We start from the raw sequence: 44,066 nt of genomic DNA, 5'->3' as shown, positions 1-44,066 counted from the left end.
GCGAAGATGGCGTTGTGGGGTGATGGGACGCACCGGGTCTCGTTGGACGAGGTCATAGTGACCATGCGGGAAACGGGCAAGGACATGTCCCATAAGTACAAGGAAACAGCGATGGGCGGCCTCGCCGTCAACGTCGTCGAATGCTGAGTCTGTTTACTGTCAGTGCCTAGTGCCATGCTGTATCCATGAGCGGGGGATACGACAGGGATTTTTTGCGGGCACGCCTTGAGCTGCCCAGTCCGTCGGCAACGACGATTCTTTTGGACTACATCCACTTCTCCGTGCGTTTCCGGGCTGCCCGGAAACTCGCGGCGATTGTGGGGGTCAATATCCACGGCAAGGAACTGAATCCGCTGGCCCGTGAGGGCACCTGGCATTTTGATGACAGGATTCCCAGGGAACAGCAGGCCGGCCCGGACGTTTACAAGAACAACGCGTTCGACCGCGGCCACTTGGTGAGGCGGCTGGATCCAGTCTGGGGTGACGCGGCCACGGCCAAGAAAGCCAACCAGGACACGTTTGCCTTCACCAACGCTGCGCCGCAGGTGGATGACTTCAACCAAGGCAAGGAACTGTGGGTGGGGCTCGAGGATCACGTGCTGAACCACGCCGATGCCCACGACGCCAAGCTCAGTGTCTTCACCGGACCCGTCTTCCTCGACGACGATCAGCCCTACCGGGGCGTCCAGATCCCGCGAAAGTTCTGGAAGATCGCGGCCTGGACCAACGATGCCACGCTGGCCGCCGTCGGGTTCGTCCTGGACCAGTCGCCGCTGCTGGGCAAAGTGGAACTGAAGAGGGCCATCGACCAGAAGCTTCTGGAGGGAGAGCCACCTCCGCTGGGACCGTTCCGGACTTTCCAGGTCCCCATCGGTCAGATCGCGGACCTGACAGGACTTAGCCTCAGCAGGCTCACCAACGCGGACCGACTCGCCAGCGGCCAGCGGGAACTGGGAAAGCAACCGAAGGCCATCCAGCTGGAGAGCGCGGACCAGATTCGCTTGTGAGTAACCGCAAGACTGCGGTTTTGCCCGTAAACCAGCAGATTTTTCCCGGCCCGATAGACTTGGGGCTGCATGTCCGCATGCCACCACGCTTTTGAACACTGCACCAAAACCCTGAGATTGGACACGGCCACCTTGCGAGAATTCACCGCCCGCTTTGCCACCGCCGAGGAAATCGACAACTGGGACAAGCACGTCACGGCCAATCCGAACGGCGGCAACATGCTGCAGTCGGACGCCTACGCGGCCGTCAAGGACGGCAATGGCTGGTTGGTCCGCCGCCTGGTGGTGGAGGCCTCCGATTACACCAGCTACAACCTGCTCCTGGAAAAGAAGTTCCCGGTTCTGGGCCGGCTCTGGTACCTCATCAAGGGGCCGGACGCTGCCGCCGTGGAGGACATCAACCCCATGCTCACGGCCATTGCCACGTTGGCCAAGGAACAGAAGATGAAGGTCTTCACCATCAAGATCGAGCCCGATGTCGTGGAGTCACCCGAGGCGGTGACGCAACTGAAAGCGGCTGGCTTGGTTAAGGCACCGAACATCCAATCCAACGACTCCACTGCGATATTGGATATCTCAGCGCCCGCCAACGAGGTCCTCCGCAGCATCTCCTCGCGTGCCCGCAACGCTGTCCGCAGGGCCGAACGCGAAGGGTGCGAGGTGGTTCAGGCCGAGCCAGGGGAGGACAGTTACCGCAAGCTCTACGCCCTCATGCGGAACACGATGGACGCCAAAGGTGCCATGCCGTTGCGGAGCTACGAGTATTACGCGAAGTTCTGGGAAGAGTTCTGCAGCCGGGGGCAGGGTCACTTCTTCTTCGTCCACGAGGATGGGGCACCGAGCGTGGGCGCCTTCGTCATCAACTATGGCTCCAAGGCCACCTACAAAGACGGCGGATCCACCCAGAACCGCAAGCAGTACGGTGACTCACACCTGGCACAGTGGGCGGCAATCCAGCGCATGCAGGAACTGGGCTGCGTGGAGTACGACTTCTGCGGTACGCCGCCTGCTGCAAGGATCAAGGACAAGAGCCACCCGCTCTACGGGCTGGGGTCGTTCAAGACAAGCTTCACCAAAACCGTCACGGACTTTGTGGGCTGCTACGACCTCGCCCTGGGACCTGTCCGATACAAGCTGTGGCTCAAAGGTGCGGAACGCATCTTCCGCCGACTCGAGACCATGCGCACCGGCGGCCAGTTCTACTGACGGCCACCGCAGCCACCAAGCCAAACAACGTCAGGCCCGCCCCGGCCACCAACGGGTGCAAATCTACTTTTAGGTGAGGTAATTTCTTTGACTCCGATTGAGGCTGGAACCGCCATGGAATTCGTGATTCTCAGTGACGCTGATTTCGAGACCTTTGCCAAGGGACACCCGCAGGGGAGCTTCATCCAGTCCATGGACCTCACGCGCTTCCAGCGTGCCCGTGGCCAGGAAGTGGAACTCTTCGGGGTCATGCAGAGGGGCAGCCTGATTGCTGCAGGAAAGCTCGTCTACTCGTCCAACCGCCTGGGCTACAAAATCGCAGACTGCGCCAAGGGACCACTGATGGACTACAGCGACCCCGCAGTGGTTCGCTTCGTCGTCGAGCAGTTGAAGAAGCACGCGGCCTCGAAGAAAGCCGCTGAACTGCGGATCTCACCCAACATCCGGTACATCGCGCGCGACGAAGAGGGCGCGGAGCACCCCGAGGTGGAGGACAACCGTCCCCTGCTGAAGGAATTCGAAGGATTGGGCTTCAAGCACCAAGGCTTCGATATGAACTTCGCCAACATCAACTGGATGTTCATCAAGCAGCTCGACGGGATCGCTGATTCCGAAGAACTCATCATGGGCATGAACTACCGCACCCGCAAGGCCATCCGTAAAGCCGAGAAGAACGGCGTGTACCTGGAGCAGGCCACTCTGGAAACGCTGGATGAGTTCTACGGCGCGCTGAGCACCGCCGGAGACGAGAAAGGCTTCACCTACCGCGAACGCGAGTACTACGAGCAACTGCTCCGCAACACATCGGATGAGTTCACCAAACTCATGATGGCCAAGATCAACATCCCGGAGTATCGGGCTTCCATCACGGAACGGCTGGAGGCTGAATCAAAGACCCTCGCAGAGCTCAAGCGGGAGGTCGAGGAGACCGGCAGCAAGAAGAAAGCCAACCGGGTCAAGGTAGTCCAGGATCTGGTGGACAGCTATGAGCGCAGCCTCAAGGACATCGAACGCTTCCCGGACTCCGTAGGCGTGGCCACTGTGGCTGCCATCCACTTTGCCTGCTCGGGCGACGAACTGGTGTGCGTCATTGGCGGCACCGTGCAGGACTACATCTACTTCAACGGCGCTACATCCCTGTACTGGGGCATGATGCTGCACGCACTCAACAACGGATACTCGCGCTACAACTTCTACGGCACGTTTGGCATCCAAGGCCAGGACGAGACCGGCCACGGCGGCTACGAGTTCAAGAAGGGATTCGGGGGCGAGGTGGTCCAGTTGGCAGGGGACTTCGTTGCACCGGTGAACCCGCTCATCTTCAACGCCTATCGCGTGGTCAGGAAGCTCGCAGGAGCTGCCCAGACAGTACTGGGACGATTGCCACTGGAGAAATTGCCGGTAGTAGGAAAATTTCGGAGGAACCGCTAATCACACAAGCCAAGGGAGGATCGCCGCGTGACTGAACGCCCCGACGGGTCCGCCAGCAGGCCCCATACTGACGGGCTGCCCAAAACCCAGCCGCTGAGGCCATCCCAGGTCAGGCAGAACGTCAACGCCAAACGTATGCTCATGCGTCTGGTCCAAGGTGACAGCCCGCCCACGGCGCCCATGAACATCGTGGACCGTTTGGCGGGAAGCCCTTATGCCAACCCCACCATCCAGGTAGTGGGAGTGGATGCTTCGGCCCGCAAGACCATCGACTTCGCCCTGCATCTGGCGGAGGTCATGTTCCGCTATGGAGCGGGCGCCCTTGAGGTCGAAACGAGCATGATCGCTGTGACGGCCGCCCTTGGCCTGAAGAACGTTGAAGTGGACATCACCAACCAGTCGGTGGCCATCAACTACGCGCCCAAGGACCAGACGCCCATCACACTGCTGCGCGTTGTTCGATCCTGGACCAACAACTACGCCGGCCTGGCGCAGGTGCACCAGCTTGTTACTGACATAGTTGCCGGCGGAGTGGGCCGCGATGAAGCCGTGCGCCGCTTGAACGAAATCATCCGCAGCGCCAAGCCGTTCCCGCGCTGGATGGTCACCATTGCCTTCGGTATCTTCTCCGCGGTTTTCGTGGGGGTCCTGGGCGGTGGCCTGGGCGCATCCGCGGTGGCTTTCTGCTCCAATATCCTGATCAGCCTGCTCTCACGCCAGCTTGCACGGTGGCGCACTGCGGACTTCTTCAACACCATGGCGTGCGCGTTCCTGGTCACCTTTATCGCGCTGATGCTGCGGTGGGCGGGTGTGGACATTGCTCCGTCCATTGTGGTTGCCGGCGGAATCCTCCTGTTGCTGCCAACGGGTCGACTTGTCTCGTCCGTTCAAGATGCGATCAACGGCTTCCCGGTGACAGCAGCCGGACGATTCCTTTCCACGGCGCTGACGTTCGGTGCCATCGTGGCGGGTATCGGCGTCGCAGTGGTGGTCGGCACGCTGATCGGCAGCGAGGTCCTGGACGTCACGGATACATTCCCCGATGCGTATCCCTTATGGGGTCAGGCCATCCTGATCGCCATCGCGGTGGTGGCCATCGGTGTCACCGAACAAACGCAAATGCGTCTGTTGATCCCGACGGCGGCAGTCGGCATAGTGGGATTCTTCGTTCTGTGGGGGGCCGGGGCAGCCGGGCTCGGCGACCGCCTGTCACCCGCCGTCGCGGCGGTGGTCATTGGTCTGCTGGGACGGGTAGTTGCGCTCAAACTCGGAGCGCCGCAGCTGGTGGTTGCAGTTCCGGCCGCGTTGATCCTGCTTCCCGGCCTCACTATATTCCGGTCCATGTATGTTTTGACCGTTGAAGAGGGAGACATTCTGCTGGGTGCGGGCGGGATGCTGAACGCAGGGGCGATCGTCCTGGGAGTAGCTGCGGGGATCGTGCTCGGCGACAACCTCGCCCGGCCATTGACCAAGGGCCTGTCCAGCAATGAGCGGCGCAGGGTCCGCAGGCGATAGGCGACACAACACGAACGGCGCTGCCATGAGGCAGCGCCGTTCGGCTTTAAGAGATCTGCGCCGAATCTAGATCTGTCCGACCGGAAGCTTCTTCTCGGCTTGGAATACTTCTTCCACACGACCCTGCGCCCAGTAGCCGGACAGTGACACCTGGGAACGCTCCAATCCACGCTGGACGAAGAAAATCTCTCGGAGGCCCTTCATATAGCCCCGCTCGCCGTGGGCAAAAACGTCCACCCGGCCGGGCAACCATTCGGTGGTGCGCAGGGCATCGAGCAGCAAGTCACTGGCGCCCGCAGGTACTCCGTTGCGCTGCAGCCAATGCAGGTTCACGCCGGCGGGGGCGGAAATCGGCAGGATGTCTGCCTCATTGTCCACTTCCAGAAACACGGTTCCGCGGGCATCGGGGGCAAGAGCCTCCACGCATGCTGCAATGGCCGGGATCGCGGCGTCGTCGCCGGCGAACAAGTACCAGTCGGCGTCCGGGGCCGGGTTGTAGGCGCCGCCGGGTCCTGTGAAGACCAACGAATCGCCGGGTTCGGCTGCGGCTGCCCAAGGACCTGCAAGTCCCTCGTCGCCGTGCACCACAAAGTCGATGGCCAATTCCTGGGCTTCAAGGTCTACCCAACGGATGGTGTAGGTCCGGGTATGCGGCCACAGCTCCCGCGGCATGGTCTCGCGGATGGCCCACAGGTCCAGCGGAAGCTGGTACTCGACGCCCGGCTGGGGGAAGACGATCTTGACGTAGCGGTCCACGTACTGGTTGTTCGCATAGTCACTGAATCCCGGTCCGCCGGCCACGATCCGCACCATATGCGGCGAAAGGCGTTCACTCCGCAGGACTGTCAGGTTGACCTGCGGGCGGGTTGTGCGGGTGGCGGACGAAGTCACGGGGAGAGCAGACATGTAGGTAAGCCTAAGCTAATTTCCTGCACGTCCGCTGGGGATGAGTCGAAGGTTACAGGATAGGCAGTTCCCAGTTGATGGGTTCGGCGCCCTGTTCCAGCAGCAGCTCGTTGCTGCGGCTGAAGGGCTTGGAACCGAAGAAGCCCCGGGAGGCCGAGAGCGGACTGGGATGGACCGACACGATGGACGGCGCTCCCTCCAGCAACGGCAGAACGCCCTCGGCGTCCTTGCCCCAGAGGATGGCCACCAACGGGCTGCGCCGCCCCGCACCGTCCGTACGGCGGGCGACGGCGGTGACTGCCGCCGTCGTGATGGCCTCCCAGCCTTTGCCGCGATGGGAGCCGGCATCTCCGGCGGTGACGCTGAGGACACGGTTCAGCAGGAGGACACCTTGGCCCGTCCAGGCGCTGAGGTCGCCATGGACCCGGGGAAGCAGTCCGAGGTCGTCGTGCAGTTCCCGGTAGATATTGGCGAGGCTGCGCGGGATGGGTCGCGTCTGCGGCGACACGGCAAAGGAAAGCCCGACGGCGTGTCCCGGCGTGGGGTACGGGTCCTGGCCCAGAATCAGTACTTTGACGTCTGCCAGCGGCTGTTGGAAGGCACGCAGAAGGTTGCCGGCCGAGGGAAGGACGTGGGTTCCGTTCTTGGCTTGGGTCGCGACGAAGTCCAAGGCGCTCCGCAGTTGCCCTTCAACGGGACGCAGGGCATCAGCCCAGTCCTGCGCCATCAGTTCTTCCAGCGGGCGGTCAGGGAGCCCGGCAAAACCGGCATTGTCCAGGTCCGTCGGTTCAAGGTCAAAAAGTGCATCCTCGCCATTCACCACGCCATTGTCTCCTGCGCAGTCCCGGCCCGGCGAATGACAGCGTTGTTATTCGCCCGTAACATGGGGGTAGGACATTTTCCCCCAACACGCGTCGAAGGAGTGTGCCGTGGCAGAACCAGCACCGGAACCGATGGCGCCGCAGTCAACCGGGTTTGCCCTCGCAGACCTTGCGGCCGGGACCCTCAGTGACTCCCCGCTCAGCGAACGGGACCAGCAGATGTTGGCCTTGGAACGGCAGTGGTGGAAGTACTCAGGGGCCAAGGAGCAGGCCATCCGTGAACTGTTCGATCTCTCGGCAACACACTATTACCAGATCCTCAACGCGCTCATAGATACCGAAGACGCGTTGGCCCACGATCCCATGCTCGTCAAGAGATTGCGTAGACTACGTACGTCCCGCCAGCGTGCGCGGACGGCACGTCGCTTGGGGTCCGACGCGTAAATCGCCAGGCTGATCTGTCAGCAGCAACCAGCAAGGACAACGCTTCACCATGACCAAATATGCCAAGGACGAATTCGACCAGGTCCCGCAGAACACTTCCCGGCAGGGCGTTCACCGTGATGCCCAGGAAACCATGCGTCCCACGTTGTGGCCGGTCCTGACCGTTGGGGCGGTAGCCCTGGTTCTGGGGCTGGTGGCCTTCCTGGTCCTTCCAAACCTCGGCGTGGTGGCCCCCAATGCCGCGCCCAGCGTCTCCACGCCGGCCCCGCAGCAGACTGATGCCTCGCCCTCTGCTGCTCCGAGCGAATCCAGCAGTGCACCGTCCGCATCCAGCGAGCCGACGCCCTCAGAGAGCCCGTCTGCAACGTCGTCCTCCGCGCCGGTCGACAAGTCCACCCCGGTTGCCGTGTACAACGGTGCCGGCACCGCTGGGTTGGCTGGCCGCGTGGCCGGCCTGGTGGAAGCCGACGGCTGGACGCTGAGCACCGTAGGCAACTGGGGCGGCCTGCCGCAGCAGACATCCGTGATCTTCTACAACGCGCCTGAGCAGAAGGTTAACGCCGAGGCGTTGGGCACCTTGTTGGGCATCCAGACGATCGTTGAATCGCCCGAGGTGCAGCAGCAGTTGGTTGTTGTGGCAGGACCGGGCTACCAGTAAAAACCTCTGGCCTCCAAGTGGCCCTGAAGCCCCAACTCGGTTAAGCCTCAATAACAAAAGTGATGCCCCGGGCCTCCGTGGGAGCGCCGGCAGAGTGACTGTGGTTACAGTGGATTGATTCCGGTACGGAGATCCCGGCAACCGGTCTTGGCTACTGCGAAAGTGTGGGCATCATGGCATTGGGAACCGTCAAATGGTTCAACGCCGAAAAAGGCTACGGATTCATCACTGTGGATGAGTCGGGTGACGACGTCTTTGTACACTGGTCCGCCATTCAGATGGACGGCTTCCGCGCCCTTGAAGAGGGTCAGCGGGTTGAGTTTGAACTGGGCGAGGGGCAAAAAGGTCCGCAAGCCGAAGGTGTGCGCGTCGCGTAGCGCCTTGTCGGGTTCGACCCATCTCCGTCAGCCCTCGGCTGAAAGCCCTTTGTTTATAGAGCAAAGTGGCATCTCTGCTTGCACTCTCCCCGGTCGAGTGCTAATTATTGATTTAGCACTCCTATGGTTCGACTGCTAAGTCCAGCCCGGCTTAACCCGGCGGTGGGCGGTGTTCGTTCCAGCGGAGGATCAAGAAACACCTTGGTGGGGTGAGGTCCGGAGCGCGGGGCATACAGAGGCCGCGGGCAAAGGACCGTCCGTCGCGGGCACCCCATCTGACAGGTACCTTCTTAACGACTGTCCCGAAAGGACTACCGCCGTTATGGCCAAGATCATTGCATTTGATGAAGAGGCACGCCGCGGCCTCGAGCGGGGCCTGAACATCCTCGCAGACGCCGTCAAGGTCACCCTCGGCCCGCGTGGACGCAACGTCGTCCTCGAAAAGAAGTGGGGCGCCCCCACGATCACCAACGATGGAGTTTCCATCGCCAAGGAGATCGAGCTGGACGACCCCTACGAGAAGATCGGTGCAGAACTGGTCAAGGAAGTTGCCAAGAAGACGGATGACGTCGCTGGCGACGGTACTACCACTGCAACCGTCCTCGCCCAGGCACTGGTGAAGGAAGGCCTGCGCAACGTTGCCGCCGGCGCCGACCCGCTGTCCCTCAAGCGCGGCATCGAGAAGGCTGTCGAGGCAGTCATCAGGGAACTGCTGGCCTCCGCCAAGGAGATCGAAACCAAGGAAGAGATCGCAGCTACTGCTTCCATCTCCGCCGGTGACCCGGAAATCGGCAGCCTCATCGCCGAAGCCCTGGACAAGGTGGGCAAGGAAGGCGTCATCACGGTCGAGGAATCCAACACCTTCGGCCTGGAGCTTGAGCTCACCGAGGGCATGCGCTTCGACAAGGGCTACATCTCCGCTTACTTCGTCACCGACGCAGAGCGCCAGGAAACGGTCCTCGAAGACCCGTACATCCTGATCGTCAACTCCAAGATCTCCAACGTGAAGGAACTCGTCACGGTTCTGGAGAAGGTCATGCAGTCCAACAAGCCGCTGCTGATCATCGCCGAAGACATCGAGGGCGAGGCCCTGGCCACGCTGATCGTCAACAAAATCCGTGGCACCTTCAAGTCCGTCGCCGTCAAGGCTCCGGGCTTCGGTGACCGCCGCAAGGCCCAGCTGGCCGACATCGCCATCCTCACCGGTGGCCAGGTCATCTCCGAAGAAGTTGGCCTCAAGCTCGAAAACGCCGGCCTGGAACTCCTCGGCACCGCCCGCAAGGTTGTTGTCACCAAGGATGAGACCACCATCGTTGAAGGTGCCGGCGACGCCGAGCAGATCGCCGGCCGCGTGGCCCAGATCCGCGCCGAGATCGAGAACTCCGACTCCGACTACGACCGCGAGAAGCTGCAGGAACGCCTGGCCAAGCTGGCCGGCGGCGTTGCAGTCATCAAGGCCGGTGCCGCAACCGAAGTTGAGCTCAAGGAACGCAAGCACCGCATTGAGGACGCAGTCCGCAACGCCAAGGCTGCTGTTGAAGAAGGCATCGTTGCCGGTGGTGGCGTAGCCCTCATCCAGGCCGGCGCCAAGGCATTCGCCAACCTCACCCTCCAGGGTGACGAAGCAACGGGTGCCAACATCGTCAAGGTTGCCATCGACGCTCCGCTGAAGCAGATCGCCTTCAACGCCGGCCTCGAGCCCGGCGTTGTGGTGGACAAGGTTCGCGGCCTGCCTTCGGGCCACGGCCTGAACGCTGCCACGGGTGTCTACGAAGACCTTCTGGCTGCTGGTGTGAACGACCCCGTAAAGGTCACCCGCTCGGCTCTCCAGAACGCTGCTTCCATCGCTGGTCTGTTCCTGACCACCGAGGCTGTAGTTGCCGACAAGCCTGAGAAGAACGCTCCGGCTGCCGGCGGCGACGACATGGGCGGCATGGGCGGCTTCTAAGCCCCCACGCTGTAGCAATACAGCGCCCAAGCGTCACGCTTTAGAGCAAACGACGGCGGTCCCCACCAGGTGGGGGCCGCCGTCTTGCTGTGCTAGCACGGATTCAGTGTCGGTGGGGTCTGGCAGGATTAAGGTCATGACAATTATTGCTGCCGCTGATGGGTCCGCCCTCGGCAATCCTGGGCCGGCCGGTTGGGCCTGGTACGTTGATGACTCCTGTTGGCGCGCAGGAGGTTGGCCGCACGGCACCAACAACCAGGGTGAACTCATGGCCGTCCTGGATCTGTTCCGTTCCACGGCACATGTGCCGGAGGAAGACCTGCTGATCCTTTGCGACAGCCAGTACGTCATCAACTGCATCAGCAAGTGGATGCCGGGATGGAAGCGCAAAGGCTGGCGCAAAGCCGACGGCAAGCCTGTGCTGAACGTGGACCTCCTCAAGGACATCGACCAGGCGATCGTGGGCCGCAAGTACAGGTTCGAATGGGTCAAGGGGCACGCCGGACATGACCTGAACGAGGCCGCCGATGAGCGTGCACGCGCCGCTGCAACGGCCTACCAGCAGGGTGTCGCGCACCGGAGCGGCCCAGGGTTCCCTGGCGCCCCTGGGAAGGGCGACGCGAAAGGGCGGCGGGACCAGGCACCGCTGGATGCCACGGTAAGCGCCCAGGGACCCGCTCAGGCGCAGCTGCAGGCGGATGCGCTGGTAGAAACCCACCCCCGGCTTGCAGAGCCCATTGTTGCAGGGGCAGCGGTTGTGGGGGCAACGCCCGCCTCCCTGGGATCGGCGAACGTTCCCAGAGCAACAGTTGGGTCCGCTCCATCGAAGGCCGAGCGCAGCTCCCGACCACATTTTGAGCCGACGCTCTTTGGAGAGTCCGGGATCTTTGGCCAGCCTGATCTCTTCAGCGAACTCGAGGATGCTTCCACCCAGGCGCTCTCCGCCGAGGAGACGGTGCTTGCCTTGGAGCGGGAACTGCTTCGGCCGGATGTTCGCGGTGACATTGGCAGGATCGGAGTGCTGCTCCATCCGGACTTCGCAGAGATCGGCAGCTCGGGACGGTTCTGGACCCGGGACGCCATGATGATGGCCTTGGAAGAGGATCCAGGCGAGCCCACTGACCTCGAGCTGCTCAGTGCCGACCGTCTCAGCGAGAACACCATCCTGCTGAACTATCGCAGCCTCGCCCACACGGGATCAGCCCTGCGCAGTTCAGTCTGGATGTTGGACCGTGGCCAATGGCGGCTCCGGTTCCACCAGGGGACTCTGGAGAGCTAGCGAAGCTGGAGCCCGGGGGACTCTATCCCGCAGACTCATGACCTGCAGGGCCGGCATGCACAGGGGGAAGACAGCCGGCCCCGCAGGAGCTCATGGGTGGGATGGTTAGTAGGCGAAGCGCTGGGTGTTTCCCTGCTCCACCTCGGAGTAACTCGCTGCGGCCGAGGACAGTGCCAGGTTGATGGAGGCGAGCGAGGCTTCAACTTTGCCCTGGGTAATGGACCATTCAAGGACCAAGGACCGGAAGTTGGTGGCGGCAGATCCACGCCACGTTGCCTCGAGTTCGTCCAGGCCCCGCTTCATGGTCAGCACATCAGAACTGATGCGATCTACGGTTCCTTTGACATTGGCCGACTTGAGCTGAAGCAACTCGGTGTCGACGGAAATGACGCTCATGGGTGGTGCCTTTCGACGAAGATGTTCCGCAGGTTGCGGTGGGATGCGTGGGCCACATCATTGAGCCTAGGCACCCGCCTGCAACCCTGGAACACACCTTCGCCGCTATGTGGACAACTGCCGGACGACACAGTTATGTGGACAACAGCGTGCGCTAGCTTGATACCAGCTCGGCCGGCTCCTCACGGAACGGAAGGCTGACCACCATGGTGGCCCCGCCGCCGTCGGTCTCCGTGACCCGCACGGTACCACCGTGGGAGCCCACGATGGCGGCAACAATAGCGAGACCCAGTCCGCTGCCACCCGTTTCCCGGGTGCGCGACGTATCCGCGCGATAGAACCGTTCGAAGATCTTGTTGGTTTCCTCATCCGGAATGCCGGGTCCGTGATCGCGGATCTCGATCACGGAGACTGACTCGGTGGGCGTTGTTCGAACACCGACAGCGAGCTCTATGGGGCTTCCTTCCGGCGTGTACCTCAAGGCATTGCCCACCAGGTTGCCAATGACCTGGCGCAGTTTGGCTTCGTCGCCCTGGACGGGAGCCGCGGTGGGGGAGGCGCTGTCGAGTCCTGTGAGCGTGATGCTGCGGTCCCCGAAGGATGCCTTGGTGTCCACCATGGCATCGTGTGCCAGGAGTTGCAGATCCACGGGCTTGAGTTGCAGCGGACGCTGCTCGTCCAATCGGGCCAGCATCAGCAGGTCCTCCACCATGGAGCCCATGCGCTTGGCTTCGCTTTCGATCCTGCCCATCGCCATCGCCACGTCCTCTTCCGTGGCCAAGGCGCCGTGACGATACAGCTCCGAGAAACCGCGGATGGTCACCAAAGGTGTGCGCAGTTCGTGGGAAGCATCGGCCGCGAAGCGACGCATACGTCCTTCGGAAGCGGCGCGGGCCGCAAAGGAGGCCTCAATGTGCGCGAGCATGGCGTTCAGGGAACCGCCGAGCCTGCCGACCTCAGTGTGGGGGTTATCGATGTCCACACGGCGGGAGAGGTCTCCCGCAGCGATGGCAGCGGCCGTCTTTTCCACCTTGGCCAAGGGCCGGAAGGACCGGGCCACCGTCCAGGTGGCAATGAAGAAGGCCAGTACCAGCGTCAACAGGCCAACGCCCACCACTACCAGGACAGCGTGCTCCATGACTTTGTCCACCGGGGTAAGCGGCAGCCCGATGATGACCACGCCATTTTGCCCGTTGGCCACCACGCCTACGGCAACTACACGCCAGTTGGTGCCTGCGGTGCCTTTGACCTGGAAGGGGGTATTGCCACGCTGTTTGGCCTCGGTCGAGGTGATGTTGGAGACTGCGGGACGGTCAGTCTGGCTGCCGCCGAAAGGGTAGGGATCAAGCCCGGGGACATACAGCGTCAGCGAGTAGTCGGTGGGCACAGCGGAGTCGTTGGGCGCGGTGGGGTTCGGCTGGGTCAACTTATCAAAGGACTGTTGGTCCTGCGCCAGCGCTACGGCGGCCTTGAGTTTGTCGTCCACCTGGCCCTGCAGGTAGCTCTTGACGAGCGTCAGCGTTCCCGCGCCCGTCGCCGCCAGGGCCAACAGGAGAAGGCCCATGATGATGGCGACGAGCTGCGACCGCAGGGACGCCGACTTCCACCGTTGCAGCAAGGTCAGCGCTTCTCTGCCGTTCGCAGCACGTAGCCCACGCCGCGCTTGGTCTGGATGAGGGCGGCGGCATCGGGATCGATGTCCACTTTTCGGCGCAGGTACGAAATGTAGGACTCAACGATCGAGGCGTCACCGTTGAAGTCGTATTCCCAGACGTGGTCCAGGATCTGGGCCTTGGAAAGTACCCGGTTGGGGTTCAGCATAAGGTAGCGCAGGAGCTTGAACTCGGTAGGGGACAGCTCGATGACGGTGCCGCCGCGGCGGACCTCGTGGGCGTCGTCGTCGAGTTCAAGGTCGTCGACACGGATCACGGCGTCGTCGTCTTCCAGCGGCTGCGTGCGGCGGAGGACGGCGCGGATGCGTGCCACCACTTCGTCGAGGCTGAACGGTTTGGTGACGTAGTCGTCCCCGCCCACGGTCAGGCCGGTGACCTTGTCCTCGGTGTCATCCTTCGCGGTCAGGAACAGGACGGGGAAGTGCTTGCCGGCCGCGCGGAGGCGGCGCGTCACCGTAAAACCATCCATGTCCGGGAGCATGACGTCCAGGACAGCGAGGTCCGGAGAGTGGAGATCGGCTGCGGCGAGGGCTTCGCGGCCATTGGACGCGGCAACGACCTCGAAACCTGCAAAACGCAGGGACGTGGAGAGCAGCTCGCGGATGTTGGGTTCGTCATCGACGACAAGGAGCTTGGCTTCGGGGCCGTTCTTTTTCATGACATCCATGATGCTCCCAGAAACTGGGAGTTCTCTGGATGCTGCATGTGAGCGGACTGCGTGGCTGGATGGGGCTCACGCCCCGCACGAACGCGGCACCTCAGGTACCCAACGCCAAGCCCGCGCCCAGCGCCACCATGGTCACGGCGATGCCGCCGTCCAGGAACCGCCACGACAGTGGTTTCGCGAAGAAGCCACGGAGAAAACGCGCGCCAAAGCCCAGCGAGCAGAACCAGAGGATGCTGCCCAGCATGGCACCGGCCCCAAACCACCACTGCAGGGGGGTACCCTGCGCGCTGGCGATCGAACCCAGCAGGGCGATGTCCAGATAGACGTGCGGATTGAGCCACGTCAGCGCCAGGACGGTGGTGACGGCCGCTGCGACGCCGCGTTTCGCGCCGCCGTCGTGGGTCGATTCGTTACTGGTCGTCAGGGTCTGGGGTCGGAGAGCGCGTCGTGCGGCCATGGTGCCGTACGTCACCAGGAAGGCGGCCCCCACATAGCGAAGAACGACGACGGCGGCCGGGGCTGCCGTAATAAGGGCGCCGGTGCCAAGGACGCCGGCAGCGATCAGCACGGCGTCGGACAATGCGCAGACCGCCACAACCTGAACAATGTGCTCGCCACGAATGCCCTGCCTCAGCACGAAGGCGTTCTGTGCGCCGATGGCGACGATGAGGGCCAGGCCTGTGGCAAGGCCGAGGCCTGCGGAATGGAGGAAGTCGGTATAAGTCACCATTTGAAACTACGGGCGGCCTTGCCTTTAGACCAGCTAATGATTCTGATGTGGCATAAGATTCTCTTATGCCACAGTTTCCTTCCGAACAGTTGCTGACCTTCGCCACCGTCCTCGCCGAGGGCACACTGGACTCCGCAGCACGCCTCCTGCACATCACGCCCTCCGCGGTGTCCCAGAGATTGAAGGCCTTGGAGCAGTCCGCGGGTCGTGTCCTGCTGCAGCGGAGCAATCCGGCCAAAGCCACCGAAGCAGGCGAGGTGGTTCTCCGCTTGGCCCGCCAGGTGGCCCAGCTCGAAGCGGATGCAGGAAGGGAGCTCGGGCTGGGTGCGGACGGGGCGCAGCTTGCCGTGCCGATCGTGGTCAACGCGGATTCGCTGGCCGTGTGGTTTCTACAGGCGCTGGCGGGCGTCCCCAAGGATCTCAACGTCACGTTCGACCTCCACCGGGACGACGAGCAGCACTCAACGTCCCTCCTTCGCTCGGGTACAGTCATGGCTGCGGTGACTGCGACCCCCGAGCCCGTGCAAGGGTGCCGTGTGGAAAGCCTGGGCGTCATGCGGTACAGGGCCGTCGCGGCGCCGGGCTATGTGGACCGGTGGTTCCCTGATTTCCCCCAAGGCCTGGACGGAGAGGCCCTCAACGCAGCCCCCACTGTGGATTTCGACCGTAAGGACACCTATCAGTGGGCCTTTGTGCAGTCGTGGCCGGGCGAAGCCGGAAAACCAGTGACGGAACGACGCGGGCCCCGCCACTATGTTCCGGCCTCCCACGATTTCGGTGACGCGATCCGGCTTGGCCTGGGCTGGGGGCTGATCCCGGAGGTCCAATGCGGACCCGATATTGCCGACGGCAGCCTCATTGAACTTGCCCCGGATAGGCCTTTCGATGTCCCGCTTTATTGGCAGCGATGGAAGACGGCTTCCAGGGTGTTGGACGTTCTCAGCGATACAGTGCGTGAAGTATCCGCGCGGTACCTCACCGCCGCCTGAATGCGATTAATTCCGAACACGCCCGGGGATGCTTCCAATAATGTCAGTGCCCCGTTCCACACTTTAAACATGGCAAACGCAGCAGCTCCAGTCAGCATTCACCAGCACCAGGACACGGTGGAAACCGAGTTCCATGTGACCTACCTTGACAGCGAAACCGGCAGGGTCAGGCGGGAGGACTTCCATGACCTCGCGGCCGCCGAGCGCTTCGCCAGTGCCCAGCTCCGTGACGAGGACTGCTGGGCCGTGGTGGACCACGTCACCGTCCAGAACACCCGCCGGATGGTTGCTTAGGCGCTGAACCGCCTGCACTATTCAGGCCGGTTCCCCGCATGGCCGCCATGGACAAACGGCGACGACACGCCTTGGTACTTCAGCAGCATCATCATTCCTTCGGCGGCATGATCCAGATTGTGGCAGTGGTCCATCCAGATCCCCGGGTTGTCAGCGTGGAGCAGCAGCTCCCACACTTCGCCGGGCAGCACGTCCACGGTGTCCAGGACAAGTGGCGACCCCGTGGGTGCCACACCGTTCCTGCTGAGCACTTGGACATGGTGTCCATGGGGATGCATGGGATGGGGGTCCGCGGTGCGGTTCACCACCGTCACTTTCACGGTGTCGCCCAGGGCTACATCGATGGACGGAACCAGTGGGTAAGCAGCCCCGTTCACCGTAAACGCGTATCGCGGTATGCCGTCAACAAAACGGAACTGCCGGTCCAGGACAACCACCTCTTCCCGGGTGAGGGTGGCTTCCTCCAGCCCTGACCCGGCCCTCGGTTCGCCATAGTCCAGCAGGTCGAGCACAGGGGTGGTGTTGAAGATCCCGGGAGGGGCCTTCTCAGGGACGGTGACGTCAGGGGAATCGGGCGGAGCTGCCACAACAACAGCGCTGGACGCGGAGTCGGAGCGAAGGGTCACGGGCCGGTCCGTCATGGTGAAGGCGATGTCCACCCTGCCACCGGCCCCCAGCCGCACCAGCTGGCCGGACACCTCCCCAGGCTGGTTCACCTCGGTTCCATCCACCGCCACCGCCTTGAAGGACGTACCCTCCACGAGGTAGCGCTGCGGCAGGGAATCGGTGTTGATGAGCCGCATCCTTACGCTCGATCCCAGCGCGGCCGAGTACGTACTCGTGCGGTCTGAGGAGCCCAGCAACCCCAGACCGCTGAGGTCGTGTCCGGCCACCACGATGTCCGTTTCTGCGCGGGACACGGTGGGATCGTGCACGACGAAGGTGCCGTAGAGGCCCTTGCGGACCCCCTCGGCTGAATCCTGGTGGGTGTGATACCAGTACGTGCCGGCTTGGGCGGCCGTAAAGCGATAGGTCATGGACTGCCCGGGCATCACGGCATCCTGGGTTGCGCCGGCTACTCCGTCCATGGCATTGGGAACGTCGTAGCCGTGCCAGTGCAGGGTGACGCCGGCAGTCACATCACGATTCTTGAGCTCCACCTCCATCACCTCGCCCAACGTCGCTTCCAACGCAGGGCCCGGAAGGCTGCCAAACGTCCAGGCTTCCGTGTGCTGACCGGACGGCAGCGTCACTTGCTCCACCCGGGCCGTGAGTTCGTAGCGCCTGACCGCGGGATTGGCAGGGGACTCGCCCAGCAGGCTGGTCACGGGCGTCGGATTCGCAACGGACGCGGCCTTGCCGCCCTCGTGATGCCCGACGGCGGCCGCGATCACCGCGCCGTCGGCTGACCGGCTCCCAAGCCAGGCGAAGACTCCGGAGCCCAAAGCGGTACACGCCATGAGCCCGGCAACTGCGGCAGCCGCCGTCGGACGCCTGCCCCATGGCGGAGCGCCGCTGGTGCGACCTTCAAGTCCTGCCGCAACGTCGCCCTCAACTCCACCCCCTGTCCGGTTGAGGCGGCGGGGCGTGAACAGCACGAGCTTGGCCAGCAGCACCGTCAACACCATCAGGGCCAATAGCACCGCGACGCTCCACGGTGCTGGGAAAGGTCCGAGGATGAACGTCAGGGCGAGCGAAGCCACGGCCGACGCCGCAGCCGCCACCACGGCCAGGACTGCCCACTCCCGGGCCCGGGCCGGGTGTTCCCGGGCCGGGTGTTCCCGGGCCGGGTGCGGCGGTGTTGTTCCCTCAGTAGTGGAGCCGGTGTTCCGCCTCCTCAGCAAGTACGGAACACCGGCCAGCGCGGCCCAAGCCGCGGGGATGGCGGTCAGAGGCAGGTTGATGGTTGTGCGTTCGCTGGCAAACCACCAACTGCCGGCCACCAAAGCAGGAAGTAAGGCATAACGCGCCACCGTCAATGCGACGGCGACACCCACCACCAGCACGCCCAGGCCGGCTGCCCGTGACGCGTCCACAGCGCGGTTGGTGGTGGACCTGGTTGAGGAAACAGTCAACCAAACAGCGGTGATCCAGGCGCCGGCCGCGAGGACGGACAACACCAGGTCAACCGCCAACAGCTGTGAGGTGGTCACAGCTGCCGCTGGTCAGGCTGTGGAGGGCGACGTTGAAGCATCCGTGGATGCAGCTTTGGGAGGCAGAGGTTGTGGGTTGAGGGCTGCCGCCCGGGCGCGGATGAACAGCCAGTACGACATGAAGATCATCATCACGCCGACGATGGGGTGGATTGAGACAACCCACGAACCTGCCGGGGTGATGAATTCCGGCGAAGAACCTGTCAGCATGCCGCCGATGATGAAAATGAACAACTGGAGCCACGTCAGCAGGAAAATGCCTGCGGCCAACCAGATCGTCCGGGATCCCACCCGGGCAATGGCAGCGACGATCGCGGCGAGCAGTGCTGAATATCGGAGTACGTACTGTCCGTTCACCGCGTGGTAGACGCCCGCTTCACGCTGGGCTTCGATGGTGTTCTGGAAATGGAAGTATCCGGCGAAGAACAGCTGTGCGAGTGCTGACAGCAGGACAATCGCGGAGAGGACCAGGAGGGCTTTGCGCATTGGGGAATCCTCTGGTGGAAAATTCTCAGATTCTTCTAGGCCTTCGAACCGCCGGCTCCCTGGCTGCGGGCTTCCCCCACCGCCGACGGCTGGCCGCCTGGATGCCTGGACCAGGGGCAACCATTAAGGGCGGAGAGCTTCACTTGGAATCGTAAAGTTGCTGGACATGAATAGCAAGGGTTTGCCGCTTCAGGCCGGGGCTTTACTGTTCCTGACCCACGTCGTTGCCCACGTCCTTGGCGTCCATGATCCGGTAGGCGTAACCCTGTTCGGCCAGGAAACGCTGCCGTTTGGCGGCGAAATCCTGGTCCAGGGTGTCGCGGGCTACCAATGAATAGAAGCGGGCAGCGCGGCCGTCCTGCTTGGGGCGCAGGAGCCGGCCCAGCCGCTGTGCCTCTTCCTGGCGTGAGCCGAAGGAGCCCGACACCTGGATGGCCACTGAGGCTTCGGGGAGGTCGATGGAGAAGTTGGCCACCTTGGACACCACCAACGTATGGATCTCACCCTTGCGGAAGGCATCAAAAAGTTTCTGCCGCGCCTTGACTGTGGTTTCGCCCTTGATCAGGGGAGCGTCCAAGCGTTCGGCGATCTCGTCCAACTGGTCGATGTACTGGCCGATCACCAGCAGCTGTTCGCCCTTGTGGACCGCTACGAGGTCTTCCACCAGCTTGGTCTTGGTTTCCGAGGTAGCGCAGAGCCTGTACTTATCCGCGTCGTCGGCCATGGCGTAAGCCACCCGTTCGTCGCGGGGCAGATCCACGCGGACTTCCACGCAGTCTGCAGGGGCGATGTAGCCCTGCGCTTCGATGTCTTTCCACGGTGCGTCGTACCGCTTGGGCCCAATGAGGCTGAAGACCTCGCCCTCCCGGCCGTCTTCCCGAACCAAGGTGGCCGTGAGGCCAAGGCGGCGCCGCGCCTGGAGGTCGGCGGTCATGCGGAAGATCGGGGCGGGCAGGAGGTGGACTTCGTCGTAGATGATGAGTCCCCAGTCGTGCCCGTCCACGAGCTCCAGGTGTGGGTAGAGCCCGCCACGCTTGGTGGTGAGGACCTGGTACGTGGCGATGGTGACAGGGCGGACTTCCTTGACGGCGCCGGAATATTCGCCGATCTCGTCTTCGGTCAGGGAGGTCCGCTTGAGCAGCTCATCCTTCCACTGACGGGCAGAGACGGTGTTGGTGACTAGGATCAGTGTGGTGGTGGAGGACGTCGCCATTGCGGCCGCACCCACCAGCGTCTTACCGGCACCGCAGGGGAGTACGACGACGCCGCTGCCGCCGGCCCAGAAGTTCTCCGTGGCCAGCTTTTGGTACGGGCGCAACTGCCAGCCGCTCTCGTTCAGCATGATGAGGTGGGGCTGCCCGTCCACGTACCCGGCCAGGTCTTCCGCCGGCCACCCAAGTTTGAGGAGCAGCTGCTTCAATTGGCCCCGCTGCGAGGAGTGCACCACCACCGTTTCGCCGTCGATTCTGGGCCCCAGCAGCGGAGCGATCTTCTTAGCACGGATGACTTCCTCCAACACGGGGTAGTCGTCGGTGCGCATCACCAAGCCGTGCTGGGCATCCTTTTCCAGGCGCAGCCGACCGTAGCGGGACATGGTCTCTGCGATGTCGATCAGCAGGGCGTGCGGCACGGGGAAGCGGGAGTACTTCAGCAGGGTGTCCAGCACCTGCTCGGCGTCCAGCCCCGCGGCCCGCGCGTTCCAGAGGCCCAGCGGTGTCAGCCGGTAACTGTGCATGTGCTCGGGGGCGCGTTCCAACTCTGCAAAGGCGGCAATGGCATGGCGTGCCTCGGTGGCGAGCTCGTGGTCCACTTCCAGCAGGATGGTCTTGTCACTTTGTACGATCAGCGGACCGTCGGTCACTGTTGAGTCCTTTTCACGAGCGCAGCTCTCCTGCGGGTTCCACATCGATGATCCGGTGGATGGAAAGCACCCGTTCGGTGTCCTTCGCGGGGTCGAACACCCTGACACGTCCACCGGAGACGGATACAGGAACAACGGTTTCGGTGTTGGCATTCCCCAAGCTGTCCACCACATTCATGGTGACGGCCTGTTTGAGTCGGATGGCGGTTTGCAGCGTCTCCAGGCCGAGCTGCGTGGACGCCTCGCCCGCCGCTTCGGACCGCACTCCGCGGTGCTGCCGAAGGACCGACAACTGTGCGTCAACGTCGTCGTCCGGGGGAGCCGTCCGCGGCGCGGTATAGACAGGGCGGGCACTGCCCGGCACCGCTGTTGTCCGTTTGAAACGCACGACGGCGGGCTCGGCCTCTTGCACGGCAGGGGAAAGTCCCAGCTCGCGCAGCACGCGGGCAGTTTCCCGGGGGCTGGCTGAGGACGTCAGGACAGTCGGGGCGATACGCACCAGGCTCAATGCCGACGTACGGGCCTCCCGCAACAGATCGGTGATGGCCGTTTCGTCATCGCTTTGGATGAAGCTGGCACTCGTGCCGATCCGCAGGCGGCCATGCCGGGACGCCGTGTCCTGGACGAGATACGCCAAGGGCTGGGGCACCTCCGTGGCCGAGTGCTCCCGGAGGAACGCCAACAGCGATTCCGCATCTTGTCCGGCGTCGAGCGCCCTGCGGATGGTGGCAGCCGAGAAACGGTAGATGGACGCAGGGCCCTGGCCCTCGGCGTCGGCCATCAACAGCAGTGTCTCGCTCAGCTCCGGCGCCAGGTAGCCGGGTGCCACGGCAGTGAGGTCGGCCTGCAGGAGAATGTGGTTCACCGCGGCGGGCAGATGCTCGCCGAGGATGGTCATGGCCTGTTCGGGTTGGGCGTCGGCAATAGCGGCACCCAACTGGGTCAAAGCGCCTGAACCCATCAGGCCAAGAAGCGTGGCTTCCTCAAGAATGCCGCGGACCAGTGAACTGAACCGCCGCGACATCCGCGGTTGCGACCATTCGGCCCGCTGCAGCACTGCCCTGGCATCCAGGACGGGCGCTTTGCCATCCGGTGCGGCGGCTTCCGCGGTGAGTTCATGCAGGATCTCTAGGACGCGTCGTCGGACCACCGGGGCATCAGGCCGCTGCGCTTCCGCGGACAACGCGTTGATGGTGGTACCGGCGGCGCCTTGATGGGAGGCCGACGACGCAGGACCGGTGAGAGGCTGGCCCACCAGGGAAGGTGCACGCTCGCTGGCCAGCCAGGCATTGACCAACCAAAGCCACTGTTCCTGCCGGGGGAGGTTGAGCCACTCCAGCGACGGTGGCTGCACCCAAGTGGAGCTGTCCACGTCCAGGCGGAGCAGCCCGGCCATGGCACACAACTCCAAGAGGACGGCGGTTTCATGGACGCCCATACGGATGGACTCGGCAAGGCGCCGCAGTTCGCGCACACCCACACCACCACTCCGGAGGGTGGCCAAGGGCTGCTCCCGCACAGCGAACAGGAGTTCACCGGTCAGCCGCAGGATCTCCGCGATGGCCCCCATGGCAGCGTTGCGCCGCAGGGCAGCGCTGGTGTGGCCCAGCTCCGGAACCGGCGGCGACAACGTGAAGTCATCCACAATGGCGCCGCCGCGCAGCGCAAGGCCCACACTGTGGGGGAGCTCCACGTGGCCGGCGTCCAAGGGGACCAGCAAGCCGCGCGCCAACAGCCAGTCGATAGGCCCGACGTCGTGACTTTCGTGGGTGACGGAGGCCCGCCGCTGAGCCTGGGGTACTGCGCCCATGGCCCAGCTGCCGAACTTGTCCAGGAGGCCAACGGTCCGCTCCGGTGCCGTTGCCAGGATGGAGCGCAGGCTTTCCGGTGTGGAGGTCCAGCGCTGGAGCGCAAGGGCAGCATCCATGGGGGTGCTGGCAGGGTGGATGCCGGCACCGCTCTGGTGGAGTTCGGCCACCAACTGCACAACACGCTGGGCAAAGGCGGGCTGCAGCCGCACCAATTCCGTGTAGCTCCTGCCCAGTCCTGCCGGATATATGCCGATGACGTCCTTGAGGCTGCCCACCGGAAGGTAGAAGCGCTGGCGCGAGGAGGTGGCCGGTGCGCCAGCGGGTGGGTCCGCCCGATGGACGAGTGCCAGATCCTGCAATTTGGCGAGGATCGGGTCCAGCGCCGAAAGAGTGGACCCGGCAATGACCTTCTTCAGGCCGGCTGCGGAGATGCTGTGGCCGGTATCGGCGTTGGTGCAGAGATGGAGTGTTTCAAGGACCTGCATCTCAGGTTTGTTCAGGCGTTCCAAGGCCCGCTGCACACTGACGCGGGCGCTCGCCCTGGCAGCCAGGGCCGCGAAGTCGGGGGCCATGGGGGAGATCAGGTCCGGTCGCGCAGCAAACAAGGCCCGCAGCGAATCGTCGCTGCGCGCTTCCAGTTCCTTGCTGAGCGCGCGTATGAGGGACATCAATCCAACGTTACCGCCCCCGGGCCGTTGCTGCCTGTCAGCAGGTCAGCTGGTTGTCAGTGGGGCGGTTATTGCCGGCGGCGCTGGCGGACAGCGTCCAGCACCAGGACCACCGCGAGCATGAAGGCTACGGGCAGCCCGTAAAGGGCAGTCGACGTAATCCACGCCGGGGCCGTTCCGCTGTTGTAAGCGATCGCCATGACGGCGCCGACGGAGGCCAAGGAGGCCACCGCAATCACTGCGGCGATGATCATGAGGGGGCGGCGGTAACCCGGGGAAGTCATGTCCCCAACGCTAGCAGCAGCGCCGGAATGGGAGGTATTGCTGCGTCGAGGCCGCCCTTTCGGAACGGCTCCGGCCCTCTGTGATCGCGGCAAGGCGGGAATAGCGGGCCGGGCAGGATAACCTTGAAGGAACAGACCAACACGGACCGGGCTGTCACCCTCGATCCCGCAGAACCCTGCGGATGCGGTGTTTGGCCCGGCGTGTCTCCCAGAGCAAGAAACGAAGAAGGTTGATTACGTGCCTACCGGCAAGGTCAAGTGGTATGACAAGGAAAAAGGCTTCGGATTCCTCGCGGCTGAGGACGGCCAGGAAGTATTCCTGCCCAAGACGTCCCTGCCTGCGGGCGTAACGGAGCTCAAAGCTGGAACCCGCGTGGAGTTCGGTGTGGCAGACGGCCGCCGCGGAGCACAGGCACTGGGGTTGCGCGTCCTGGAAAAGACGCCTTCCCTTGCCAAGGCCAAGCGGATGAACGCCAAGGACCTCGCCCCCATGGTGCAGGACCTGGTGACTGTTCTGGACAATCTCTCCGGCTCGTTGTCCTCCGGCAAATACCCGGACGGCAACAAGGCCAAGGCCATCAGCCTGGCGCTGCGCAAGGTTGCCGACGAGCTGGAAGCCTAGGACTGGCCATGACATCGGAATCCGCACAGGAAACAAAGGCCGGAAGGGGCGCCCAGGCAAACCCTGCAGCCGGTCCTGACGCTGCCCAGGCTCCTGGCATCGGGGAAGCCCCCGCGCGGAAGCCGGTTGCCGACAGGCCGCGTGCCGGTTTGCCCGTGTGGCGCATCGGCAAGCCGGACGCCTTCCTCGCTGCCGCCGTCGAGGTTGCCCGTGAGGCAGTGGAGGGCATTGCCAGCCCCGGCGAAGTCGGGGCACACCTCGGTGCCAAGTCCGAGGGCGACCGTGTGGTGACCCACCTGTTTGAATCCAGGCTTGCCGGCTACGGTGGGTGGCAGTGGTATGCCGTGGTGACCCGCAATTCACGGTCCAAGATTGTCACCGTGAGCGAACTTGGCCTGCTGCCCTCCGAAGACTCCATCCTGGCGCCCGAATGGGTGCCGTGGGCCAAGCGTGTCCGCCCTGAGGACGAGACACCGTTGGTGGAGGAAACCGTGGGGGATGTCACGGAAGAGTCCGTGCAGGCCGACGAAGACGAGGCGACTGAGTCCGCTGAGGATGCCGGGGACGCGGACGAGTCCGAAGACTCCGACGAGGACTACGACGAAGCCGGGGCTGAATAAGCATTGCGGAAACCCGGGGTGACCAGAGTGGAGGCGGACGCTGATGTCCACCTTTAGGTCACTCGGAATCCTCAATTACCGCATCTGGTTCTTCGGTGCCCTGATCTCCAACATCGGCACGTGGATGCAACGTACCGCGCAGGACTGGTTGGTCTTTGACCACCTGACCGCGCACGACGCCGGAGCCATGGGTATTACCTTGGCCCTCCAACTGGGTCCCCAGCTGTTCCTCGCCCCTTGGGCAGGGCTGCTGGCCGACCGCTACAGCCGGCGGAAACTGCTCCTCATCACCTTGGTAGCCATGGCGCTCCTGAGCACGGGCCTGGGCATCCTGGTGTTGCTGGGGGTGGCTGAACTGTGGCACGTCTATGTCTTCGCGTTGCTGCTGGGCATCGTGACGGCCTTGGACGCTCCCGTCCGCCAGACTTTCGTCTCCGAGCTGGTGACCGACGAATACCTGCCCAACGCAGTAGCCCTCAACAGTGCCTCCTTCAATGTGGCACGGATGATCGGACCGGCCGTGTCCGGTGTGCTGACGGTGCTGGTGGGTCCCGGCTGGGTGTTCCTGATCAACACTGTGTCCTTTGTTGCCATGCTCTGGGCGCTGAAGCTCATTCCGGCGTCCTCGCTTCGAGTCCAGCCCCGGGCAGCCGCGGGCAAAGGGCGGATCCGTGAGGGCCTCCGCTACGTCCGCAACAGACCCGATATCCAGGTGGTTCTGGCAGCCGTCTTCATTGTGGGCACGTTCGGACTGAACTTTCCCCTCTTCATTGCCGCGATGGTGGGCACCCAGTTCGGGATGGATGCCGGAGCCTTCGGGCTGCTGAACTCGGTCATGGCCATCGGATCCGTGACCGGCGCCCTGCTGGCTGCCCGACGCGGACGGCCACGCCTGCGTCTGATCTTCATTGCCGCAGGTGGATTCGGCGTCGCCAGCGCGTTGGCGGCCCTGGCCCCCAATGCCACGCTCTTTGGCTTGGCCCTGGTTCCCTGCGGCCTGTTCGCCCTGACCCTGATCACCAGCGCCAACGGCTACGTGCAGTCCACCACCGAGGCTGTCATGCGCGGGCGGGTCATGGCCCTGTATATGGCGATCTTCATGGGTGGCACCCCGATTGGAGCGCCGCTGGTGGGGTGGGTGGCCAACGTTGGCGGGCCGCGGTGGGCCGTGGGCGTTGCAGCGTTGGCCGGCGTCAGCGCCGCCGTCGTGGGTTTGGCCTGGATCATCCGCGCCAAGCAGTTGCGCCTCCGCTTCGACCGCCGCGCCAGTGGCCTGCGGCATTTCCGGGTGGAGTCGTTGCTGGCCCGTCCGGTCACCGAGGACGACGACGGCCCGGGGCTGGTTCGCTAAGCGGGCTCTCGTGGGTGGCGGCTTAGTCGTCGTGGCTTAACAGGCAGCGGCGTTAAACGGCAGCGGCGCCGTCCGGAACTTTCCGAACGACGCCGACTGGCAGCCTGTGGTGCTACTTCTTCAGTTCGCCCACCACGTAGTCGATGCTGGCGAGCAGGGCGGAAACGTCGTCCGGCTCGATGGCGACGAACGTCGCGATGCGCAGCTGGTTGCGGCCGAGCTTGCGGTAAGGCTCGGTGTCCACCACGCCATTGGCGCGCAGGACCTTGGCGATGGCTGCGGCGTCAATGGAGTCGTCGAAGTCGATGGTAGCGATGACGTTGGAGCGGTCTTCGGCGTTCGTGACGAACGGCGTTGCGTACTCCGAGGCCTCGGCCCAGGAGTAGATGCGGTTGGCGGAGTCCGCCGTGCGCTTGCTGGCGAAGTCCAGGCCACCGTTGCTGTTGAGCCACTGCACCTGGGCGTCCAAGGTGACCAACGTGGACAGGGAAGGCGTGTTGTACGTCTGGTTCAGCTTGGAGTTGTCGATGGCCGTCTGCAGGTCCAGGAAGTCCGGGATCCAGCGGCCGCTGGCCTTGATCCGTGCCGCACGCTCCAGGGCGGCGGGGGAGAAGAGGCCCAGCCAGAGACCACCGTCGGAGGCGAAGTTCTTCTGCGGGGCGAAGTAGTAGACGTCGGACTCGGCGACGTCGACATCCAGGCCGCCGGCAGCGGACGTCGCGTCCACCAGGATCAAGGAGCCGTCGTCGGCGCCCTGGACACGCTTGACGGGAGCCGCAACACCCGTGGAGGTCTCGTTCTGGGGCCAGGCGTAAACGTCAACGCCGGCTTCGGCCTGCGACACCGGGCGGGTGCCAGGCTCGGCCTTGATGATCGAGGAGGCATCAAGGAACGGCGCCTTGTTGGTGGCAGCAGCGAACTTCGAACCGAACTCGCCGAACGAGAGGTGCTGGGCCTTCTTCTCCACCAGGCCGAATGCGGCGACATCCCAGAATGCCGTGGATCCGCCGACGCCGAGGACAACTTCATATCCTTCGGGCGCACGGAAGAACTGGCTGAGGCCTTCCCGGACCGAACCCACAAGGTTCTTGACCGGAGCCTGGCGGTGGGACGTGCCGAGAATGGTGGACGACGCGGCAGACAAGGCCTCGATCTGTTCCGGACGGACCTTGGACGGTCCAGCGCCGAAGCGGCCGTCCTTGGGCAGCAGATCGGCGGGAATGGTGATGCTGTTGTCGCTCACGTGTGGCTCCAATGGGTATCGGCTAGAGATGGGTCGTGGCAGGTGGCATTATCTGCCCCTTCGACACCCCAATTCTGCCTGACCGGGCGCGGAGGCAGGAACACGTGGCCGTCATAGTCCGCCACGTGGAACGCCGGCCAACCATATGCGACCGGAATTATCCAGAGTAATTCCAAATAAGCTAGGCTGGTGGTTGGCGTTCATGGGGCGGCGGTGCACACCGTCCACCCGGCAAGGGACGCGGTACGGTGGAGATTACGCAAGGAACTGCGTTCGAGGAGAGCTGAGCTGGATGACGGATCTGATCGATACCACTGAGATGTATCTTCGGACCATTTTGGAGCTTGAAGAAGAAAACATTGTGGCTCTCAGGGCCCGCATCGCCGAGCGGCTGCGGCACTCCGGACCCACTGTTTCCCAGACCATCGGACGCATGGAGCGCGACGGCCTGGTGATTGTTTCCAACGACCGCCACCTGGAATTGACCGAGGTGGGGCGGAAGCGCGCCACCGAGGTCATGCGAAAGCACCGCCTCGCCGAGCGTCTCCTGGCTGATGTCATTGGCTTGGATTGGGCCTACGTCCACGACGAAGCATGTCGCTGGGAACACGTGATGAGCGAGCGTGTGGAGCGCCGGCTCTACGAACTCCTGGAACACCCCACCGAATCCCCGTATGGCAACCCCATCCCGGGCCTTGAAGCGCTCGGTGGACTTGCCAGCCAACCGTTCCCCCGCCTCGACGTCAACCTCCTGCAGGCCATGGACGGCTATGCGCCGAATTCCCGCGTGGCGGTCACCCGTTTGGCGGAGCCCATCCAGGTTGAGCCTGAACTCCTCACCCAGTTGGATGAGGGCGGTATCCGCCCCGGCGCGGCCGTCTCGCTGGAGCGTGTGGGAGAGTACATTTCCGTCCGGGTCCCCGGCATCGAGGGTGCACTGGAACTTCCGCCCGAGGTGGCGGCGCACGTCTTCGTCTCCGTCAGCTGACGCCCCCTTCCCTTCACGCGGTGTCATATCTCACTTTCGAGCTGTTGGCGCGCGTGTGACCTGCGGTTTTTCAGGATTAGTGATAAGGGACCGCCGCGCCATGCCTGTTCCTGTTGATAACGAATTTATTACTGCGGGGCTTAATCGCCTATAGTTATCTACTAGCGCTGATACCAAAGCGTTACCTGTTCCGGAGCCGAGCTCTGCCAGCGGAACAGGTGTGTCATCCACCACTGGCAGAGGCGGGGGAACCACAAGCGGCTGTCTAAAGAAGCAGCCTTGGGGTGAAGTCCGCAGCAGAAGTGCCCATTGACGCAAGTCCCTCCTGGGATACCTGTGTGCCGTGAGCGCTTCGTGCGGACCGGGTCTTTGAACTCTCTGACCCGAATCCGACAGCTAACTTCGCAGGCTTTTCAGAGAGGAACAGAGTTTGACAACGCAGAACGTCAGGGGCCGCCGCCGCGCGTCCGGCCCCGCTGCTGAGCTGCGGCCAGCCCGCGTCGTATCGGAGATCCGGCCACGCGACACCGAACGCCAGGTGCGTCGCCGTAAGAGCCCGTTGCGCCAGGTTGCCGACTTCGCCGCAGCCAGTGGCGTCGGGCAAAAGGCCGGAGTTGCGCTTGCCGCCACCGGACTTGCCCTGACTGTCGGTCTGCCGGCCACGAGCCCGGTCATGGCCACCTCGGAATCCGGCCAGACCGAGTCGGCCCTGGCCGTCACCGGTGGCAGCCAGCCCGAGGTTTCGGCCGCTGCATCAGCCAAGATCGATTTCAGCCGTGCCGCAGTAGCTACCGCAGCCGACCCCGACGGCAAGCTGAAGCAACTGCTCAGCGCGCAGTCCGCCGGCAGCATCCAGCGCGCCTCGTCCACAGGCACCATGGCCAGCCCCCTGGACACCCTGACGACGGCTTCCCCGTTCGGCTACCGCGTCAGCCCCCTCACGGGTGGTTCCGGCGACTTCCACCGCGGCCAGGACTTCGTGGCCCAGTGCGGCACCGCCGTCCATGCCGCGGCCAGTGGCAAGGTCACCTTTGCCGGATGGCACGAGTACGGCGGAGGCAACCGCGTTGTGGTAGACCACGGCAACGGCCTGGAGACCACGTACAACCACCTGTCGTCCTTCACCGTTAAAGTAGGCCAGACGGTAAGCCGCGGCGACACTGTGGCGCTGAGCGGCACCACGGGCGCCTCCACAGGCTGCCACCTCCACTTTGAAGTACAGGTCAACGGTGAAGTCGTTGACCCCATGGGCTGGCTCTAAGTACAGTTGATGGTTGTCTCTCGCATTCGTGACACACCCCGTGACCTGAATGTGACATTCGCGTTCAACTGTTGTACCGTACAAAGCGCATCGGCTTTTTAGGGGGCCGGTGCACTTGAGTGGATTGCCTAGCTCTGCCACCACTCGAGGTCCGTTCGCATAAATCGTCTGGCAGGGGCGGGGGAACCACTTCTGGTCTTCGCAAGAAGGCCTTGGGGTTAAGTCGCAAAGCTTCCTTGAAGCAGCGTGGCCGGATGACTCCCATCCGAATCCGACAGCTCACCTCGCAGGCATTGGGAGAGGCTACCTACGTGTCATCACGCACTACCCCTGCGCGCCACCGCGCTGAATCGGTTCGCACGAACCCCTTGAACACGCTTTCCAAGGCTGTTTCATCCAACGCCGGTACCGTTGGCCGTCAGGCCGTCGTCCTGGCAGCAGCCTCAGGCCTCGTCCTCAGTGTCGGTCTTCCGGCCCAGGCAGCGGACACCGACGTTTCCAAGTCGGAAGCCTCCAGCACCCAGCAGATGGTCACCACTGCGGTAGTCACCGCAGAGCCCACCGCCACTGTTTCCTTCGAAAGCCCTGTAGTGGCCACCAAGGAAGCTCCCAAGGTTGTCCAGCGCGCTTCGCAGACCACCCAGCGGACCGCGGCCAATGGCAACCAGACCACCGCAGGCGCTGTGACCGCGAAGTCGTCCGAAGCCAAGGACGCTGCTTCCAGCGCTGCCGCTTCCGGCCTCGCCGCGATCGCCTACACCGGCATCGGCCACCCGTACGTTTGGGGCGGCACCACGCCCAACGGATGGGACTGCTCCGGCTTCACCCAGTGGGTCTACGCCCAGGCCGGCATCAGCATCCCGCGCGTCAACGCCTGGACTGCCATGAAGCCCACCAGCACTCCTGCCCCCGGTGACCTGGTCATGCAGAACGGCGGAGCACACGTAGGCATCTACGTTGGCAACGGCATGATGATCAGCGCCTTGAACCCGGGACAGGGCACGCTCCTGCACTCGGCTGCCTCCACGGGCACGTCCTCCTTCTTTACCCTCCGCTAGAAACAATCCGGTTCGGGGTTCGCCAGCATGCCCCCAAGTGCTGGCGCACCGATGAGCCGCGTGTACCCCAACTACACGCGGATACGAAAAGAGAAAACCATGACCAGTGCATCCAAGGTTGCACGGCATCGCGCTGAGGCCCCCAAGACCAGCTCGCTTGCCGTGATCGCGAAGGCCGTCAGTGAAAACGCCGGCGGCGTAGGCCGCCAGGCGGCTGTTATTGCCGCAGCTTCAGGCCTGGTCCTGACCGGCAGTGTTGCTGCCAACGCCGCCGACACCAACGTGGACCGTGAGTCCACCTCGACGTCCACCCTTGACGTCCAGTCGGTAGTCCAGGCCACCATCGCTGCGGACTCCACCGTTGCCATCTCCTACGAGCGCCCCGTGGTCACCACGGTGCAGGCTCCGGCTCCCGTAGAGAAGAAGGCTCCTGCGAAGGTAGAAACCAAGAAGACCGCAGAAAGCACGGCGACTGCCGGCAACGCCACGTTGGCCGTCAACCCCGCGGCTCCTGCGGCAAAGGCTCCGGCCGCTGCCAGTGGCCTTGGCGCTGCAATCGCCGCTGCCGCCTACGCACAGCTCGGCGTCACCCAGGACTGCACCATGCTGGTGACGAACTCCCTGGCAGCAGTTGGCATCAACTTCCACGACTGGCCGGCCGGCTACCTCTCCCTTGGCCGCACGGTCAGCGCAGCGGAAGCACAGCCCGGCGACCTCGCTTACTACGCCAACGGCGGTCTCGCCGGACAGGCCCACATCGCTGTGTACGTCGGAAACGGCCAGGCAGTCCACGGTGGATGGAACGGATCCACCACGGCACTGTTCAGCGTCAACGTCGGCTCCGGCCCGGTTTTCATCCGCGTCAACGGCTGATCCAGCATTCCGCTTTGACAGCAACACCCCGCAGGCTCAGGCCGGCGGGGTGTTCTGCTTTAACGGACGGATTCGGCTCCCGACGCCTTAACCTCGCATGAACTCTTAACGACACTGCACGGGAAACGACGGAAAAATTCGTTGATACGGCATATGAGTGCTTACCCTTATCTTGTCGATCCACAGCCCGTACAAGCAGAGGGCAGCCGGCCCTCGTGCCCCTGACGGGTGCGGCCGTGAAGAGGTACGTGCATGCGCACACTCGTTCTGAATGCTGGATATGAACCGCTGGCGGTAATAACATTCCGCCGGGCGCTGGTCCTTGTGTTGACTGGGAAAGCTAGCGTAGTGGCCGAAGGCGACGAGCCTGTCGTCGGGCCACAGGAGATTCTTGGACGCCCCTCCGTGATCCTCCTTAACCGCTACATCCGTCCCCGGTACAACAGGATTACCGCCGTGAGCCGACGCGGGGTCCTTCGCCGCGACGGCCATCGCTGCGCCTACTGCGGGAAAACAGCCCACACCATAGACCACGTCCACCCCAAATCCAGGGGCGGCGCGGATTCCTGGGAAAACCTGGTTGCGGCGTGTTTGAAATGCAACAACGCCAAGAGTGACCACACGCTGGCTGAAATGGGTTGGAAACTCCGTTTCACGCCCGGGGTGCCCCAGGGAACCATGTGGCAGATCAAAGAACTCGAGAAACCTGCGCCGGACTGGGACCCGTTCCTGTTGCCGGAATCCGCTGCCTGATCGATTTCTGCTGAACTCCGGCCGCCCCGGTAATCTGGGCGGATGGAGTTCAATGCCGTGATTCTGGCGGGTGGCAGGGCCACCCGCCTTGGTGGTGTGCCCAAGCCATCGTTGACGTACGACGGCGAAACGCTCCTGTCGCGTGCCCTGCAATCGGTCCGGGGTGCAACGGCCGTGGTGGTGGTAGGTCCTGATGCTTCAGGAACGGGCGGTGGGACACTGCCGGTCGAAGTGCTGCGGGCACGGGAGGAACCGGCATTCGCGGGTCCGGCCGCTGCTATTGCTGCCGGGTTGATTGCGCTGGAAGGCAGCGGTGCGGGCGCCCCGTGGACTTTGATTCTCGCCTGCGACATGCCGCATGCCTCCCGTGGAATCTCCCATCTGTGGGAAGCGCTGGCAGCGCACCCCGGAGTGGAGGGTGCCATGGCAGTTTCCGAGGACGGACGGAAGCAACCGCTCCTGGGGGTATACGACACCGCAGCCTTGGACCGCGAAGTGGCCGTAGCTTCCCAAGGTTCCGGGTTAACGGACTCTTCAGTGTTCCGCCTGCTTGCTAGGCTGAACCTGCTGGACGTTGGCGTCCCCGCAGGCTCCACGGATGACGTGGATACATGGGAGGACGCTGCGGCCCTGGGCATTGACTACAAGTTGGAGGCGGACGTGAAGAGCCAGGAAGAGACGCTCGAGGAATGGTGCCGCACACTGCTGCAGGCATTCGAGCTTGAAGGCGTTGAAGTGGACGTCAACGAAGTGCTCGCCGTTGCCGGAGTGGCCGCGCATTCAGTGGTGCGCCCCGCAGCGCCCTTGACCACCTTCATCGCCGGTTACGCGGCAGGCATGGCCCGCGGCATCGGCCAGGCAAGCGATGACGCGGCCATGAACGCCGCCTTGGAACTGGCCCGCAAGATTGCCAAGGAGTACTCGGAGTCCGAGGCTGACGCCGAATGACGGAGGCCCCTGCAGAGGGCCATCACGCGGCACACACGTGGCAGGAGGCCCGGCAGCGCGCGTTCGATGTTGCCACTCCCATCCCTGCGGGTCCTGTGCCGCTCAGCTCAGCCCTCGGACGCACCCTCGCTGCCGATGCCCTGGCAGTGCAGGATATGCCGCACTACGCTTCCTCAGCCATGGACGGCTGGGCCGTCAACGGAAGCGGGCCGTGGATCCTTAGCGAACCAGGCCAGAGGCTTGCCCCCCACCAGGCAAGTCCCATTGTGACGGGAGGGCTGATTCCGCCGGGCGCCAAGGCAGTACTTCGCAGCGAGAGCGGCGTCATCACCACGGACGACGACGGCCTCCCGGTCCTTGCGCTGGGCGGAAGCGCCAAGCCCGGCGAACCCCGCAACGGCCAGCACATCCGCAAAGCCGCAGAAGAGGCAGCGGAGGGGGAAGTCCTGCTTACCACCGGAACCGTGCTCAATCCGGCCCACATCGCTTTGGCCGCGCTGGCCGGATTGGACCATGTGGAGGTCCTCGGCAAGCCACTGGCCAGGTTTCTGCTGACGGGCTCCGAGGTTGTGGCCCAGGGGGTCCCTCGGCCCGGACAAGTGCGTGATACTTTCGGCCCGCAATTGGGTGCTGTTGTGGAGCTTCTGGGTGGCATCGCAGGAGAGCAGCTCAGGGTCGGCGACAACTATGAAGAGTGGATCTCCGCCCTCCAGGACACCGAGCCGGCCCTGGGCGGACTCACAGCGGATGACCCCTACGGAGAGACTGAACCCCCGGCCGACGTCGTCATCACTACTGGCGGGACAGGTCGCTCGGGGACCGACCACTTCAGGCGGGCGGTGGCGGAACTTGGCGGCCGGCTGCTGATCGACGGCATTGCCATGCGCCCCGGTCATCCTGCCGTGTTGGCTGAACTGCCCGATGGCCGGTTTGTGCTGGGACTGCCGGGAAATCCACTTGCCGCGATGATGGCGCTGTTGACGGTGGGTGCTCCGTTGCTGGCGGCATTGGGTCATCGGCAGTTGGACGGTGTAGGTGAAGTTCCTTGCGGCGCTATGCTCGAGGCGGATCCCGGCCGGACCCGGCTGATGCCGTTCAAGCTGGTCTATGGCCTGGCGTCGCCGGCGCAGCACACGGGTCCCGGGATGATGCGGGGCCTGGCCGGCGCGGACGGGATCATGGTGGTTCCGCCCCACGGGGTCCAGCTGGGCGAGCTGGTCCCGGCGTTTGCCTTGCCGTGGGGCAAATCGTTGCCCGCACCCAAAGCCGCGGAAGACAAACCCCGCAAGGCTCCTGCGCGCCAGGCAAAGAAGGCCCCCTCCGGCCCGGTGGACTGGAGCGCGCTGGACGCTTGAGCGCTGGACTCCGGAGCACTGCAGCGAACCGGGTAAAGGGTGCCGACAAAGTGCAATGATGGACTCATGAACAGGCATGCTCCAGAACAGGACATCAATGAAGATGACCTGCAAATCCACCCGCCCAAACAGGCCGCTGCCGGCCTCAAAGCTGTCACGGTGGCCCTTGAACGCGGTTACGCCCAGGCCGGTGTAGCCCGCACGGTCCGATCCATGCTCAGGGTCAACCAGCACGACGGCTTCGATTGCCCGGGATGTGCCTGGCCCGAATCCATCACAGGCAGGCGCAGCCCCGCCGAGTTCTGCGAGAACGGCGCCAAGGCGATCGCCGAGGAGAGCACTACCCGCACTGTGGGCGCTGAATTCTGGGCGAAACACTCCCTGGCTGACCTCGAAAACAAGACGGAATACTGGCTGGGGAGCCAGGGAAGATTGTCCGAACCCGTGGTCATCAAGCCCGGGGACACCCATTATTCGCCCATCAGCTGGACCGAGGCGTTCGCCCTGATCGGCGAGCACATCAACGCCACCACGCCGGACAAATGCGTTTTCTATACCTCCGGCCGCACGGCCAATGAGACCGCCTTCATGTATCAGTTGTTCGCCCGGAGCCTGGGCACCAACAACCTGCCTGATTGCTCCAACATGTGCCATGAATCCTCTGGCAGCGCCCTGAACCCCACCATTGGAATCGGCAAGGGCACAGTCTCGCTGGAGGATATCCACCACGCTGAACTGGTCCTGGTGGTGGGCCAGAATCCGGGAACCAACCATCCCCGGATGCTGTCCGCACTGCGGGACTGCAAGAACAACGGCGGGAAGATCGTTGCCGTCAACCCGCTCCCCGAGGCCGGCCTCCTGAACTTCAAGGACCCGCAGTCCCTCAACGGCGTCATTGGCGGTGGCACCACCATCGCGGACGAATTCCTGCAGATCAAGGTCGGTGGCGACCTCGCATTGTTCCAAGCACTGGGCCACCTCCTCTTGGAGGAAGAGAAGCGCAACCCGGGCACCGTCGTCGACCATTCCTTTATTGCGGCGCAGACGGAGGGATTCGACGCATATAAGGACGCACGTTCGGTGCTGGACTGGGCGGAGACCGAGCGGGCCACCGGCCTGACCCGTGCAGAAATTACCAAGGCCGCGGAAATGATGGCTGCATCCAAGGCAACCATCATCTGTTGGGCCCTGGGACTGACCCAGCAGCCGCACTCGGTGGATACCTTGCGCGAGATCATCAACCTGCTGCTGCTTCAAGGGAACTTCGGCAAGCGTGGCGCCGGAGCCTGCCCCGTCCGTGGACACTCCAATGTGCAGGGCGACCGCACCATGGGGATCTGGGAGAAACCCAAGGAATCATTCCTGGCTGCGTTGGACAAGGAATTCGGCTTCCACATGCCGCGCGACCACGGCTATGACTCCGTGGAGACCCAACACGCCCTGGAAAAGGGTGACGTGGATGTTTTCGTCTCCATGGGTGGAAACTTCGCTGCGGCGGGCTCCGACACGGCAGCCTTGGAAGAGGGGTTGAAGCGGGCAGGGCTGACGGTCCACATCTCCACCAAACCCAACCGAGCCCATGTGGTGCACGGCAAGACCTCCCTGATCCTGCCCACCTTGGGCCGGACGGACACCGACGACAAACACCCCAAGGGCAAGCAGTTCCTGTCCGTGGAAGACTCCATGTCCGTCATCCACAAGACGCAGGGGAGGCTGGAGCCGGTCTCTGAGCACCTCCTGAGTGAGCCGGTGATCGTCGCCCGGATGGCCCAGTCGACCCTGGGCGATGACCATAGCGTGGACTGGCGGTCCATGGCCGAGGACTACGACGTGATCCGGGACCACATCTCCAGGGTCATACCGGGCTTCGAGGACTTCAACGCCAGGGTTCGGACCAAGAACGGCTTCGTGCTGCCCAACCCGCCCCGGGATACGCGGACCTTCGCCACGGACATCGGCAAGGGACGTTTCTCCGTGCGGCCGCTTGAGTACCTTGAGGCACCGCCGGGCCACTTGATCCTCCAGACCGTCCGCAGCCACGATCAGTACAACACCACGTTCTACGGTTTGGATGACCGGTATCGCGGTGTCTCGGAGGGGCGGCGGGTCATCCTGGTCCACCCGGATGACCTGAAGGAACTGGGCTTCGAGGACCGGGACCTGGTGGATGTCATCTCCACCTTCGCGGGAACGGAAAGGCGGGCCGACAAGTTCCGGCTCATCGGGTACCCCACGGCCAAGGGCTGTGCCGCGGCGTACTTCCCTGAGGCCAACGCGCTGGTGCATCGCGAACTGGTGGCACGGGAATCCAACACCCCCGGCTACAAAGCCATGACCGTACGTTTTGTGAAGACAGAGGAGGGCGGAGCCTGATATGGGACGTGTGACCCAGCGCCGCAAGGTGCATAAGTTTGTCCTGGATGGCTCCCCGCAAGCGCTGGAGCATCCCGTCCGATATAAGGAAGACGTCCTGGCAGTGGAGGAGCCCCTGGAGATCCGGTTGGGGGAGATGTCCTTCTCCGTGACCATGCGGACCCCCGGAGACGACTTCGACCTCGTGGCGGGATTCCTCGTCTCGGAAGGGATCATCTGGGAGCCTGCCCAACTGATCTCCGAGCGATTCTGCGCGGGGGAGAACGAAGACGGCGTGCAGACCTTCAACGTGGTGGACGCCCAACTTCGGCCTGACGTGGTGCGGCCCGACACCGGCCGGAACGTCTACACCTCCAGCTCCTGTGGAATCTGCGGCACGGACTCCATCGAAGCTGTCCGCAAGTCCTCCCATCACAGTCCGCACGAGGACAACGTCACGGTCCCGGTCCGCGCCCTGGCCGCCTTGCCGGACCGTCTCCGGGAGGCGCAGGCGGTTTTCGATAAAACAGGCGGCGTCCATGCTGCGGGACTTTTCCGGATCCACGACGACGGCACTACCGAGCTGCTCTGCCTGCGGGAAGATGTCGGCAGGCACAACGCGGTGGACAAGGTAGTGGGCTGGGCTTTGCGGGCGGGCATGCTGCCGCTGAGTGGCACGGTCCTCCAGGTCTCCGGCAGGGCGTCCTTTGAACTGGTCCAGAAAGCGGCCATGGCGGGTATTCCCGTACTGTCCGCGGTCAGCGCACCTTCAAGCCTCGCGGCCGAATTGGCCGAAGAAACGGGCATTACATTGGCCGGGTTCAGCCGTGGGCACAGTCTCAATGTCTACGCCGGGCGGGACAGAATCGTCGCGGAACCTGCCCCGGCAGACGCGGTGTCCGTGGGAGATAGCCGACAATCACTTGGCTAATAGGCTGGAACAACGTAGATTTTATCCATCGATTGGAAGCGCGGCGAACCCAGAGTCGCCGTCCGAACCTGCACCCCTGGTGCGTGTGCCAAGCGTGAAATTCAGCTAAAGCCCAAAGGGGAATTAATTGCACGACGACCGCCGGATCACTGAACAGCGCCTCGATCGATTCGTTCGGGAACGCATTCTTCCGGCCATTTACGGCAGAGCCATACCGCTGCAGCTCAGCAGTTGGGATGTTCCGGGCGAGCCCGTGCCGGCGGCCGAGGCCGTGCGCCAGCTCTTCACCCCGCAGGAGCACGGCGCCCCGTGGGGAAAGGCCTGGAGCACCAAATGGCTCCACCTGCAGGGTGAAGTCCCGCAGGACTGGGGCATGGCTGAATCCACGTCAGTGGAAATCATTGTGGACCTCGGCTTCAACAGCGATGTCCCCGGGTTCCAGTGCGAAGGCACTGCCTGGCGCGCCGACGGCAGCATCATCAAGGCGATCTCGCCGCGCAACTATCACGTCCCCGTCAAGCTGCTTGGCGGCGGACACTCAGTGGATTTCTATGTTGAAGCTGCAGCGAACCCCGACGTTGCCCAGGGATGGTCCTTTGCTCCCACTCCGCTGGGAGACAAAGCTACGTCCGGCGACGAGCCCCGGTACCGCCTGGGCCGCATCGCCATGGCAGAGCTGAACGAGACCGTGTGGGAACTCAACCAGGACATCTGGACGCTGAGTGGACTCATGCATGAACTTCCCATGGAACTTCCCCGCCGCCATGAAATCCTGCGGGCGCTGGAACGGATGCTGGACGTCATGGACCCGGACGACGTCGCCGGGACTGCGGCGGCCGGTCGCGAAGCGCTGAAGGAAGTGTTGGGCCGGCCCGCCTATGCTTCCGCCCACCAGCTCCTGGCTACAGGCCACGCCCACATCGACTCCGCATGGTTGTGGCCCGTCCGTGAGACCATCCGTAAATGTGCCCGGACGTTCTCCAACGTGGTGGCACTCATGGATGAGGATCCTGACTTTGTGTTCTCCTGCTCCTCGGCCCAGCAGATGGCGTGGATCAAGGAGTACTTCCCTGAGCTCTTTGTCCGGATCCGGGAAAAGGTTAAGGCAGGTCAGTTCATCCCCGTGGGCGGTATGTGGGTGGAATCGGACACCAACATGCCCGGCGGCGAGGCCATGGCCCGCCAGTTCGTGGAGGGCAAGAGCTTCTTCTTGAAGGAATTCGACGTCGAATGCCAGGAGGCCTGGCTGCCGGACTCCTTCGGCTACTCCGGTGCGATCCCGCAGATCGTGAAGGAGGCCGGTTCCCGGTGGTTCCTGACACAGAAGATTTCCTGGAACAAGGTCAACCGGATGCCGCACCACACCTTCACCTGGGAGGGCATCGACGGAACGCGGCTGTTCACGCATTTCCCGCCGGTGGACACGTACAACGCTGAACTGCACGGCCGCGAACTGGCTCACGCCGAACGCAATTACCGCGACCACGGCCGCGGAACCATGTCCCTGGTGCCATTCGGATATGGCGACGGCGGTGGCGGACCTACGCGCGAAATGGTGGCCGCCGCGCACCGCACTGCAGACCTTGAAGGTTCGCCGAAGGTCCGGATGGGCACTGCCAAGGACTTCTTCACCAAGGCCGAGGCGGAATACACCAACCTGCCGGTCTGGGTGGGCGAGATGTACCTGGAAATGCACCGCGGAACTTACACCAGCCAAGCCAAGACCAAGCGCGGCAACCGCCGCAGCGAACATCTGCTGCGCGAAGCCGAGCTGTGGTGCTCCACAGCCGCCGTCCGTCTCGGTGCGGACTACACGTATCCCCAAGCCGAGCTGAAGCGGCTCTGGCAGCTGGTGCTCCTGCAGCAGTTCCACGACATCCTGCCGGGCAGCTCCATCGCTTGGGTCCACCAGGATGCCGAGCGCAACTATGAGGCCATTTCCCGTGACCTTGAGGCCATCATCAGCCATGCCGCCCAGGCCTTGGTGGGGACTGGCAGCACAAGCTACCTGCTCAACGCAGCGCCGCATTCGCGCAGCGGCGTGCCCGCCTTGGCAATCGCTGAAGCCAATGGATCCGGCACCGGTGTCCAGGTGGAGGAATCCGGTGAAGGCTTCGTGCTGGACAACGGCATCATTCGTGCAGTCCTGGACGGGAACGGCCTGCTGACCTCCCTGGTGGACCATGCCGGCGGCCGTGACGCCATAGCCCCCGGGCAGGCCGGCAACCTGCTGGAGCTGTTCCGGGATACGCCCAACGAGTGGGACGCGTGGGACATCGAAGAGTTCTATCGCAGGAACGTCACCCAACTGACCCAAGCGGACACCATCGACCTCGAGCGCACGCCGGTTGGCGCCGTCGTGGTGGTCCAGCGCAAGGTGGGCGCCTCCACCATCACGCAGCGCATCACGCTCGACGCCGGTGCCAAGTCCTTGGGGATCGCCACCACGGTGGACTGGCAGGAACGCGAAAAGATGCTGAAGGTCGCCTTCCCGCTGGACGTCAGGGCGGATCGTTCGGCGTCCGAGACGCAGTTCGGCCACGTCTTCCGGCCGACCCACACCAACACGTCCTGGGAAGCTGCCAAGTTCGAAATTTGCGCGCACCGCTGGATCCATGTCGCCGAGCCCGGCTATGGGGTAGCGGTCAGCAACTCCTCCAGCTACGGACACGACGTCACCAGGGCGGTCCGCACCGACGGCGGAACCACGACGACGGTCCGCACCTCGCTGCTGCGCTCGGCCCGGTTCCCGGACCCTGAAGCAGACCGGGGAGAACACACCTTGGAGGTTTCCATCAGGCCCGGCGCTGCGATCGCCGATGCCGTGGAAGAGGGCTACCGCACCAACCTGAAGCCGCGGTTCGTGACGGGTGGGCACTCTGTGGAACCACTGGTGTTGGTCTCCAACCCGGCCATTGTGGTGGAAGCCGTGAAACTGGCCGAGGACGGATCCGGCGACGTGATCGTCCGGCTCTACGAGTCGCTGGGGGAGCGCTCAGCTGCCACTGTAAGGCCCGGATTTGCGGCGGCCGGTGCCACTGCCACCGATCTGCTTGAACGCGTTGCAGAGGCGCCTGGAGTGACTGTTGGGGAACGCTCAGAGGTGGAGTTGGTGCTTCGGCCGTTCCAACTGGTGACCCTGCGCTTCGCACGCTGACCCGGAAGGACAGAAGAAACGCCGACGGCTTTGCAAGGGAAATCCTGCAAAGCCGTCGGCGTTTTGTGTTGGTGCCGGGGTGGTTATTGGACCAATTCGACGTCCACTGCGTCTTTCAGAATCTGAACACGCAGGGGGATCACAGAGTCGTAGCTCTTGATCTCGGCCGCGATTTTCTTCGTGAAGACTTCCTCCACCAGGACAGGCATGTCTTTGACTCCCGACAGGTACCGCTTGGCCGCAAAGTCAAACTCCGACCTGTTGTTCTTGATCCGGGTGTTGAGGGCCTTGGCTTCGTCGGCAATCTTGAACAATTCCTCCTCAGAGGCGTTGCGCGCGGTCGCTTCAGCTGTCTTCTGGACCATTTGGTCCTTGAGCTTTACAAATTCGTTGTAGTTCTCTTCAGACTTGGCCGTGATCTCGGAGTTGGATTCGAGCTGTGCCACCCGGTTGTCAAAGGTTCGGGCAAATTCGACGTAGGCCACGTTCTTGGATTGCTTGAGCTGGCCGGCTGCTTCGCGGCAAGGGGCTGCGGCCTGGCCCAGCAAGGTTTGACGTTCCCGAAGCGTGGCGGCCTTGGAACCGACAAACAGGCCGTTGCAGCCTGCCCCGTCAGCCCTGAACAGACCTTCAAACTGCGGGTATGACTCCACCAAGCCCTCCATGTGGTCAATGAAGCCTTGGTACGACTCTTCGAGTTGTCCCACTGCGACGTCGATTCCGTCCCCACCGGAGTCGTGGCCGGACTTCACTTTCGCCATCGCTGCCCTGGCCGCGTCCGCAGCCTGCTGGAACTCGTCCCGCTCCTTCACGGAGTTCTTCTCCGCCTCCTCCTGTGAGGCTGGGGCGTTCCGTGCTTTCTTATACGCGGCAAGGTAGGCATTGGCTGCGGGTTGAAGCTTGCTCCGTGCGTCCACCAGGGCAGTAAGGTTGTCTTCCTTCAGGAGCTGCAGGTTTTCCTTGCGCTGCTGTCCGGAGAATTGCGTCACGGCCACAACAGCCACCGCGGCAACGATCAAGAGGACAACAACACAAGAGGTCAAGACCAGTGCCAGCCTGCGCTTCCTGGGGGTCGGCTGCTGGCTGGGAGGGGTTTCCTGCAGGGGATCGGGTTGTTGCGTGGGGTCGGGTTCAATCGTCATGGCCTATTTCCCGTCCTTGCCGGCAGCATCAAATTGATCCGTGCGTTTCTTGAGGGCACTTTCAAACGCCTTGTTGGAGTCATTGGCGTTGGTCACCAGTTGGTTGTACTTCGCCTTCGCGGAGCCCTCATACGTGGTTTCGGCCTTGGCCAAAGCATCATTGATGTCCAGCATGGCCAGGCCTGCCAGGGTGCGCTTGGCGAGCCGCTCAAAGTCGTCCTTGGCGTCCAGGACTTCCTGCTGCTTATCACGTTGCCCGCGGATAATGCCTTCCACAGAAGTCAGCAATTCGGTTGTTTCAGCATCGGTGTTGTCCTTGGCAGCGGCGATCGCGCCGAGGCAGGCATCGGCCCCTTTGACGTAGTCTTCGGAATACGACTCGGCGCCAACGTTCAGGCTTGAATGCAATGGTGCGCAGGGACCCCCAACGGACTGGGTGATGTTTGCCGTGTTGATCACCAATTGGTCGTTGTAGGAGATCACAGCACCGTAGTGCTCCTTGAAGCCGTTGAAGGCGTCGCTGATGTCCTGTTCCTTCACTGCCGCAGAGGATCCCATCCGTTCCAGCCGGTCCAGGTTGGTCCGCGACTCGCGCTTCAATCGTTCACCATCCCGGTTGAGGACCTCGTCCTTTTCCTGCTGCTCCGCGTTTTCGGACATGACGCTGGAGTAGCGGAGCGAAAACTGGTTGAACAGCGGGTCGTAGAGATTCATTGAGTTGTCCAGTATTACCCGTTCCTTGTCCAGGCGGACAACATCTGCGCGCTGGACGCCTGCCGGGCGGGAGAGGGCAAACCACGTGCCAAGCCCTCCAGCCACTACAGCGATGGCAACCACCACAGCGATGATGACGGTGCGACGGGACTTCCTGCGGCCGGGATCGGCTGCTGTATCCAAAGTTTTTTCCCCCATTTTCTTGTCTCTCCTAGACGTCGTGCTGGAGCCGTTTCACAAAAAGCTTGGTCCGTTCCTGCGTGGGCGCACGCAGGACCTCGGCAGCGGGGCCCCGTTCCACCACCACCCCGCCGTCCATAAAGATGACCTCGTCCGCCACATGCTGGGCGAAGGCGAGCTCGTGGGTCACGATCACCATGGTCCAGCCTTCCTCGGCGAGTTCCTTGATGACACCCAGGACTTCACCCACCAGTTCGGGGTCCAGCGCAGAGGTGGGTTCGTCGAACAGCAGCAGTTGGGGCTTGAGCGCCAGCGCCCTGACGATGCCTACGCGTTGCTGCTGGCCGCCGGAGAGTTCAAAGGGGTAGGCGTCGCGTTTATCGGCCAGGCCCACGCGTTCCAAGAGCCGTTCTGCCTCCGCGATGGCCTCGGCACGTGGCCTCTTCTGGACCTGGATGGGGCCTTCGGTGATGTTCTTCAGGACCGTCATGTGCGGGAACAGGTTGTAGTGCTGGAAGACCATGGCGCTGCGGTCACGCAAGGCGGCCAAATCCTTCTTGCCAACCTTCGCGCCGAAGTCGATGGCGAGTTCCCCGCCGCCGTCGCTGTCCCCGAAGGCCACCGTGCCGCCGTCGGGAATTTCAAGGCCGTTGAGTGATCGCAGGACGGTGGTCTTGCCGGATCCCGATGGCCCGATCAAGGCCACCACTTGACCGCGGCGGATATCGACGTCGATGTCGCGCAGCACCACATTGCTGCCGAATGCCTTGGCGAGGTTCCGGGCCTTCAGGACCGATGGGGAACGTGATTCGTTAGTGGGCGACATAGCGGTCCAATCTCCTTTCCACGGCGGATTGCGCGGTGGAAAGGACCAGGCAGATGACCCAGTACACCAAGGCGGCCTGCAGGTACAG

The 44,066-nt window shown here is 63.5% G+C and carries 41 protein-coding genes and 2 riboswitches (1 of these 43 cut by a window edge); of the genes, 25 read left to right on the top strand and 16 right to left on the bottom strand.

Annotated elements, in window-relative coordinates; genetic code table 11:
* From AB4Y77_RS17195 to AB4Y77_RS17175, 5 genes are all read left to right on the top strand, one after another.
* Positions 1-147 (top strand): L-serine ammonia-lyase, iron-sulfur-dependent, subunit alpha (locus tag AB4Y77_RS17195; protein ID WP_442014758.1); only part of this gene is annotated, 147 nt, incomplete at its 5' end.
* A gap of 38 nt (positions 148-185) precedes the next feature.
* Positions 186-1,007 (top strand): DNA/RNA non-specific endonuclease, encoded by an 822-nt coding sequence (locus AB4Y77_RS17190; RefSeq protein WP_442014752.1) that lies wholly within the window; start codon positions 186-188, stop codon positions 1,005-1,007.
* Positions 1,008-1,124: 117 nt separating this feature from the next.
* Complete coding sequence (locus AB4Y77_RS17185; RefSeq protein WP_311215086.1) at positions 1,125-2,213, top strand: lipid II:glycine glycyltransferase FemX; 1,089 nt, start codon at positions 1,125-1,127, stop codon at positions 2,211-2,213.
* A gap of 114 nt (positions 2,214-2,327) precedes the next feature.
* Positions 2,328-3,644 carry a peptidoglycan bridge formation glycyltransferase FemA/FemB family protein gene (locus AB4Y77_RS17180; protein ID WP_442014757.1) on the top strand — a complete coding sequence of 439 codons (1,317 nt, stop codon included), beginning with the start codon at positions 2,328-2,330 and terminating at the stop codon, positions 3,642-3,644.
* A gap of 27 nt (positions 3,645-3,671) precedes the next feature.
* A complete protein-coding gene (locus AB4Y77_RS17175) occupies positions 3,672-5,159 on the top strand; it encodes a threonine/serine ThrE exporter family protein (protein WP_311215047.1) in 1,488 nt (495 codons plus the stop codon).
* A 66-nt stretch (positions 5,160-5,225) separates the two neighbouring features.
* Here the strand turns inward: AB4Y77_RS17175 and AB4Y77_RS17170 are convergent, their stop codons facing one another.
* Together AB4Y77_RS17170 and AB4Y77_RS17165 are read right to left on the bottom strand one after the other, a co-directional pair.
* Entirely contained in the window at positions 5,226-6,065 is an 840-nt protein-coding gene (locus AB4Y77_RS17170) for a siderophore-interacting protein (protein ID WP_442014751.1), read from the bottom strand.
* 52 nt (positions 6,066-6,117) lie between these two features.
* On the bottom strand, positions 6,118-6,888 hold the full coding sequence (locus AB4Y77_RS17165) for a uracil-DNA glycosylase (RefSeq protein WP_442014750.1): 771 nt from the start codon (positions 6,886-6,888) through the stop codon (positions 6,118-6,120).
* A gap of 106 nt (positions 6,889-6,994) precedes the next feature.
* Here AB4Y77_RS17165 and AB4Y77_RS17160 point away from each other — a divergent pair, with 106 nt between their 5' ends.
* The 5 genes from AB4Y77_RS17160 (at position 6,995) to AB4Y77_RS17140 (ending at position 11,592) form a co-directional block, all read left to right on the top strand.
* A complete protein-coding gene (locus tag AB4Y77_RS17160) occupies positions 6,995-7,330 on the top strand; it encodes a DUF3263 domain-containing protein (RefSeq protein WP_396136339.1) in 336 nt (111 codons plus the stop codon).
* Positions 7,331-7,379: 49 nt separating this feature from the next.
* Positions 7,380-7,988, top strand: coding sequence for a LytR C-terminal domain-containing protein (locus AB4Y77_RS17155; protein ID WP_442014749.1), 609 nt, complete (start codon positions 7,380-7,382; stop codon positions 7,986-7,988).
* A gap of 173 nt (positions 7,989-8,161) precedes the next feature.
* A complete protein-coding gene (locus AB4Y77_RS17150) occupies positions 8,162-8,365 on the top strand; it encodes a cold-shock protein (RefSeq protein WP_011773737.1) in 204 nt (67 codons plus the stop codon).
* A gap of 322 nt (positions 8,366-8,687) precedes the next feature.
* On the top strand, positions 8,688-10,313 hold the full coding sequence (groL, locus tag AB4Y77_RS17145; RefSeq protein WP_311215051.1) for a chaperonin GroEL: 1,626 nt from the start codon (positions 8,688-8,690) through the stop codon (positions 10,311-10,313).
* A 136-nt stretch (positions 10,314-10,449) separates the two neighbouring features.
* Positions 10,450-11,592, top strand: a complete 1,143-nt coding sequence (locus AB4Y77_RS17140; RefSeq protein ID WP_442014748.1) for an RNase H family protein — start codon at positions 10,450-10,452, stop codon at positions 11,590-11,592.
* A 105-nt stretch (positions 11,593-11,697) separates the two neighbouring features.
* On the opposite strand, the gene AB4Y77_RS17135 is transcribed toward AB4Y77_RS17140, so the two are convergent.
* From AB4Y77_RS17135 to AB4Y77_RS17120, 4 genes are all read right to left on the bottom strand, one after another.
* Positions 11,698-11,988, bottom strand: a complete 291-nt coding sequence (locus AB4Y77_RS17135) for a WXG100 family type VII secretion target (protein WP_311215053.1) — start codon at positions 11,986-11,988, stop codon at positions 11,698-11,700.
* A 154-nt stretch (positions 11,989-12,142) separates the two neighbouring features.
* Positions 12,143-13,606 (bottom strand): sensor histidine kinase, encoded by a 1,464-nt coding sequence (locus AB4Y77_RS17130; RefSeq protein ID WP_442014747.1) that lies wholly within the window; start codon positions 13,604-13,606, stop codon positions 12,143-12,145.
* Positions 13,607-13,608: 2 nt separating this feature from the next.
* Complete coding sequence (locus AB4Y77_RS17125; protein WP_089597209.1) at positions 13,609-14,319, bottom strand: response regulator transcription factor; 711 nt, start codon at positions 14,317-14,319, stop codon at positions 13,609-13,611.
* A gap of 100 nt (positions 14,320-14,419) precedes the next feature.
* Positions 14,420-15,058: a LysE/ArgO family amino acid transporter gene (locus AB4Y77_RS17120; RefSeq protein ID WP_442014746.1), complete on the bottom strand. Its 639-nt coding sequence runs from the start codon at positions 15,056-15,058 to the stop codon at positions 14,420-14,422.
* 65 nt (positions 15,059-15,123) lie between these two features.
* Between AB4Y77_RS17120 and AB4Y77_RS17115 the strand changes: the two genes are divergently transcribed.
* Together AB4Y77_RS17115 and AB4Y77_RS17110 are read left to right on the top strand one after the other, a co-directional pair.
* Positions 15,124-16,047 carry a LysR family transcriptional regulator ArgP gene (locus AB4Y77_RS17115; RefSeq protein ID WP_442014745.1) on the top strand — a complete coding sequence of 308 codons (924 nt, stop codon included), beginning with the start codon at positions 15,124-15,126 and terminating at the stop codon, positions 16,045-16,047.
* A 69-nt stretch (positions 16,048-16,116) separates the two neighbouring features.
* A complete protein-coding gene (locus tag AB4Y77_RS17110; protein ID WP_311215056.1) occupies positions 16,117-16,341 on the top strand; it encodes a hypothetical protein in 225 nt (74 codons plus the stop codon).
* A 17-nt stretch (positions 16,342-16,358) separates the two neighbouring features.
* Here the strand turns inward: AB4Y77_RS17110 and AB4Y77_RS17105 are convergent, their stop codons facing one another.
* The 5 genes from AB4Y77_RS17105 to AB4Y77_RS17085 all read right to left on the bottom strand — a co-directional run bounded on the left by AB4Y77_RS17105 (position 16,359) and on the right by AB4Y77_RS17085 (position 23,604).
* The gene (locus AB4Y77_RS17105; RefSeq protein ID WP_442014744.1) at positions 16,359-18,494 is read right to left on the bottom strand and encodes a multicopper oxidase family protein; all 2,136 of its coding nucleotides are present in this window, start codon (positions 18,492-18,494) and stop codon (positions 16,359-16,361) included.
* Positions 18,495-18,506: 12 nt separating this feature from the next.
* A complete protein-coding gene (locus tag AB4Y77_RS17100; RefSeq protein ID WP_311215058.1) occupies positions 18,507-18,980 on the bottom strand; it encodes a hypothetical protein in 474 nt (157 codons plus the stop codon).
* Between the two features lie 202 nt (positions 18,981-19,182).
* A complete protein-coding gene (locus tag AB4Y77_RS17095) occupies positions 19,183-20,841 on the bottom strand; it encodes a DNA repair helicase XPB (RefSeq protein ID WP_311215059.1) in 1,659 nt (552 codons plus the stop codon).
* A gap of 13 nt (positions 20,842-20,854) precedes the next feature.
* Complete coding sequence (locus AB4Y77_RS17090) at positions 20,855-23,320, bottom strand: helicase-associated domain-containing protein (RefSeq protein ID WP_442014743.1); 2,466 nt, start codon at positions 23,318-23,320, stop codon at positions 20,855-20,857.
* Between the two features lie 68 nt (positions 23,321-23,388).
* Complete coding sequence (locus tag AB4Y77_RS17085) at positions 23,389-23,604, bottom strand: hypothetical protein (RefSeq protein WP_442014742.1); 216 nt, start codon at positions 23,602-23,604, stop codon at positions 23,389-23,391.
* Between the two features lie 238 nt (positions 23,605-23,842).
* On the opposite strand from AB4Y77_RS17085, the gene AB4Y77_RS17080 reads away from it, so the two are divergent.
* The 3 genes from AB4Y77_RS17080 to AB4Y77_RS17070 are packed head-to-tail and all read left to right on the top strand — an operon-like array spanning position 23,843 to position 26,197.
* Positions 23,843-24,226 carry a cold-shock protein gene (locus tag AB4Y77_RS17080; protein WP_089593906.1) on the top strand — a complete coding sequence of 128 codons (384 nt, stop codon included), beginning with the start codon at positions 23,843-23,845 and terminating at the stop codon, positions 24,224-24,226.
* 8 nt (positions 24,227-24,234) lie between these two features.
* Complete coding sequence (locus AB4Y77_RS17075) at positions 24,235-24,846, top strand: DUF3027 domain-containing protein (RefSeq protein WP_442014741.1); 612 nt, start codon at positions 24,235-24,237, stop codon at positions 24,844-24,846.
* A gap of 43 nt (positions 24,847-24,889) precedes the next feature.
* Complete coding sequence (locus AB4Y77_RS17070; RefSeq protein WP_442014740.1) at positions 24,890-26,197, top strand: MFS transporter; 1,308 nt, start codon at positions 24,890-24,892, stop codon at positions 26,195-26,197.
* A 112-nt stretch (positions 26,198-26,309) separates the two neighbouring features.
* Here AB4Y77_RS17070 and serC read toward each other — a convergent pair whose 3' ends face one another.
* Positions 26,310-27,440 (bottom strand): phosphoserine transaminase, encoded by a 1,131-nt coding sequence (gene serC, locus AB4Y77_RS17065; RefSeq protein ID WP_311215064.1) that lies wholly within the window; start codon positions 27,438-27,440, stop codon positions 26,310-26,312.
* Between the two features lie 292 nt (positions 27,441-27,732).
* On the opposite strand from serC, the gene AB4Y77_RS17060 reads away from it, so the two are divergent.
* The 10 genes from AB4Y77_RS17060 (at position 27,733) to AB4Y77_RS17015 (ending at position 41,116) form a co-directional block, all read left to right on the top strand.
* Positions 27,733-28,428 carry a metal-dependent transcriptional regulator gene (locus AB4Y77_RS17060; RefSeq protein WP_311215065.1) on the top strand — a complete coding sequence of 232 codons (696 nt, stop codon included), beginning with the start codon at positions 27,733-27,735 and terminating at the stop codon, positions 28,426-28,428.
* A gap of 194 nt (positions 28,429-28,622) precedes the next feature.
* Positions 28,623-28,852, top strand: a riboswitch (cyclic di-AMP (ydaO/yuaA leader).
* 6 nt (positions 28,853-28,858) lie between these two features.
* The gene (locus tag AB4Y77_RS17055) at positions 28,859-29,689 is read left to right on the top strand and encodes a M23 family metallopeptidase (protein WP_311215066.1); all 831 of its coding nucleotides are present in this window, start codon (positions 28,859-28,861) and stop codon (positions 29,687-29,689) included.
* A 146-nt stretch (positions 29,690-29,835) separates the two neighbouring features.
* A riboswitch (cyclic di-AMP (ydaO/yuaA leader) is annotated at positions 29,836-29,996 on the top strand.
* Between the two features lie 4 nt (positions 29,997-30,000).
* A complete protein-coding gene (locus AB4Y77_RS17050; RefSeq protein WP_269768474.1) occupies positions 30,001-30,747 on the top strand; it encodes a C40 family peptidase in 747 nt (248 codons plus the stop codon).
* A 99-nt stretch (positions 30,748-30,846) separates the two neighbouring features.
* A complete protein-coding gene (locus tag AB4Y77_RS17045; protein WP_442014739.1) occupies positions 30,847-31,620 on the top strand; it encodes an NlpC/P60 family protein in 774 nt (257 codons plus the stop codon).
* A 252-nt stretch (positions 31,621-31,872) separates the two neighbouring features.
* Complete coding sequence (locus tag AB4Y77_RS17040; protein ID WP_024819811.1) at positions 31,873-32,373, top strand: HNH endonuclease; 501 nt, start codon at positions 31,873-31,875, stop codon at positions 32,371-32,373.
* A 42-nt stretch (positions 32,374-32,415) separates the two neighbouring features.
* Positions 32,416-33,321 (top strand): NTP transferase domain-containing protein, encoded by a 906-nt coding sequence (locus tag AB4Y77_RS17035; protein ID WP_442014738.1) that lies wholly within the window; start codon positions 32,416-32,418, stop codon positions 33,319-33,321.
* Entirely contained in the window at positions 33,318-34,676 is a 1,359-nt protein-coding gene (locus AB4Y77_RS17030; RefSeq protein ID WP_442014737.1) for a molybdopterin molybdotransferase MoeA, read from the top strand. The genes AB4Y77_RS17035 and AB4Y77_RS17030 overlap by 4 nt, the downstream gene beginning before the upstream one ends.
* Positions 34,677-34,742: 66 nt before the next feature.
* The gene (locus tag AB4Y77_RS17025) at positions 34,743-37,049 is read left to right on the top strand and encodes an FdhF/YdeP family oxidoreductase (protein WP_442014736.1); all 2,307 of its coding nucleotides are present in this window, start codon (positions 34,743-34,745) and stop codon (positions 37,047-37,049) included.
* Position 37,050: 1 nt separating this feature from the next.
* Positions 37,051-37,959, top strand: coding sequence for a formate dehydrogenase accessory sulfurtransferase FdhD (fdhD, locus tag AB4Y77_RS17020; RefSeq protein WP_311215072.1), 909 nt, complete (start codon positions 37,051-37,053; stop codon positions 37,957-37,959).
* A 127-nt stretch (positions 37,960-38,086) separates the two neighbouring features.
* Positions 38,087-41,116 (top strand): alpha-mannosidase, encoded by a 3,030-nt coding sequence (locus AB4Y77_RS17015; RefSeq protein ID WP_311215073.1) that lies wholly within the window; start codon positions 38,087-38,089, stop codon positions 41,114-41,116.
* Positions 41,117-41,199: 83 nt separating this feature from the next.
* On the opposite strand, the gene AB4Y77_RS17010 is transcribed toward AB4Y77_RS17015, so the two are convergent.
* The 4 genes in view from AB4Y77_RS17010 to AB4Y77_RS16995 are tightly spaced (at most 13 nt apart) and all read right to left on the bottom strand, a layout consistent with a single transcriptional unit that may run on beyond the window.
* Positions 41,200-42,258: a hypothetical protein gene (locus tag AB4Y77_RS17010; RefSeq protein WP_442014735.1), complete on the bottom strand. Its 1,059-nt coding sequence runs from the start codon at positions 42,256-42,258 to the stop codon at positions 41,200-41,202.
* 3 nt (positions 42,259-42,261) lie between these two features.
* A complete protein-coding gene (locus tag AB4Y77_RS17005; protein WP_442014734.1) occupies positions 42,262-43,170 on the bottom strand; it encodes a hypothetical protein in 909 nt (302 codons plus the stop codon).
* Between the two features lie 13 nt (positions 43,171-43,183).
* The gene (locus AB4Y77_RS17000) at positions 43,184-43,978 is read right to left on the bottom strand and encodes an amino acid ABC transporter ATP-binding protein (RefSeq protein WP_442014733.1); all 795 of its coding nucleotides are present in this window, start codon (positions 43,976-43,978) and stop codon (positions 43,184-43,186) included.
* Positions 43,965-44,066, bottom strand: the 3' portion of a protein-coding gene (locus AB4Y77_RS16995; RefSeq protein WP_442014732.1) for an amino acid ABC transporter permease. It continues 558 nt past the right edge of the window; 102 of the gene's 660 nt are visible here — the last part of the coding sequence; its start codon lies beyond the right edge, outside the window — the gene reads right to left on this strand; its stop codon occupies positions 43,965-43,967. The genes AB4Y77_RS17000 and AB4Y77_RS16995 overlap by 14 nt, the downstream gene beginning before the upstream one ends.

Source organism: Paenarthrobacter sp. YAF11_1, assembly GCF_052113445.1.
Lineage (GTDB): Bacteria > Actinomycetota > Actinomycetes > Actinomycetales > Micrococcaceae > Arthrobacter.
The sequence above is the reverse complement of the archived record's forward strand: the minus strand, read 5'-3'. Positions and strand labels throughout refer to the sequence as shown.

Coding starts and splice junctions, on each gene's coding strand:
- AB4Y77_RS17190 (WP_442014752.1), top strand. CDS start 186: ATGAGCGGGGGATACGACAGGGATTTTTTGCGGGCACGCCTTGAGCTG.
- AB4Y77_RS17180 (WP_442014757.1), top strand. CDS start 2,328: ATGGAATTCGTGATTCTCAGTGACGCTGATTTCGAGACCTTTGCCAAG.
- AB4Y77_RS17170 (WP_442014751.1), bottom strand. CDS start 6,065: ATGTCTGCTCTCCCCGTGACTTCGTCCGCCACCCGCACAACCCGCCCG.
- AB4Y77_RS17155 (WP_442014749.1), top strand. CDS start 7,380: ATGACCAAATATGCCAAGGACGAATTCGACCAGGTCCCGCAGAACACT.
- AB4Y77_RS17150 (WP_011773737.1), top strand. CDS start 8,162: ATGGCATTGGGAACCGTCAAATGGTTCAACGCCGAAAAAGGCTACGGA.
- groL (WP_311215051.1), top strand. CDS start 8,688: ATGGCCAAGATCATTGCATTTGATGAAGAGGCACGCCGCGGCCTCGAG.
- AB4Y77_RS17140 (WP_442014748.1), top strand. CDS start 10,450: ATGACAATTATTGCTGCCGCTGATGGGTCCGCCCTCGGCAATCCTGGG.
- AB4Y77_RS17135 (WP_311215053.1), bottom strand. CDS start 11,988: ATGAGCGTCATTTCCGTCGACACCGAGTTGCTTCAGCTCAAGTCGGCC.
- AB4Y77_RS17125 (WP_089597209.1), bottom strand. CDS start 14,319: ATGAAAAAGAACGGCCCCGAAGCCAAGCTCCTTGTCGTCGATGACGAA.
- AB4Y77_RS17120 (WP_442014746.1), bottom strand. CDS start 15,058: ATGGTGACTTATACCGACTTCCTCCATTCCGCAGGCCTCGGCCTTGCC.
- AB4Y77_RS17115 (WP_442014745.1), top strand. CDS start 15,124: ATGCCACAGTTTCCTTCCGAACAGTTGCTGACCTTCGCCACCGTCCTC.
- AB4Y77_RS17110 (WP_311215056.1), top strand. CDS start 16,117: ATGGCAAACGCAGCAGCTCCAGTCAGCATTCACCAGCACCAGGACACG.
- AB4Y77_RS17100 (WP_311215058.1), bottom strand. CDS start 18,980: ATGCGCAAAGCCCTCCTGGTCCTCTCCGCGATTGTCCTGCTGTCAGCA.
- AB4Y77_RS17090 (WP_442014743.1), bottom strand. CDS start 23,320: ATGTCCCTCATACGCGCGCTCAGCAAGGAACTGGAAGCGCGCAGCGAC.
- AB4Y77_RS17085 (WP_442014742.1), bottom strand. CDS start 23,604: ATGACTTCCCCGGGTTACCGCCGCCCCCTCATGATCATCGCCGCAGTG.
- AB4Y77_RS17075 (WP_442014741.1), top strand. CDS start 24,235: ATGACATCGGAATCCGCACAGGAAACAAAGGCCGGAAGGGGCGCCCAG.
- AB4Y77_RS17070 (WP_442014740.1), top strand. CDS start 24,890: ATGTCCACCTTTAGGTCACTCGGAATCCTCAATTACCGCATCTGGTTC.
- AB4Y77_RS17060 (WP_311215065.1), top strand. CDS start 27,733: ATGACGGATCTGATCGATACCACTGAGATGTATCTTCGGACCATTTTG.
- AB4Y77_RS17045 (WP_442014739.1), top strand. CDS start 30,847: ATGACCAGTGCATCCAAGGTTGCACGGCATCGCGCTGAGGCCCCCAAG.
- AB4Y77_RS17040 (WP_024819811.1), top strand. CDS start 31,873: ATGCGCACACTCGTTCTGAATGCTGGATATGAACCGCTGGCGGTAATA.
- AB4Y77_RS17035 (WP_442014738.1), top strand. CDS start 32,416: ATGGAGTTCAATGCCGTGATTCTGGCGGGTGGCAGGGCCACCCGCCTT.
- AB4Y77_RS17030 (WP_442014737.1), top strand. CDS start 33,318: ATGACGGAGGCCCCTGCAGAGGGCCATCACGCGGCACACACGTGGCAG.
- AB4Y77_RS17025 (WP_442014736.1), top strand. CDS start 34,743: ATGAACAGGCATGCTCCAGAACAGGACATCAATGAAGATGACCTGCAA.
- fdhD (WP_311215072.1), top strand. CDS start 37,051: ATGGGACGTGTGACCCAGCGCCGCAAGGTGCATAAGTTTGTCCTGGAT.
- AB4Y77_RS17010 (WP_442014735.1), bottom strand. CDS start 42,258: ATGACGATTGAACCCGACCCCACGCAACAACCCGATCCCCTGCAGGAA.
- AB4Y77_RS17005 (WP_442014734.1), bottom strand. CDS start 43,170: ATGGGGGAAAAAACTTTGGATACAGCAGCCGATCCCGGCCGCAGGAAG.
- AB4Y77_RS17000 (WP_442014733.1), bottom strand. CDS start 43,978: ATGTCGCCCACTAACGAATCACGTTCCCCATCGGTCCTGAAGGCCCGG.